The organism is Actinomadura violacea (genome assembly GCF_017573465.1).
Lineage (GTDB): Bacteria > Actinomycetota > Actinomycetes > Streptosporangiales > Streptosporangiaceae > Spirillospora > Spirillospora violacea.
Genome location: NZ_JAGEPF010000006.1, coordinates 165,772 through 222,326 on the forward strand (window position 1 = coordinate 165,772; position 56,555 = coordinate 222,326).

A 56,555-nucleotide genomic window follows, 5' to 3' on the forward strand; every position below is an offset into this window, starting at 1 on the left:
CCGTTCGCGGACACGACGCCGGACGAGGTCGTCCACGGCGACGTGCCGCTCTCGAAGCCGCCGTTCGAGACGACCTGTGCGGACGAGCAGTCGGTGAGGGTGCGGGCCGGAGGCGCCGCCTGCGCGGGCGGGGCCGCGTGTGCGGGCGGGGCCGCGTGCGCGGGCGCGACCGCCGCGGCGAGGCCGGCCGCCGCGGTCGCCACGGCGGTGGCGGCGGCCAGGAGTCTGCTGGTCATGGTGCTCCTTGCTGACGACTGTCGCCGGCCCCCGGGGGCGGGGACCGGCGACAGAGCGGGGTTGTCGGGGCGTCAGCCGGCGGTCACGGCCACGTCGTCAAGGACGAAGCTGGTCTGGAGGTAGGCGTCCTCCGTGCCGGAGAAGGAGAGCGTCACGGTCTTGCCCGCGTAGGCGGACAGGTCGACGCTCTTCTGCGCGTAGCCCGAGTTGGCGTTGACGTTGGAGTAGGACGCGACGGTGGTGCCGTTGGCCTTGACGGTGAACTTGTCGTAGGCCGTGCCGGGCGCCTCGTCGGTGTCGATGTGCAGGTAGTAGGTCAGGGTGGCCTTGCAGTTCGCCGGGATCGTCACCGACTGCGTCGCCGAGTCGGTGTGGGACTGGCCGTAGCCGTCGAACCAGGCGAAGTGGGTGCCCGAGTGCGCGCTCTCGCCGCTGCCGTTGGCCGACACGACCCCGGACGAGGTCGTCCACGGCGTGGTGCCGCTCTCGAAGCCGCCGTTGGACACCTTGTCGCCGGGCGCGGTGCAGCCGCCGCCACCGGGCGGGTTGACCGTCCAGTTGAAGGTGGCCGTGCCGGTCTGGCCGGAGGTGTTCTTGGCGGTGACCGTGACGGTGCTGGTGCCCGCCGTGGTCGGGGTGCCGGAGACCACGCCGCTGCTCGCGTTGATCGACAGCCCGGCCGGCAGCCCGGTCGCGCTGTAGCTCAGCGTCTGCCCGTTCGGGTCACTGGCCTTGATCTGCACGTTCACCGCCTGGCCGACGGTGCTCGTCTGGTCGCCGGGGCTGGTGACGGACGGGCCGCCGCCCTGGCCGGGGCAGGTGCCCGGGACGGGGTCGGAGCCGGTGACGCTGACCGCCGCCCACGCCGCGTTGATCGTGTTGTACTCGGTGCAGTGCGTGCCGTACAGGTCGGCCGCGGCCTTCAGCGAGTCGGTCCGCGCCTGCGCGTAGTTCTCGTTGCTGTTGGCGTAGGACGCGAGCGCCTTGTACCAGATCTTGGCGGCCTTGTCGTTGCCGATGCCCGTGACCGTGGAGTTGTTGCAGGTCGGGCTGTTGCCGTACCCGTGGTCCCCGCTGCCGACGGCGGCGAGGAAGAACCAGTGGGTGAGCGGGCCGAGCGAGTAGTGCGGGTCCAGGCTGCCGTTGTTGCTGTCGTAGCAGTTGGGCGAGTTGCCGTCGAGCGACGGGTTGTACATCCAGCGCAGCGGCTGGTTGTCGCCGTTGATGTTGATGAGCTCGCCCATGGTGTAGTCGGGCGTGTCGACCGGGTTGTTGGCGTAGAACTCCACCATCGTCCCGAAGATGTCGCTGGTGCCCTCGTTCATCCCACCGGTCTCGCCGTTCTCCTCCCAGCCGGTGAGGGCGCCGCTGACGCCGTGGCTCATCTCGTGGCCGGCGACGTCGATCTCGACCAGCGGCCGGGCGTTGTTCTCGCCGTCGCCGTAGGTCATCTGCGTGCCGTCCCAGAACGCGTTCACGTAGGCGTTGCCGTAGTGGGTGCGCGAGGGGACGCCGCGTCCGTCGCCGAAGATGCCGCTGCGGCCCTGGACGTTCTTGTAGTAGTCGTACGTCATCGCGGCGCCGTAGTGGGCGTCGACGCCGGCGGACGCGGGGTCGCTGTTGGAGCCGTTGCCGAACGTCCCGGTGGTGTTGCTGAAGGTGGTGCCGGTGCCGGACGTGGCGTGGTTGAGGTTGGTGGTGTAGCCGTTGCCGTGGGACGGGTCCTTCATCGTCCACGTGCTGCCGGACTGGGTGAGGTCGAGGTTGACGGTGCCGACGTAGATGCCGTGGCCGGACCCGGTGGTGAAAGCGGTCTTCGGGGCGGCGGGAGCGGCGGGGGCGGCGGCGTGGACGCCGGCGGGAGCGATGGTGTCGATCTCGTCGCTGCTCTGCACGACCTTGCCCTTGCGGGCGTCGACCATGACGTGCAGCTTGCTGGGCGTCTGGTCGGCCTTGACGCCGGACACGACGGTCTCCCAGACCAGCGTGGCGGAGCGGCCTTCCATCTTGATCGCCAGCTTGGGCGCGGAGACCGACGACACCGTGCCCTTGAGCTGCTTGCGGGCGAGGGCGGCGGCGTCGCGGGAGCCGATGGCGGGGGTGGTGCGGATCGCGCCGGAGGTGTCGGACGCGGTCTCCAGCGTCCGGTAGGAGCCGTTGGGCTTGAGGTGGACGATGAGGTCGCCGCCGTAGACGGGGAGCCCCTTGTAGGTCCGGTCGAAGCGGACGTCGGCCGCGCCGTCGTGGCTGACGGCGACCGTCCGGACCTTGAAGGACTGCCCGCTCGCGCGGTGCGCGCGGGTGCCGTGGGCGTCGAGGGCCTTCTGCGCGTTCTTGATGGCCTTCTTGCGCGTGGACGGCGCGGGGTTGAGCGTGAAGTCGGCCTTGGTGAAGGCGTTCGGGCCGGCGGGCTGGGTCTTGGCCTTGGGCGTGGGCCGCGGGGTCGCCGCGGCCTGCGGTGCGACCGCGACGCCGGTGAGGGCGATCAGCGCGGCCGCCGACGAGGCGATCGCGATGGTCCGTTGGGACATGGGGGTGGTCGTCCTTTCACCACTGAAGCGGGTATCCCGTGGTGACGGGGGTGGACGTCCGGATGCCGCGGCATCCGCTCCCTTCACTGCGTTTCGTGATAAGTGGGGCATCACGGACAAGCGCGAGTCTGTGGATTATTGAGGGTTTGCAGAAGCCTCACGGCGAACGCATAGGGATATCCCTATGCCGCCGGGCGAGCCGCATGGACGAGCCCGAAAGGAACAGAGAATCCCCAGGTCAGCGGCCGGACACCGCGACCCGCGCGACGTCCACCCGGGAGCGGACGCCCAGCTTGCGGAACGTCCGGGTGAGGGCCGCCTCGACGGTCTTCACGCTGAGGAAGAGCCGGGACGCGATCTCCCGGTTGGTCGCGCCCTCGGCGACCAGGACGGCCACCTCGCGCTCGATGTCGGTCAGCACGTCCAGGGGGTGGGCGCCCGCGGGCCGGCGGGCGGATTCGCGGCGGTCGGGCCTGCCGTGCTCCGGGGCGGTGTGCTCGTGCCTGCTGTGTTCGAGGGCGCGCAGCTCGTCCTGGACCCGCTCCAGCCAAGGCCGCGCCTGCGCCCGGGCGAAGATGGTGCGGGCGCGCAGCAGGTCGGCCCGTCCCGTCTCCGCGTCGCCCGTGCGCGCGCGCAGCGACCCCAGCTCCAGCCAGGCCCGGCCCTCCTCCAGCCGGTAGGGGAGCGCCTGCGACTGCTCCACCGCGCGGACGAGCCCGTCCAGCGCGGCGCCGTAGTCGCCCTCAGCCGCGCGCACCAGCGCGGACGAACGCTCCAGCACCGCCAGCACGCTGCGCCGCCCGAGCCGCGCCGCCTGCGCCCTCGCCTCGGCCACCACCTCCGCCGCGTCCTTGGTGCGCCCGACGCCGACGAGGGCCTCGGCGAGGTCGGCGTGCCAGCGCCGCACCGCCGGGTCGCCGAGCCCCTGCGACGTCTCCATCAGCCGGACCCGCTCCAGGATCCGCGCCGCCGCGGCGGCGTCGCCGAGCCGCAGCCGCACGTGCGCCTCCGCGTGCAGCGCGCGCGGCAGGAACAGCAGGTCGCCGTCGCTCTCGCTGTGCTGGAGCGCGTGCTCCGCCGCGGCCAGCGCCCGTTCGAGGTCGCCGCCCGCCGCCTCCGCGAGCGCCAGCGCGTACCACGACGGCCCCTGGCTCAGCCCGGAGTCCTCGGCGAGGTCGAGGCTCTGGCGGGCCAGCGTCAGCGCCTGCGGGCAGCGGCCCCGGTGGATCTCCACCTGGCTCATGCAGGACTGGCTCAGGCACAGGCTCTCGGCCACGCCGCGCTGGCGGACGCCGTAGATCAGCGTCCGCAGCTCGTTGCGGGCCTCCTGCAGCCGGTCGTGCAGCAGGTGGTGCCGGTGCTTGAGGAAGACCGGCCCGTTGTGGTGCCACATCACGGGCGGCTCCTGCGGGTCGGCGAGCGCGCGGCGCAGCGTCTGCTCGCCCTCGGGACGGCCCAGGAAGAACTCGATGTTCGCCTGCTTGGTCAGCGCCAGCAGCTCCGTCGCCCGGTCACCGGCGACGGCGGCCAGCTCGGCGGACCGGCGCGCGTGCTCCAGCGCGGCCTCCGCCGACCCCAGCACCATCCACGCCCGCCAGCTCAGCCGGTAGTGCAGCGGCGCGAGCAGCTCCGGCTCGCCCCGCGCGTCCTCCATCGCGCGCGGGAACACCTCCTCCACCTCGGCGAGCGCCTGGCCGGAGGAGTCCATCACCGCCATCCAGGCGCGCACCCGGTCCCGCGGCGGCGCGGTCGTCTCCAGCACCAGGTGCGCCAGCCGCCGCGCCAGCGGGTAGTCGCCCGCGGCGACCGCGTCCTCCGCCGCGCGCAGCCGCCGCCCGGCCTCGGCGTCCCGCTCGGACTCGGGCGTGTGGTCGGCGGCCAGCTCGCCGAGGTGCGCGGCGGTGGACAGGCCGCCGCGGCGGCGCGCCACGGCCGCGGCGTCCTCCAGCGTCCCGGCGATCCGCCGGTCCCGTCCCGACGTCAGCTTCGCCAGGTGCAGGGCCCGCTCCACCGGGTCCCGGACGGCCTGCGACAGCGCCGCGTGCGCCGCCTTGCGCTCGGCGGCCTCCGCCTCGGCGTAGATGACGGCCGACAGCAGCGGATGGGTGAACCGGATCTGCCCGCCGGCGTCCACGTCCACGATGCCCTGCCGCTCGGCCTCGGCGAGGTCCGCGCCGCCCGCCCGGCGCAGCAGCTCGACCGACGGGCGGCTCGCCGCGCTCGCCATCAGCAGCGCCTCGCGGGTCGCGCGGGGCAGCGCGCTCACCCGCTTGTGGATCAGCACCGACAGGCTCTGCGGGATCGGCAGCGCGCGGCCGTCCTCCAGCGCGCCGCTCTCCGCCGCGCTGCGCGCCAGCTCCACGGCGAAGAACGGGTTCCCGCCGCTCACCCGGTGGATGCGGGCCAGCTGCGAGCGCGGCCAGGACCGGCCGAACCGGTCCGCCAGCAGCGCCGCGAGCTCCGCCGCCGACATCGGCGGCACCTTCACCGTCAGCACCGGCTTCGGGCACAGCCCCGCCGCGTCCCGCCACTGCCCGGCCGGCCCGCGCGGGTCGCCGAACGACGCCCGGACGGAGGCGACCATCCGCAGCGGCGGGACGAGCCGCCCGGCCCGCCGCGCGACGAACGCCAGCAGCTCGCCGGTCGGCTGGTCCAGCCACTGCGCGTCGTCGACCAGGACGAGCCCGGGCCGGTCGGCGCACAGCGTCCGCAGCGTGTGCAGCACCCCGAGCCGCAGGCACAGCAGGTCCCGCTCGCCGATCGGGACGTCGTGCAGCAGCAGCGCGGAGCGCAGCGCGCGCCGCTCCGGCTCGGGCAGCCGCTCGACGACCTCGTCGGCGCCCTGCGCGAGCAGGTCGATGAGGCCGAGGAACGGCAGGTGCCGCTCGGTCTCGGCGGGGCAGCACGCGAACACCCGGTGCCCGGCCGCGGCGTACTCGTCGGCGAGCGTCGACACGAGCGTGGACTTGCCGATCCCGGTGGGGCCGACGAGCAGCGCGCCGCCGCCCCCGGCGAGGTGCCCGCGCACGTCGGCCAGCACGCTCGCCCGGCTCGGCGCCGGAGCGCCGCGGACGCGGCGCAGCCGTTCCCCGTCTGTTCCCGGAGGACGCGCAGGTGGGACGATGCCCATCGCGTCACCGCCGGTCGGCCGGATCGCATGCCTCATCGCGTGGCCTCCGCACCGCCTGGGTCGGCGTGTGAACCCGTCGCGGACGGTAACCCGCCCCGCAACGGCAGTCAAGATCCCGGTGGCGGCCCGCCGCGGCCGCCCCCGCCGACCTCCCCGAACGCCCCGGGCCGCGACCATGACCTCAAGTCAATACGTCCATATGTAAGAACAAAGTATTGACTGACCCCCGCGCTGCGGATACAACTGTGCCCCAAGCCACATGCAGATGACGAGAAGGTGAACAGAGGGTGAACACCCGCTGAACACCACGTGACGCGTCATCCCCTCGACCGGGCCATTGGAGGCACACCATGCGGGTCGGACTGTTGGGCGCGGGACGGATCGGGGCATGGCACGCCCGGTTCCTGAGCGGTCATCCGCTGGTGGCGGAGCTGGTGATCGGCGACGCCGACGCCCGCCGCGCCGAGGCCCTCGCCGGCCCGCTCGGCGCCCGCGCCGCCGATCCGGACGCGGTCCTCGCCGCCGGCCTGGACGCGGTGCTCATCGCGACGCCCACCGCCACCCACGCCGACCTGCTCGTCCGGGCCTGCGAGGCGGGCGTCCCGGTGTTCTGCGAGAAGCCCGTCGCCCCCGACCTGCGCACGACCCTGGAGGTGCGCGACCGCGCCGCCAAGACCGGCGTGCCCGTCCACATCGGCTTCCAGCGCCGCTTCGACGCCGGGTACGCCGCCGCCCGCCAGGCGGTGCTGGACGGCCGGCTCGGCGACCTGCACCGCGTCCACCTCGTCACCGCCGACCCGGCGCCGCCGCCCGCCGAGTACGTCGCCTCGTCCGGCGGGATCTTCCGGGACTGCCACATCCACGACTTCGACATCCTGCGCTGGGTGACCGGCCGCGAGGTCGCGTCGGTGACGGCGGTGGGCGCCAACCGCGGCGACGGCTACTTCGCGGACGCGCGGGACGTCGACACCAGCGCGGCCGTCATGGTGCTGGACGACGGCACCATCGCGACGATGCAGGGCTCGCGCTACAACGGCGCCGGCTACGACGTGCGGATGGAGCTGTCCGGCACCGCCGGGACGTGGGTGGTCGGGCTGGACGAGCGGGCGGCGCTGCGGTCGGCCGAGCCGGGCGTCGACTGGCCGTCCGGGGACGCGTGGACCAACTTCTGGGACCGGTTCGAGCCCGCCTACGCGAGCGAGATTGGAACGTTCCTAGACGTGGCGCGCGGGCACGCCGACAGCCCCTGCACCATCGACGAGGCCCTCGAGGCGCTGCTCGTCGCCGAGGCCGCCACGCTCTCCCTGCACGAGGAACGCCAGGTCAGGCCGGCGGAACTGCGATGATCTGGGCCATCGCGTTCGGCGCCGTCGCCCTCGCCTTCGTCTGGGTCACCGGCGTCAACGACGGCGCCGCCCTCCTCGGGCTGAGCGGCCGCTACCCCCGCTCGCCCGCCCCGCTGCTGATGCTGCTCGTGCTGGCGCCGCTGGTGCTCGTCCCGCAGCTGGTCGGGACCGCCGTCGCGCGGACCTTCACCGAGCGGCTCGCCGACCTCGGCGACCGGCACGGCGCGGTCGCGTTCCTGCTCGGCGTGACCGTCGCGCTCGGCGTCGTCGGGCTGCTGTCCCGCAGGGGGCTGCCGACCAGCCTCACCCTCGCCGTCCTCGGCGGCATCGGCGGCGCCTGCCTCGGCCTCGGCCTGCACGTCTCCTGGGCCGGCCTCGCCACCGTGCTGCTCATCGGCGCGGCGGCGCCGCTCGTCGGATCCGCCGTCGGCTACGGCCTCGGGCTCGCGTCGCGCCGCGTCCCCTCGTTCGCCGGCATGCCGCGCGCCGTCCGCACCGCCCACGTCGTCGCCTACGGCGCCCAGTGCGCCGCCTACGCCGCCAACGACGGGCAGAAGATGCTCGCCGTCGTCGGCGTCGCCCGCCAGGTCGTGGCGGCGCGGCGGCTCGGCGCCGTCGGGCCCGTCCAGCCCGCCCCGCTGATGCTGCTGCTGATCGCCGTCGTGTTCTGCGCCGGGGCGCTCAGCGCCGTGCACCGCGTCGGCGAGCGGCTCGGACGCGGCCTCGTGCTCGCCCGCCCGCTGCACGTCGTGTCCACCGAGGCGGCGGCCGCGGCGTCGGTCACCGCCAGCTCGCTCGCCGGCGCGCCGGTCAGCATGACCCAGTCCGTCACCGCCGGGGTCGTCGGCGTCGCCGCCAGCGAGGGCGCGTCCCGGGTGCGCTGGCAGCACGTCCTCGGCATCGGCGCCGCCTGGCTGTTCACGCTGCCGCTGGCGTTCGCCGCCGGCGCGGCCGGCGGCCTCGCCGCGAGGGCGCTGTGAGCGCCGCGGTGCGGCCCGCGCGCCGCTTCCGGCTCGTCTGGGACGACCTGCGCGGCCGGTCCGGGAACCGGGTGATCGACCAGGTCGGACGGCAGCTCCGCGCCGTCCGCGACGGCGCCGGGCTGGCCCGCGAGATGGCCGCCGGACGCACCTGCCCGGCCGACGCCCGCGCCCGGATGGCCGAGATCGAGCACGCCGGCGACGCCGAGCGCGCCGCGCTCGCCGCGCTGCTGCGCGACGTGCTGGCCACCCCCATCGACCGGGAGGACCTCTACCGGCTGTCCCGGTCCATCGACGACGTCCTGGACAACCTCCGCGACTTCGTCCGGGAGGCCGACCTGTTCGGCCCGCCCGACCTCGGCTTCACCCTCGCACCGCTGGACGCCGTCCTCGACGGGCTGACCGCCCTCGACGGCGCCGTCCGGAAGGTCCTCGCCGAGCCCGCCGCCGTCACCCTCGCGGCGCTGGGCGCGCGCAAGGCCCGCAACCGGGTCCGGGAGGCCAGGCAGGCCGAGCTGGCCCGCCTGTTCGCCGGACCTCCCGGCACCGACGTCCTGCGCTGCCGGGAGCTGCTCGCCCGGCTGGACGCGGTCGGCCGCCGCCTCGGCGAGGCGGCGGACGCGCTGTCCGACGCGATGCTCAAGAGAAGTCACTGATGCCGACGCAGTCGAGCTGGGGGCGTGGGGGGTCGTCCCCTCTCGAACGGCGCTGACCCCGCGCCACGCAGAAGAGCCGCAGGTCGGGGGCCCGCGGATGCACACCGAGGAGAGAGCCCACATGATCCGCACCATTCCCGCCGGCCGCCGCGCCAGGGCCGGCACCGCGGCCGCCGCCGCCGTCGCCACCGCGCTGCTGAGCGCCTGCGCGCCGTCCACCAGCGGCCAGGCCGGCGGCGAGGGAACGCCGCTGCCGTCGGTCACCGTGCAGGACGCCGCGTCGTTCGATCTGGACGACCTCGTCGCCGCCGCCAAGAAGGAGGGCAGCGTGCTCGCCTACGACGGCAGCGGCGACGTCAAGGACATGGCCGCGGCGTTCACCAAGAAGTACGGCATCAAGGCCGAGGGCGTGAAGTCCAAGGCCGCCGACACCGCCGAGAAGATGACCCGCGAGTCGCAGGCCAAGAACGTCACGATCGACGTGAACCTGTTCGAGGACGGCCCGATGCTCGTCGGGCAGCTCCTCCCGCAGAAGATCGTCCAGACCTGGATCCCGCCGGACCTCGCGCCGCACATCAGCGAGGCGAACCGCAACCCGCTGATGATGATCTCCAAGGCGTACGTGTTCGTCTACAACTCCAAGCTCAGCCCGCAGGGCTGCCCGGTGAAGAACATCTGGGACCTCACCGACCCCAAGTGGAAGGGCAAGGTGATGCTGCAGGACCCGCTGGGCAAGGAGGTCTTCACCCAGTGGTTCACGCAGATGGCCGCGCAGAGCGGCGACAAGCTCGGCGCAGCCTACGAGCAGCTCGGCAAGGGCAAGCTCAAGCTGTCCGAGGACGACCCCGCGCACGAGTGGGTGAAGCGGTTCGCGCAGAACTCCCCGGTCCTCACCACCGAGGACGAGGACGTCGCCGCCGGGGTCGCCGCCCCCAACCAGACGCAGCAGCGCATCGGCCTGTTCTCCATCGCCAAGTTCCGCGACGTGGAGGAGAAGGGCTACCAGATGAAGGTCTGCGAGGGCATGAACCCGTGGGCCGGGTTCGCCTACCCGAAGTTCGCCACCATCGCGACCGGCTCCAAGCACCCGAACGCCGCCAAGCTCTTCGTGCACTTCGCCATGGAGAAGGAGGGCTTCGACCTGGAGGCCCATGCGGGCGGCGTGTCCGGTAACGACGCGGTCGGCGTCAGCAGGAACAACCCGCCCGGGCTGACCGACTGGAACAACCAGCTGTACCGGTTCTCGTCGAGCCAGCTGATCGCCGACTTCCGCGCCCGCCAGGACATCAAGGACTTCTGGCGGCTCAACCACCACTGACGCCCTCCGGCGGGTCACCAGTGGGTGGCCCGCCGGCCCCCTCACCCCCGGAGGAACCTTCCATGGCGGTCGCCGCCTCCGCACGGCCGGCGTCACGTGGCCGGCGCGTGCTCTACCGGGCCCGCGTGCTGCTGCGCGATCCCACCGTGCTGCTCGGCATAGTGATGAGCCTCGTCCTGCTGTATCTGGTCATCGCGCCGCTGGTGTCGGTGATCTCCGACGCGGGCCGCGTCCAGTACGGGGACGAGGCCCGCTCCGGCCAGGCCCCCGGCTCGTGGACGAGCTACTACCTGTGGCGGGTGTTCCGCTCGCCCGTCAGCAAGCTGCTGTTCTGGGAACCGCTGTGGCACACCCTGTTCGTCGCGGTCGGCGTCATCGTGTTCGCGCTGGTCGTCGGCGGGTCCATGGCGTGGCTGGTGACGCGGACGAACGTGCCGGGCCGCAAGTTCCTCGCCGGCGCGCTCGTCGTGCCGTACATGCTGCCGTCCTGGACGTTCGCGCTGGCGTGGCTGACGCTGTTCAAGAACGAGCGCTCCGGCGGGCAGGTCGGCTACCTGCAGGGCGCCGGGATCCACACCCCCGACTGGCTCGCCTACGGCCCGCTGCCGATCATCGTCACCCTGGGCCTGCACTACTACCCGTTCGTGCTGCTGCTGTTCGGGAACGCGCTGCGCCGCATCGACTCGCAGCTGGAGGACTCGGCGCGGATCCTCGGCGCCGGCGGCCGGACGGTGCTGCGCCGCGTCACGCTGCCGCTGATGATGCCGGCGCTGTCGTCGGCGGTGCTGCTCGTCCTCGGCCGCGTCCTCGGCACGTTCGGCACCCCGTACATCCTCGGGCTGCCCAGCGACTACAACGTCCTGTCGACGAGCTTGTACCACGCGATCCGGGACCGCAGCACCGGCGTCGCGTCGACGCTCGCCGGCGTGATCGTGCTGGTCGGCGTGATGGTGGTGCTCATCGACACCCGGCTCGTCCGCGAGCAGCGCCGGTTCGTCACCGTCGGCGGCAAGGGCGCGATGGACCGGCGCAGCGACCTGCGCGGCTGGCGCTGGCCCGCGTTCACGGCCGGCATGGCGGTGTTCGCCGCGAGCGTCGTCGTGCCCGTGCTGACGCTGCTGCTGTCCACGATCACCAAGACGCCCGGCGTGTTCAACGCCGGCAACTTCACCCTCAAATACTGGTTCGGCAGCCACATCCCCGGCGCGGTCGGGTTCCCGCACGGCGTGCTGCGCGGCGGCGAGCTGTGGGAGGCCGCCTGGAACAGCCTGCGGATCGTCGGCGTCGCGTCCCTGGTCTGCGGCCTGCTCGGCCTGCTCATCGGGTACGTGGTGGTGCGCAGCGACGGCAGCCGCGTCTCGACGTTCCTGCGGCAGGTGTCGTTCCTGCCCTACCTCGTCCCCGGCATCGCGTTCGCCGCCGCCTGCCTGTCGCTGTTCGCGGTGCGGCGCGGCCCCGTCCCCGCCCTGTACGGGACGATCACGCTGCTCGTCGTCGTCCTGGTGATCACCCACCTGCCGTACTCGTCCCGGTCGGGGATCGCGGCGATGATGCAGCTCGGCCGGGAACCGGAGGAGGCCGCGCAGATCAGCGGCGCGCGGTGGCCGACCCGGATGGTGCGGATCATCATCCCGATCCAGCGCGGCGCGCTCGTCACCGGCGTGGTGCTGCCGTTCATCTCCGGCCTGAAGGAGCTCAGCATCGTGATCATGCTGACCACCTCGGGCACCCAGCTGCTCACCACGCTGTCGATCGGCCTCGTCGACTACGGCTACACCCAGCTCGCCAACGGCGTCGTGCTCGTCATCGCGCTGGTCTCGTTCACCATGACCTACCTGGCCCAGCGGCTCACCAAGAGCAGCCTGGCCTCGGGCATCGGAGGTTGATCAATGCCGACCATCACGCTCAGCGGAGTGGTCAAGAACTACGTCAGCGGGCACGCGGCGGTGAAGGACCTCGACCTCACCATCCCCGACGGCTCGTTCACCTGCCTGCTCGGGCCGTCCGGCTGCGGGAAGACGACCACGCTGCGGATGATCGCCGGGCTGGAGCAGCCGACCCTCGGTGAGATCACCGTGGGGGACCGGGTGCTCGACTCGGTGGAGAAGGGCGTCTACGTCCCGCCGGAGAAGCGCGACATGGGGCTGGTCTTCCAGAACTACGCGCTCTGGCCGCACCTCACCGTGCGCGGCAACACCGAGTTCGGGCTGCGGATGCGCAAGGTCCCGGCGGAGCGGCGCAAGGCCCGCGCGAAGGAGGCGCTGGAGAAGGTCCGCGTCGCCGACTGCATGGACCGCTACCCCTCGCAGCTGTCCGGCGGGCAGCAGCAGCGCGTCGCGCTCGCCCGCATGCTCGCCGTCGACCCCGACGTCCTGCTGCTGGACGAGCCGCTGTCGAACCTGGACGCGCGGCTGCGGCTGGAGATGCGCACCGAGCTGAAGCGCATCCACGACGAGACGGGCGCGACGGTCGTGTTCGTCACCCACGACCAGATGGAGGCGATGACGATGGCCACGCACATCGCGGTGATGTGCGACGGGGAGCTGCAGCAGGTGGCGCCGCCGATGGAGATGTACGAGCGGCCCGCGAACCGGTTCGTCGCCGAGTTCGTCGGCAGCCCGCCGATGAACATGGTGCCCGCCGAGCAGGCGGGGCTCGCCTCGTCGCTGCAGCGGTTCGCCGAGAAGCGCGGCGACTTCGGCGCGGTCGGCTGCTTCGGCGTCCGCCCCGAGTCCGTGCGGCTCGTCCCGCAGGGCGGCGAGGTCCCGGACGCGGCCTGGTCGGAGGACGCCGTCGTCGAGACCGTCCTGCCGACCGGCCCGAGCTGGACGGTCGAGCTGCGCGCCCACGACACCCGGCTGTTCGCGATCACGCACGAGGACCCGGGCGCCGGCCCCGGCGACGCGCTGCGCTGCTGGGCGCGGCCCGAGCACCTGCACCTGTTCGGCCAGGACGGCGCCCGGACCACCGCCTGGGACGAGGCCGTCGCGCCGGTCCGCGGGGCCGCGCGGTGAGCGACGCCCTGAACAGCCGCGGCGACCTGGACCGCCGGAGTGACCTGAGCCGCCTCTCGGACCGGACGATGCGCAGGCCGCGGGCGCTGCTGCTGGACTTCGGCGGCGTGCTGGTCGAGACGTCCCGCAAGCCCGGGTGGTCGGCGGCGCTCGCCAAGGAGGTGCACGCGCTGCTGACCCGCGCCGGCTGCCGCGACCTCGACGCCGCCGCCGTGGAGACCGACATCAAGGCGGGCGCCGCCGCCGACAAGTGCTGGAAGGACGCGATGTCGCGGCCGTACGCGCCGCCGGAGATGACGCACACCGCGTTCTGGGGCGACTACGTCGCCGCGGACTGGCCCGCGTCCGCTCGGCAGCTCGTCGTCGCGCACGCCACCCCGCTCTGCAAGCGGATGGGGGAGCTGCGGCAGGACCGCGCCACCCGTCCCGGCATCCCCGAGCTGCTGGACGGCGCCGCCGCGCTCGGCATCCCGGTCGGCATCGTCAGCAACGCCCTGTCCGGGGCGGTGCACCGCGACTACACGCAGGCGACGGGCCTGGCGGAGAAGCTCGCGATCGAGGTGTACAGCGACGAGGCCGGCGTCCGGAAGCCGAACCCGGAGATGATCTGGATCGCCACCCGCGCCCTCGGCGTCGACCCGCAGGACGCCTGGTACGTCGGCGACAACTTCGACCGGGACGTGGTGTGCGGGCACCGCGCCGGCGTCGGCGGCAACGTGCTGATGGTCGCCAAGGGCACCTACGACGTCCCGTACGAGGTCCGCTACCGGCCCGACGCCGTCGTCGACGACGGCCACGGCCTGCTGGACCTGCTCACCACCGCTGCCGAAGGAGACGAATGAACAGCAGGGACATCGACGTGCCCGGGTCGCGGGAGCTGGCGCGGATCGCCGAGACCGCGGCGCGCGCCACCGGCGACCGGCTGCGCGGCGCGTTCCGGTCGCGTCCCGAGGTCGCGCTCAAGCGCGACTTCCACGACCCGGTCACCGTGCACGACAAGGCCGCCGAGGAGACGATCCGCGAGGTGCTCGCCGAGCACGCGCCGGGCAGCGTCGTCGTCGGCGAGGAGGGCGGCGTGCAGGGCGGGGCCCAGGACGAGGCCGGGGACGTCCGCTGGTACGTCGACCCGATCGACGGGACCGCGAACTTCGCCGCCGGCCTGCCGTTCTTCTGCACCTCGATCGCGGCCGTAGCGGGCGGCGAGGTCGTCGCGGGCGTCGTGTACGACCCGGTCCGCGACGACATGTTCACCGCCTCCCTCGACGGCGCGACCTGCAACGGCGAGCCGATCCGCGCCGCCGGCGCGGCCGCGGACCGGACCGGCGTGATCGTCACCGGCTACCCCAACGCGCGCGAGCTGAAGCGCGCGGGCGACGCGGCGCTGCGCAACTACGCGCGGCTCGTCGAGTCGTTCGCCACCGTGCGGCGCCCCGGCAGCGCGGCGCTGTGCCTGGCGCACGTCGCGGCGGGCTGGTCGGACGCGGCGTACGGCACGTCCGTCAACGCCTGGGACGTGGCGGCCGGGCTGCTGCTGGTCCGGCAGGCCGGCGGGACGTACCTGCCGCTCGGCGGCGCACCGGGCGGCGACGACTGGGACGCGCCCGGCTACGTCGCGTGCGTCGGCGAGTTCGACCTCGCCGGGTCGGTGCTGTCGGAGATCGCCGGGCTCGCCCCGGCGGCCGGCCGGTGAGCGCCGCCGGCGTGCGGACCGCCGAGTGGATCGTCACGGACCTGGACGGCACGCTCGTCGGCCGCGACCTGCGGATCGTCGAGGCGAACCTGGCGGCGCTGCGCCGCTTCACCGGCGCGGGCGGCAGCGTGGTCGTCGCGACGGGGCGCAGCGAGGAGTCCGCGCTGCCCTACTACCGGGAGCTCGGCCTCGCGACCCCGGCGATCCTCTACAACGGCGCGCGCATCGTCGACCTGAGCACGGGCGCGGTCCTGTACCGGCGGTGCCTGAGCGCGGCGGCGTGGGCGCGGCTGACCCTGCTGTTCGACGGGATGCCGGACGGGGTGTGGCCGGTCGTGTTCAGCGGCGGCCGCGCCCACGTCCGCTCGGAGTCCGCGGCGCTCGCCGAGTACGCGCGCCGCGACCGCATCGGCCTGGCCCGGATCGGCGCGTGGGCCGAGCTGCCCTTCGACGAGATCATCAAGGTGATGCTGATCTGCGACCGGCCCGGGCTCGTCGACGCGATGCAGACGGGCCTCGCCGACTTCGCCGCCGACCCCGGGGCCGGCGTCACCCTCGTCCGGTCGGAGGCGACCTACCTGGAGGTGCTGCCCGCGGGCGCCACCAAGGGCACCGCGCTGCGCGAGCTCGCCGCGCTGCGCGGCGTGCCGATGGACCGCATCGCGGCCATCGGCGACAACCCCAACGACCTGGACATGATCCAGGCCGCCGGGCTCGGCGCGGCCGTGGGCGACGGCGACCCCGCCGTCCGCGCCGCCGCCGACGTCGTGGTCGCCGGCTGCGCGGCGGGCGCCGTCGCCGACCTGGTCGCCCGGGTCATGCCGTGATCCTCACCGTCGTCGGCTGCGCGGGCACCGTCCCGGGGCCGGACGCCGCGTGCTCCTGCTACCTGCTGGAGCATGCGGGGTTCCGGCTGCTGCTGGACCTCGGCACCGGCGCGCTCGGGCCGCTGCAGCGCTACGCCGACCCGTGCGCGATCGACGCCGTCGTGATCAGCCACCCGCACCGCGACCACTACTCGGACCTGATCCCGCTCGCCTACCTGCGGGACCGGCGCGGCGCCCCGAAACGGCTGCCCGTCACCGCGCCCGCCGGGACGTCCGCGCACGTGGTGAACCCGGCGGCGCCACCCGCGCACGCGGCCGCGCTCGACTGGCGCACCCCGCCCGCCGAGCCGCGCCCGTTCGGGCCGCTCACCGTCACGACGGCCCCGGTCGTCCACTCGGTGCCGGGCGTGGCGGTGCGGGTCGAGGCGGGCGGGGCGAGCCTCACCTATTCCGGTGACTCCGGCGAGTGCGAGGAACTGCTCGACCTCGCGCGCGGCACGGACGTGCTGCTGTGCGAGGCGGCGGCGTCGGTGCGGACGCCGGGTGCGTCCGAGACGCACCTGACGCCCGTCCAGGCGGCCGGGCTGGCGCGGGAGGCGGACGCCGGGCACCTGGTGCTCACGCATCTGCGGCCGTGGGCGGACCCGCTCGCCGCGCTCCGCGACGCCCGCGAGGTCTACGCCGGGCCGATCTCGCTCGCCGTGCCGGGGCTGCGCGTCATCGTCTGAGTGACAGGGGCGTGATCGCCCTGGTCAGGGCGTGATCGCCCCGGTCGTGGCGCGTTCGGCCAGGACGGGAGGGACGGTGACGCGCCGTCCCTCCCGGGCCGCGCCGCCGTCGCCGATCCGGTCGAGCAGCGCGGCCATCGCCAGCCTGCCCAGCTCGGCGGCCGGCGCCGCGACCGTGGTCACGCCGTTGACCTCCGCGCCCGGCGCGTCGCCGAGGACGACCAGCGACACCTCGCCCGGGACGTCGAGGCCCGCCCGGTGAAGGGTGGTCAAGGCGGCCGTCCCCGTCGCGTCCCCGGCCGCCACGACGGCCGTCGCCGCCCCGCCGGGCCGCCACAGGACGTCCTGATCCGGGGCGAGCCCGGCCTCCGCCAAGGCGGCCTTGAAGACCTGCTGGACGCGCGGGCGGCCCGAACCGAGGTCCATGCAGGCGATGCGCCGATGCCCGAGCTCCACCAGCCTCGTCACGGCCCGCGCCATCGCCGCCGCGTCGTCACCGGTCACGCAGTCGACGCGGGACGAGCGCACCGGCCGCCCCACCACCGCGACCGGACAGCCCGCCGCGGCCCGCTCGATCTCGGCCGCCGCGATCCTCGGGCCGGCGAGGAGCAGCCCGTCCAGCCGCAGGTCGAGCAGCTCGCCGAGGGCGGCCCGCTCGCGCGCCGGACGCCCGCCGCCGCTCGCCAGCAGCAGCCGCACGCCCCGCCGCGCCGCCTCGTCCGCCAGCCCGTCGTGCACGGACGCGAACAGCGGATCGTGCAGGTCGGCGGCCAGCACCCCGGCCATCCCGGTGCGTCCGGCGGCCAGGCCCCGCGCCATGATGTTCGGCCGGTAGCCGAGCTCGTCCGCCGCCTTCAGCACGGCCTCGCGGCGCTCCTTGCCGACCTTGGGCGAGCCGCGCATCACCAGCGACACCAGCGCACGGGACACCCCGGCACGCGCGGCGACGTCCTCCAGGGTCGGGTGCGCCATCAACGCTCCTCCAAACACGATCGGGCGGACTCAGCCGATCCAACCAGCAGCCCGCCCCTAACGTTCACTTGCGGCGTGTCGGCCTTAAAGCGCCGTTCATAAGGCCGACACGCCGCAACTCAACGAAGGGGTCAGTCGCGGGGGTCCCAGGCGCCGGGGGTCACGTCCAGGTCGAGGGGCTCGGCGACGTCCTTCCAGTCGACGAACTTGAAGTTGGTGTTCGTGCGGACCTCGCCGTCGGGGCCCGTCTCGTCGGGGGCGTTGAAGCCGTCGTGGACGACCAGCAGGCCGTTCTTGAAGCCGCCGACGCGGGCGCTGGTCACCATGGCGCCGTCGCACTCCTCCGAGCCGTCGGCGTTCGGGCCGGGCGCGACGCGGAAGTGGCCGAGGTACTTGTTGGAGCCCTCCCGGTCGTAGACGACGAAGGTGTCGTCGCCCTGGCTGGAGGCGAGCAGGTAGCCCTCGCCGTCGTCCTTGCGGTAGATGGTGAGGCCCTCGGCGTCCGGCGTGATGTGCCTGCCGCCGGCGCCCGGGTCGGGGCCGGTGACCTCGCACTCGTCGGTGTCGGGGTTGTAGGTGGCCGGGACGCCGAAGTCCTTGACCTTGTCGACGAGCCGTGGTGTGCCGCCGTCGAGCGGGATCCGCCAGATGCCGACGTCCTCCTGCGCCGCGTACAGCACGCCGTGCTCCTCGTCGGCGACCATGCCCTCGACCTGCGGGCCGCGGCCCGGGTCCTCGCAGGGCGACCAGCTGCCGCCGCCGGGCAGCGCGAACGACGACGGCAGGTCGACGTCCCGGACGTGCCGGTAGGTGATCTTCCCGCCGGCCGTCGCCTCCAGCCGGACGATCCCGACGCGCGGCGTGTGGCGGCGGCTCAGCGCGGCGTACGCGGCGCCGTGCCCGTCCTTCCAGGACGCGATCCCGTACGCGGTCTCCTGGTCGTTGACCTGGTCGAGGGACGTGGAGAACACGAACGGCGCGGCGGCGTCGGTGACGTCGGTGAGCGGCGCGACGTGCTTCAGGGCGGCGCGCGGGTCGATGGCGTAGGCGCGGACGGTGTCGCGGCCCCGGTCGGACACCACGGCGAGGTCGACCTTCCGGTCGCCGAGCCGGAAGCCGTAGACCAGGTCGACGTTGTTGAAGCGGCCCGGCTCGTCGCCGTCGCGGGGCGGCGCGGGCGCGGCGAGCCGCTGGATCTCGTGCCCGGACGCGTCGTAGACGGCGAGGCCGGCCTGCTTGAGGGTGGTGATGACGAGGTCGCCGCCGTGGTCGCTCGGGTGGTTCCAGATCGCGGGGTCGTCGGCGTTGGCGTTGCCGCCCGCCGCGTCGTCGAACACCGCCGGGGTCTCCAGGCGGGCGTGGACCTGGGCGAGTTCGTCGTCGTCGGCGGACGCCGGAGCGGCGGACAGGGCGGCGGCGGCCAGCGCCGCGGTCACCGCGGCGGCGGCGAGGCGGGGGCGGCGGGGACGGAACGGTGCGAAGGGCATCGGGTTCCTCCTGATGCGCTCGTGGGGGATGCCCTGCACCGTAAGTGTTAGAGCGCTCTAATTCAATAGAGCGCTCTAATCGATCAAGTCGGCCGCGGTGGCCGCGGCGGCCGCGCCGGCGGCGCGGTTCAGCGTTCGACGAGGGTGAGCGCGTAGGAGTAGCGGCTCGCCCGGTACACGTGCCGGCCGAACTCGATCGCCGCGCCCTTGTCGTCGTAGGCGGTCCGGGTCATGGTGAGCATCGGGACGCCGCGCCGCTCGTCCAGCAGCCGCGCCTCCTCCGTCGTGGCGCGGCGCGCGCCGATCGACTGGTTCGCGATCCGCAGGTTCACGCCGCTCGCGCGCAGCAGCTCGTACAGGCCGTGCCGGACGAGGTCGTCGGCGGTGACGGCGAGCAGGCCCTCCGGCAGGTAGTTGGTGAGCAGCGCGAGCGGCTCGCCGCCGGTGCGCCGCGTGCGGCGCATCCGGAGCACGGTCTCGCCGACCGCGACGCCCAGCTGCTTGGCGACGGTGTCGTCGGCGGGCACCGGGCCGAACTCCAGCACGTCGGTCCGCGGCTCCTGCCCGCCCGCCGCGAGGTCGTCGTGCAGGCTGGTCAGCTCCACCGGGCGGCGGACCTCGGGCAGCACGACCTGCGTCCCGACGCCGCGCTTGCGCACCAGCAGCCCGCGGTCGACCAGGTGCTGGATGGCCTGCCGGACGGTCGGCCGGGACAGCCCGCAGCGCTCGGCGATCTCCAGCTCGTTCTCCAGCCGGGTGCCGGGCGCCAGGCCGCCGGACTGGATCGCCTCCTCCAGCTGCCTGGCCAGCTGGTAGTAGAGCGGCACGGGGCTGCTGCGGTCCACGATCACGCGCGGTCGGTACACCCCGGCTCCCTCCGGGCCCGGCGTCCTCGCCGGGGTCCCGGAACGGATGATACTCCGGGATTGGGCTGAACCTCCTTACCTCATAATGTCATGACAAAGCCTTGACATGGATCGGCCGGCTTCAGCAGACTCGGCGGGGCCGGCCGCGGCGCCGGCGTCGCCTTTCACCGGGATGGAGTGCCCATGATCAAAGACCGCGTCGCGGGAGCGCCGATCTCCTGGGGGGTGTGCGAGGTGCCCGGCTGGGGCCACCAGATGGCGCCCGCCCGGGTGCTCGCGGAGATGGGCGCCCTCGGCCTGGCCGCCACCGAGTTCGGCCCGGACGGCTTCCTGCCCGCCGGCGCCGCCGAGCGCGCGGACCTGCTCGCCGCGCACGGGCTGCGCCCGCTCGGCGGGTTCGCGCCGGTCGTCCTGCACGACCCGGACCGCGACCCGCTGCCCGGGATCCGGCGGACCCTGGCCGCATTCGGCGTGGAACGTTCCAACACCCCGGGCGGCGGCGGTGCGGACGGCGGCGCTGCGGGCGGCGGTGCTCCGGACAGCGGTCTGACGCTCGTGCTCGCCGCGGTGCACGGGCTCGACGGCTACGACGAGCGGCCCGCGCTCGACGCCGCCGGCTGGGCCGCCCTGCTCGCCAACCTCGACCGGATCGCCGCGCTCGCCGCCGAGGCGGGCGTCCGCGCCGTGCTGCATCCGCACGTGGGCACGATGGTCGAGCGCTCCGACGAGGTCCAGCGCGTCCTGGACGGCTCCGGCATCCCGCTCTGCCTGGACACCGGCCACCTTCTGATCGGCGGCGTCGACCCGGGCGAGCTGGCGGCGCGCGTCCCCGAGCGGATCGCGCACGTCCACCTCAAGGACGTCGACGCGGGACTCGCCGCCGACGTCCAGGCCGGCCGGACCGCCTACACCGACGCCGTCCGCAAGGGCATCTACCGGCCCCTCGGCGGCGGCGACATCGACATCGCCGGCATCGTCGGCTCCCTCGAAGGCGCCGGATACGGCGGCTGGTACGTCCTCGAACAGGACACCATCCTCGACCGCGAGCCGGACGAGGGCGCCGGTCCGGTCGCGGACGTGCGCGCTTGCCTCGACTTCCTCGCCGGGATCCCGGCATGACCGGTGCGCCGGCGTCCCTGGACGTCATCACGATGGGCCGCGTCGGGGTCGACCTGTACCCGCTGCAGTCCGGCGTCGCGCTCGACGAGGTGGAGCGCTTCGGCCGGTTCCTCGGCGGCAGCGCCACCAACGTCGCGGTCGCGGCGGCCCGGTACGGGCGGCGCGCCGCGGTGATCACCCGGACCGGCGCCGACCCGTTCGGCCGGTTCGTCCGCTGCGCGCTCGCCGGGTACGGGGTGGACACCCGGTTCGTCGCGGACGTCCCCGGCCTGCCGACGCCCGTCACGTTCTGCGAGCTGTTCCCGCCGGACGACTTCCCGCTGTACTTCTACCGCTTCCCCAAGGCCCCCGACCTGGAGATCTGCGCCGACGAGCTGGACCTCGCCGCGATCGGGTCCGCCGGGGTGCTGTGGGCGACGGTCACCGGGCTGTGCGCCGAGCCGTCCCGGACCGCGACGCTCGCCGCGCTCGGCGCCCGGCCGCGCGCCGCGCTGACCGTCCTCGACCTGGACTACCGGCCGATGTTCTGGGAATCGGCGGCGGAGGCGTCCCGCTGGGCGGGCGAGGCCCTCGGGCACGCGACGGTCGCCGTCGGGAACCTCGCCGAATGCGAGGTCGCGGTCGGCGAGTCCGACCCGGTGCGGGCCGCCCGCGCGCTGCTCGACCGGGGCGTCCGGCTCGCCATCGTGAAGCGCGGCCCGGAGGGCGTGCTCGCGGTCGCCGCGGACGGCGAGGTCGTCGAGGCGCCGCCCGTGCCGGTCGAGGTCGTCAACGGCCTCGGCGCGGGCGACGCGTTCGGCGGCGCGCTCTGCCACGGCCTGCTGGCCGGCTGGGACCTGCCGCGGACCATCGCGTTCGCCAACGCCGCCGGCGCGATCGTCGCGTCGCGGCTCGCGTGCGCGGACGCCATGCCTGAGCACGGCGAAGTGGCGGCGCTGCTGGACGGGGTGCCGGCATGAGCATGGACGCACGAACGGAGTCCCCGGCGCGCGCGCGGATCGCGGCTCTGACGCAGACGCGGGTGCAGCGGCCCGAGGCGATCGCCGAGGCCGCGGCCCGCCGGGTCCGCCGCGCCACCGCGCCCGGCGCCACCGGACGGCTGATGATCGTGGCCGCCGACCATCCGGCGCGCGGCGCGCTCGCCGCCGGCGGCGACCCGTTCGCGATGGCCGACCGCGGCGACCTGCTCGACCGGCTCTGCACCGCGCTCGGCCGCCCCGGCGTGGACGGCGTCCTCGCCGCCCCCGACATCGTCGAGGACCTGCTGCTCCTCGGCGTGCTGGAGGGCAAGGTCGTGATCGGCTCGATGAACCGCGGCGGCCTCGCCGGCACGTGCTTCGAGATCGACGACCGGTTCACCGCCTACAGCGCGGACGCGATCGCCGCGTCCCGGCTGGACGGCGGCAAGATGCTGCTGCGGGTCGACGACGACGACCCCGCCACCGCCGACACGCTGGAAGGCTGCGCGCGCGCGGTGTCCGGACTCGCCGGGCACGGGCTGATGGCGATGATCGAGCCGTTCATCTCGCACCGCGTGGACGGCCGCGTCCGCAACGTGCTGACGCCGGAGGCGATGATCCGGGCCGTGTCGATCGCGTCCGCGCTCGGCACCACGTCGGCGCGGACCTGGCTGAAGGTCCCGGTCGTCCCGGACATGGAACGGGTGATGGCGGCCTCGACGCTGCCCGCGCTGCTGCTCGGCGGCGAGGTCGCCGACGACCCGCGCGCAGCGCTGGACGGGTGGCGCAAGGCGCTGCGGCTGCCGACGGTGCGCGGCCTGGTCGTCGGCCGGTCGCTGCTGTACCCCCGGGACGGCGACGTCGCGGGCGCGGTCGACGCGGCGGTGGACGCCCTGTGAGCGGCGGAGTGAACGGTGAGGGGGGCGCTGTGAAGGAGAAGAAGACGATGAGGTTGACGGTCGGGCAGGCGCTGGTGCGCTTCCTGGCGGCGCAGTGGTCGGAGCGCGACGGTGAGGAGCAGCGGTTCTTCCCGGGCTGCTTCGGGATCTTCGGGCACGGGAATGTCGCGGGGGTCGGGCAGGCGCTGCTGGAGTACGGCGAGGAGCTGCCGTATTACATGGCCCGTAACGAGCAGGCGATGGTGCATGCGGCGTCGGGGTTCGCGCGGATGAGCGACCGGTTGTCGACGTTGGCGTGTACGACGTCGATCGGGCCGGGTGCGACGAACATGGTGACGGGTGCTGCGCTGGCGACGATCAACCGGTTGCCGGTGCTGCTGCTGCCGGGGGATGTGTTCGCGACGCGTCCGGCCAATCCGGTGTTGCAGGAGTTGGAGGACGCGCGGTCGTATGACGCGTCGGTCAACGACTGCTTCAAGCCGGTGTCGAAGTACTGGGACCGCATCAACCGGCCGGAGCAGCTGCCCAGTGCGCTGATGGCGGCGATGCGGGTGCTGACCGATCCGGTGGAGACGGGCGCGGTGACGTTGTCGTTGCCGCAGGACGTTCAGGCGGAGGCGTACGACTGGCCTGAGGAGCTGTTCGCGCGGCGCGTGTGGCGCATCCCGCGCGCGCTTCCCGAGGCCCGCGACATCGAGGACGCGTGCGCGATCCTTCGAGCGGCCGAGCGTCCGCTCATCGTCGCGGGCGGCGGCGTCATCTACTCAGGCGCCACCGACGCGCTGCGGACGTTCGCCGAGCGCACTGGCATCCCTGTGGCGGAGACGCAGGCGGGCAAGGGCTCGCTGGCCTGGGACCACCCGTCCGCCGTCGGCGCGATCGGGGCGACCGGCTCCACCGCCGCCAACGCGCTCGCCCGCGACGCCGACGTCATCCTCGGCATCGGCACCCGCTACAGCGACTTCACCACCGCGTCGCACAGCCTGTTCGCCGACCCGGACGTGCGGTTCGTCAACGTCAACGTCGCCCGCGCCGACGCGTTCAAGCTCGGCGGCGTCAGCGTCGTCGCGGACGCGCGGGAGGGGCTCGGCGCGCTCGACGCCGCCCTCGCCGACTGGACCGTTCCAGAAGCGCATAAGGAGAACGCGCGCGACCTCACCGCGCGGTGGAACGCCGTCGTCGACGCCGCCTACGGCCTCGACCACGGCGACCCGCCCGCGCAGTCGCGGATCCTCGGCATCGTGAACGAGGAGTCCGGCCCCCGCGACGTCGTCGTCTGCGCGGCCGGCTCGATGCCCGGCGACCTGCACCGGCTCTGGCGCACCCGCGACCCCAAGGGCTACCACGTCGAATACGGCTACTCGTGCATGGGCTACGAGATCGCCGGCGGCCTCGGCGTCCGGATGGCCGACCCGTCGCGCGAGGTCATCGTCATGGTCGGCGACGGCTCGTACCTGATGATGGCGCAGGAGCTCACCACCGCCGTCGCCGAAGGGATCAAGCTCGTCGTCGTGCTCGTCCAGAACCACGGCTACGCCTCGATCGGGAACCTGTCCGAGACCGTCGGCGCCGACCGGTTCGGCACCCGGCACCGCGTCCGCACCGGCACCGGGCTCGACGGCGCGCCCATCCCCGTCGACCTCGCCGCCAACGCCGCCAGCCTCGGCGCCGACGTCCTGCGCGCGTCCGGCGCCGAGGAGTTCCGCGCCGCGCTGCGCAAGGCGATCGCCTCGCCCCGCACCACCGTCGTCCACGTCGAGACCGACCCGCTCGCGCCCGCCCCCGGCAGCGACGCCTGGTGGGACGTCCCCGTCGCCGAGGTCTCCGCGCGCGCGGCGACGCGCGACGCCCGCGCCCGCTACGACGACGCCAAGAAGGCCCAGCGCCGCTACCTCTGAAAGGAAATCATGAGCCTGATTCAGCACCGGATCGGCGGCGCCGAGGCCGGCGGGGGCGGCACCGCCCCCCTGCACGACCCCGCGACCGGCGAGCGGACCGGTGAGGTCCTGCTCGGCCGCGCCGCCGAGGTGGACGCCGCCGTCGGCGCCGCCGCCCGCGCCTTCCAGACCTGGCAGGACGTGTCGCAGGCCCGCCGCGCCCGCATCATGTTCGCCTTCCGCGACCTGCTCGAACGGCACGAGGACGAGCTGGCCCGGCTGATCACCGCCGAGCACGGCAAGGTCCTCGACGACGCGCGCGGCGAGATCGTCCGCGGCCGCGAGGTCGTCGAGTTCGCGTGCGGCATCCCGTCCGCCCTCAAGGGCGAGTACTCCGACCAGGTGTCCTCCGGCATCGACGCCTTCTCCTTCCGGCAGCCGCTCGGCGTGTGCGCCGGGATCGTCCCGTTCAACTTCCCGGTGATGGTCCCGCTGTGGATGCACCCCATCGCGATCGCCACCGGGAACACGTTCGTGCTCAAGCCGAGCGAGCGCGTCCCGTCCGCGTCCGCCCTCATCGCCGACCTGTACGCCGAGGCCGGGCTTCCCGACGGCGTGTTCAACGTGCTGAACGGCGACCGCGAGACCGCCGACGCGCTGATCCGGCACCCGGACGTCGCGGCGGTGTCGTTCGTCGGGTCCACGCCCGTCGCGAGGCACGTCCACGAGACCGCCACCGCCTCCGGCAAGCGCGTCCAGGCCCTCGGCGGCGCCAAGAACCACGCCGTCGTCCTCCCCGACGCCGACCTCGACCACGCCGCCGACCAGATCACCGCCGCCGCCTACGGCTCGGCCGGGCAGCGCTGCATGGCGATCTCCGTCGTCGTCGCCGTCGGCGAGGCCGCCGACCCGCTCGTCGCCCGGCTCGCCGACCGGGCCCGCGCCATCAAGGTCGGCCCCGGCACCGAGCCCGGCACCGAGATGGGCCCGCTGATCAGCGCGGACGCGCTGCGCCGTGTCACCGGGCACGTCGACGCCGCCGCGGCCGCCGGCGCCAAGGTCGTCGTCGACGGCCGCGGGCTCGCCGGCCCCGGCCACTTCCTCGGGCCGTGCCTGCTCGACGAGGTCGCCACCGACCTGCCCGCCTACGCCGAGGAGATCTTCGGGCCGGTGCTGATCGTGCTGCGCGCCGGCAGCCTCGACGAGGCGATCGCCCTGGTGAACGCCAACCCGCACGGCAACGGCACCGCGATCTTCACCTCGTCCGGTGAGGCCGCCCGCCGCTACCAGCGCGCCGTCCACGTCGGCATGGTCGGCGTCAACGTGCCGATCCCGGTGCCGATGGCGTTCTACTCCTTCGGCGGCTGGAAGGCGTCCCTGTTCGGCGACACCCACGTCCACGGTCCCGAGGGCGTCCGGTTCTACACCCGCGCGAAGGCCGTCACGTCGCGGTGGCCCGAGCCGCAGACCGCGTCCACCGCAGGCGAGATGGCCTTCCCGACCGCCACCTGACCCGCGCACGCCGCCCCGGCCGCTGCGCCGGGGCGGCCGCGGCGGCGGACGACCGAACCCAGGAGGAGCACACGTGCTGGCAGGCCAGGGTCTCGTGCAGATCGGCGAACTGTTACTGGCCCTCGTGCTGTCGGCCTCCATCGGCCTCGAAAGAGGCGTCCGCAACAAGAGCGCGGGCCTGCGCACCCACACCCTCGTCGGCGTCGGCGCGGCGCTGTTCATGCTGGTCAGCAAGTACGGCTTCCAGCACGCCCCCGGGCCCGTCGCGTTCGACCCGTCCCGCGTCGCCGCGCAGATCGTCTCCGGCATCGGCTTCATCGGCGGCGGGCTCATCTTCGTCCGCCGCGACGCCGTCCGCGGCCTCACCACCGCCGCCGTCGTCTGGGTGACCGCCGCCGTCGGGATGGCCGCGGGCGGCGGCCTCTGGCTGCTCGCGATCGCCGGCACCGCCGGGCACTTCCTCGTCGTCTACGGGCTCAGCTCGCTCACCCGGCGGCTGCCGCTCGACCGGTTCCGTCCCGCAGACCAGACCCGGATGCGGCTGGTCTACCGCGACGGGCGCGGCGTGCTCCGCCTCGTCCTCGTCGAATGCACGCAGCGCGGCTTCGCCGTCCTCCAGGCCGACGTGGAGCGCGAATACCTCCCCGACGACTCCGACCGGGGCCGCGACCGCGACGACTCCGCGCACCGCCGGGCCCCCTGGAACGCGGTCGTGACCCTCGTCCTCGAAGGCCCCGGCTCGATCCCCGACCTCACCGCCGTGCTGAGCGAGCTCCCCGACGTCGTCGCCGTGACGGCCGGCTCCGACCGCGACGACGAGTGACCGGCCCCGCCCGGCGGGCGCTCAGGAGTCGGCCGGGAAGGTCGAGATGACCTTGCCCTGGGCGTTCGCGGCGAGGTAGCCGCCGCCGTAGTCGTCGCTGAAGTAGACGAGCATCGTCGGCCGGTTGCCGTTGAACGTCCAGGACGCCTTGATGATGAGGTACTTGTTCGTCGGCTTCGGCACCTTCAGTGTGCGCGCGGCGCGGGACATGAGGCCCGGCAGGGCGTTCCAGTTGAAGGTGTTCAGGTTCACCTTCGCCTTGTCGATGACGCCGATGCTGGGACGCCCCTTCACCGCCGCGTCGGCGCCCTTCTCGTAGGTGTAGTTGTCGAACGCGCCGCGGCGGCCGCGGACCGGCGCGTCGGCGGACGCGTGGCCCTCGTAGACCGACATCCCCGCGAACTGCTTCGAGCCCGACGCCTCCTCGAACTTCTTGATCACGTCCCGGACGGCGGCCGGGGTGAGCAGGGTCTTGGGCGCGGCGGCCGCCTTCGGGGTCGTCCCGGACCTCTGGTCGCCGCCGGCGGGCAGGGCGTCGGACGGCGCGTCCACGCCGGCGTCCACGCCCCGCATCCCATCGAGCATCTTCGGGACGAAGACGAAGGCCGCCACGAGCAGCACCGCCGCCACGCAGGCCAGCGGGACGAGGATCGCAGCGATGATCAGCCCGGTCCGCCGCTTCGGCGCCGGCGGCGGCGCCGAAGGGCCGGTCTGCTGGTACGCGCCCGGATTCGTGCCGGGGCCGGCGGGCGGGACCGGCGCTGGCGGCGCCACGCGGCCCGTCTGCGCGCCCGCAGCCTGCGCCAGCAGATCGTCCAGCCGGGACGCGGTCGGACGGGCCGCCGGATCGGCGACCAGCAGCGCCCCCAGCGCGGGCGCGAGCGGACCGGCGTGCTGCGGCGGCGGTATCCGCGCCGCCATCACCGCCGCCAGCGTCGCGGCCGCCGTCGGACGCCGCACCGGGTTGCGGCCCTCGACCGCCACGTACAGCATCAGCCCGAGCGACCACAGGTCCGAGGCCGGATCCCCCTCGCGGCCGTGCAGCCGTTCCGGCGCGATGTACTCCGGCGAGCCCACCAGCCCGCCGGTGGCCGTGACCCGGGACGCCTCCTCCAGCACGGCGATGCCGAAGTCGGTCAGGACGGCGGTGCCGTCGGTGCGCAGCAGGACGTTCGCGGGCTTCACGTCCCGGTGGCAGATGCCCGCCTCGTGCGCTGCGCGCAGCGCCGCCAGGACGCCGCGTCCGATCGCCGCCGCCTCCGCGGGCGGCAGCGGACCGTCCACCAGCCGCTCCTGGAGGGACCGCCCTTGGACGAGCTCCATCACGAGCCACGGGTGCGGCATGTCGGGCGAGTCCACGATGTGGTGGATCGTGACCACGTTCGGGTGGTGCAGGCGGGCGAGGGCGCGGGCCTCGCGCATCACCCGCTCGCGCATCATCTCCGCGACCGCCGGATCGTCCTGCGCCGCGTCGCTCCCGGCGAGCCGCACCTCCTTCAGGGCGACCTCGCGGTGCAGGGCCAGGTCGAACGCGCGCCAGACCGTCCCCATCCCGCCGCTGCCGAGCCGTCCTCGCAGCTCGAAGCGCCCGTCGATCACTATCTGCCCAGAGGTCACGACGCACAGCCTAGAACCACGTAGCGACAGGAAACGGGTGAAGCGGGCGAGATCGCCGGGGGCGTGGCCCATGATGGAGAGGTGGACTTCGAGCCGTACCGGGGCGAGCTGGTGGCGTACTGCTACCGGATGGTCGGCTCGTTCCACGAGGCCGAAGACCTGGTGCAGGAGACGATGCTGCGCGCCTGGAAGGCCAGGGAACGGTACGACCCGAACCGCGCGTCCGTGCGGACGTGGCTGTACCGGATCGCGACCAACGTGTGCCTGACCGCGCTGGAGGGACGCGCGCGCCGGCCGTTGCCGTCCGGGCTGGCCGCGCCCAGCGACGACCCCGGCGCACCGCTCACGCCCGCCCTCGACGTCCCGTGGCTCCAGCCGTTCCCCGACGCGCGGTTCGACGTCGGCGTGCGGGCCGACATGCGGCTCGCGCTGGTGGCGGCGATGCAGGTGCTGCCGCCGCGGCAGCGGGCCGTGCTCGTCCTCCGGGAGGTGCTGGAGTTCAGCGCCGCCGAGGTCGCCGGCCAGCTCGGCACGACGGTCCCGGCCGTCAACAGCGCCCTGCAGCGGGCCCGCGCCGCCGTCGCGGACGCGGGCGACGCCGGCGAGGTCGCCGAGCCCGGCGACCCGGAGGTGCGCGCGCTGATCGGCCGCTACATGCGGGCGTTCGAGGCGGCCGACGTCCCCGCGCTGGTGCGGCTCCTCGCGGACGACGCCGTCCTGGAGATGCCGCCGGTGCCGCTCTGGTACCTCGGCCGCCGCGACTACGGCCTGTTCATGGACCGCGTGTTCGCCATGCGCGGGACGGGCTGGGCCGTCACGCGCCTCACCGCGAACGGGCAGCCCGCGCTGGCCGCGTACGCGCCCGAACCAGGCGGCGGCCACCGCCTGCACACGCTGCAGGTCCTCACCGTCGCCGGCGGACGCGTCGCGCGCAACGCCGTGTTCGCCGATCCGGCCGTCCTCGGGGCCTTCGGCCTGCCCGAACGAATTTTCCCGGAAGATTCCGCCGGGACGCGATGAGTCCGGCCGGTGCCGCCGGTACGTACGGGTGAGCACCGACCGAAAGGGACATCCGATCATGAGCGTCACCGTCATCGAGTTCATCACCCTCGACGGCATCGTCACCGACCCGGACGGCCGGGGGAACACCCCGGGCGGCGGCTGGGCGTTCCGGCACGGCCCCGAGGCCGTCGCCGGGGACAAGTTCCGGCTCGGCGCCGTGCTGGACGACGGCGTCATGCTGCTCGGCAGGGCGACCTGGCGGCTCTTCGCCGGCCTCTGGCCGCAGCGCGACGACCCGTTCTCCGCCCGCATGAACGCCGTGCCGAAGCTGGTCGCCTCCCGCACCCTGACCGACACGTCGGCCTGGACGAACTCCCAGGTCATCGACGGCGACCTTGCCGCCGCCGTCCGGAACGAGAAGCGGGACGTGGTCGTCGCGGGCAGCCTGAGCGTCGTGCGGGCGCTCATGGCGGCGGACCTGATCGACGAGTACCGCCTCCTGACCTTCCCGACGGTCCTCGGCACCGGGGAGCACCTCTTCCCCGCCGGCGGGCCGCCCGTCCACCTGGAGTGCCTGTCCGCGGAAAAGATCGGCGCCGCCGTCCTCACCCGCTACGCACGCACCACCTGACCGCCATCGGGCACCGGCGTCCTGCCGGTGCCCGGTGGCCCCAGGCTCAGCCCGGCAGGGGAGTGGCGTGCTTGGGCGCCGTGTCGGTCCAGCCCGCCTTGATGAGCGCGGACCACCCGACGACCTTCGCGTGCGCGCCTTCGCCGGAGAGGTCTTCCCGGGCGAGCAGCCGGCCGCTGGACGGCTCGATGACCATCCCGGTCCTGTAGTCCCCGGACTCCGCGAGGGCGATCTCCACGCCGGGACGTCCCAGCGGGTCCTTCACCTGGCGGGAACGGGCGTCCGGCAGCGCGGCGAGCATCCGGTAGGCGGCCGCGCGGACCGGCGCGGGGATCGGCTCGTCCACCAGCAGGACGCCGACGCAGTCCAGCAAGTACTGCGAGTCGGACTGCCCGTCCTGCCGGTTGCGCTCGTTCGCGTCCGGATGGTTCAGCAGGTACCGCCGCAACCCCTCGGGGTCGGTCGGCAACTCGCGCAACTGCTGGAGCGACCCGTCCGGGAAGGCGGAATTGAACGCGGTCTCCTCCTTGTGCACCTTCCAGGGGGTCGCCTTCGCGTCCAGCCGCTCAGTGGACCCGCCGGGGATCGGTGCGCTGAACGTCGAGGGCGATCCGTCGCGCTTCCACGCGGCGACGTCCGAGGCCTCCGCGGGGCGGGCCCCGAGGTCCCGCTCCGCCCAGTAGTGGGTCGTGGTGCCGCCGCGCCCGGCCTTGGTCTCCGCGTCCGTCCGGTGGGGGCTGTGGGCGTTCGTCCAGTCCCTGACCTCGGAACGGTTCACGACCGTGTACGAACCGTACTTCCCGGTGACGGTGCGAAGCTCTCCCTCCTGCGACTCGGTGAACCAGTAGGTGCCGTCGGACGAGGGGATCCGCGCGGACGACGCCGCGGCCGTCAGCAGGACCTGCCTGGCCGAGACCGGTGCGGGCTCGGACGGCTCGGACCCGCCCGGCTGCGTGGCCGCGAACACGGCGGCCGCGGTCGCGGCGGCGGCCAGACCGAGACCCGACACCGTCCAGCGCGCGCGCGGAACACGCCGCCGGGCGCCCGTGGCCCGGCGGCGGGCCCGGGCGGCGACCTGGGCCGACGGGGGAGCGGGCTCGGCGAACAGCTCGCGAACCGACTGCAGTTCATCCATGGGTGGGTCCTTCCTGATCGAGCATGGGATCGACTCCGCCCAGCGCCTCGCGCAGCTTCTTGCGGGCCCTGCTGAACCGGGAGCAGACGGTGCCGTACGGCACGTCGAGCGCCTGCGCGACCTCCTCGTAGCCGAGCCCGGCCAGCACGACGAGCAGCAGCACGTCCCGGTGCTCGTCGGACAGCCCGCCGATGACCCGCGCGAGCCGTCCCTTCACCTGCTCGGCGCTGACCTGCGCCGCGACCCGCTCGTCAAGGCCGTCGGCGGCCCGGTCCCGGCCGAGCCGGCCCAGCGCGCGGAGCCGCCGGCGCTCCGCCCGCCGGTGCTTGGCGATCAGGTTGCTCGCGATGCCGTACAGCCAGGGCCGCGCACTGTCCCTGGACACCTCGAAGGTCGCACGGCGGCGGAACGCGACATGGAACGTCTCCGCCGCGATGTCGTCGGCGGCGTCCGCGTCGAGCCGCCGCGCGACGTACCGGTGGATCTCCGCGAAGTACGCGTCGAAGATCTCGCCGAACCGCTCGGGTTCACGCCAGGACCGCTCGATCACCTGCCCGTCGTCGCGGACGTCCGGTCCGACGTCGGGGGGAGCGGCCATAGGGGCTCCTTCATCTCGTGCCTCGTCTCAGGCCTGGAAGCTGGTCACCCCTCTCTCCCCCGCAACCCCCGCACCCCTTCCATGGGGATCTCGGACGTCCAGCCCGGCTCAACGCACGCGCCGTTCCCGCGGGCCGACACGGCGCCGGCCCTGCACCCGTTCGTCAGCGGCCGTCCGTTCCCGGCCTCGCCATGGTCCGGTATCGCGGTGAGTTATGCCGGGCCGTCGCGGAGCCAGGCCAGGACCGCCATGACGCGGCGGTGGTCGTCCGCCGAGGGCGGGAGGCCGAGCTTGTCGAAGATCGCCGAGATGTGCTTCTCGACGGTGCCGGCGCTCAGGTCGAGGGTGCGCCCGATCGCGCCGTTGCGGCGGCCCTCGGCCATCAGCGCCAGGACGTCGCGTTCGCGCGAGGTGAGCCCGGCCAGCGGGTCGCGGCGGCGCCGGTGGGCGAACAGCGCCGCGACGACCTCGGAGTCCAGGACCGTCTCGCCGGCCACCACGCGGGCCAGGGCGTCCGACAGCTCGGTCAGTTTCGCGACCCGGTCCTTGAGCAGGTAACCGACCCCGCCGCCGCCGGCCAGCAGGTCCTCGGCGTAGCTCTCCTCGACGTACTGCGACAGCACCAGGATCGCGGTGCCGGGCAGGTCCCGGCGGATGCGCAGGGCCGCCTGCAGCCCCTCGTCGGTGAAGGTGGGCGGCATGCGCACGTCGACCACCGCGACGTCGGGACGGTGCGCGGCCGCCGCCTCGACCAGCGCGGACCCGTCGCCGACCGCGGCCACCACCTCGCCGCCCGCCTCCTCCAGCAGGCGGACGAGGCCCTCGCGCAGCAGCAGCGAGTCCTCCGCCAGGACGATGCGCATCAGTCGTCCGTGAGCGGGACGGCGGCGGTCAGCACGGTCGGTCCTCCGGGCGGGCTGGTGATGTCGAGCGTCCCTTCGACGGCGGCCAGCCGGTCGGCGAGCCCGACCAGGCCGTGGCCCTTGCCGGGGTGGGCGCCGCCGCGGCCGTCGTCCTCGACCCGGACGTGCAGCGCGGCCCCGCCGGACGTGACGGCGACCGAGCACCGGGTCGCCTGGGCGTGCTTGGCGATGTTGGCCAGCGCCTCGGTGACGACGAAGTAGACGGTGTTCTCGGCGATGGCGGCATAGCGGCGGCTCGCGAGGTCCACTTCCAGCGACACCGGGACCGGGCAGCGGCCGGCCGCCGCGGACAGGGCCGCCGCGAGCCCGCGGTCGGCGAGGATCGGCGGGGCGATGCCGCGGGAGAGGGCGCGCACTTCCGACAGCGCCTCGCGGCTCTGCTCGATCATGTCCTCGACCAGCGGCCTGGCGCGTTCCGGGTCGTCGTCCAGGCGCCGCGCGACGGTCTCCAGGTCCATGTTGAGCCGGACGAGCCGCTGCTGCGGCCCGTCGTGCAGGTCGCGCTCCAGCCGGCGGAGCGTGTGGGCCTCGGCCGCGACCGCGCTGCGGCGGCCCGCCGCGAGCTGCGCGGCCCGGGCCTGCAGCGCGGCGGTCTGGTTGGTCAGCAGCGCCCGTGCCAGCGCGGTCTGCAGGGCGGCGAGCCCGTGCACGACCGGGACGGCGGTGGCGAGCAGCACGACGCCGACGCCGGTGTTGAACGCGATGTCCGCGCCGCGCGAGGAGATGCCGAAAGCCAGGTCGAGCACGCCGGTGTTGTCGGCGTCCCGGGGGATCGGCCACGACCACGCCGCGTACACCGTCTCCGCGGCGCCGCCCACCGTCCAGGTGATCGCGACGCAGAAGGTGATCAGGCGGACGGGGAACGCCACGACCATGTGGACGAGGTCGCGCCACGACTGGGGTTCGCGCAGCGCCCGCAGCCATCCGGCGAACCCGGTCTCCCCGGCGTCCCGGTAGTGGTGCGGCGGCAGGTCGCGTCCGGTCGCCCGCTCCGCCTGGCGGCGTTCCAGCCGTGCGAACGCCCGCGCCGCGGTCAGCGTCCCCACGAGGATCGGCAGCCCGAGGAGGACGACCAGGGTCGAGGCGCCCGCGGCGAGACCGGCGATCGCGACGGCGAAGGCGGCGGCCCCTACGGGCAGCCCGGACAGCAGGTATACGAGTTCACGGCCGAACCGGGCGGGCGCGCTCGACGGACGGGTTGCAGGGGGTGAAGCCAGGGATACTTCGCTCATGCCTCTACCCTTCAGCCCCCCGACCGCGCCGCCCACGGTGCGCGCCCGCTGATCATGGTAGGGCAAACCCCCAGAGAAGACCCGTCTCGCCACGTGCGAAGCCAGGCCGTACGGCCCAAAAACACCAGTGTCCACTGGGGTGGTCGGTGGTCAGGGACCGAGCGCGACGCTGAGGCCCTCTTCGGCGGTGAGCACGTTCGCGCCGAACTCCGCGCGTGCCGCGGCCGCCGAGGCCGTCCGGTCGTTGCCGGGCCAGAAATGGGTGAGCATGAGCCGCCGGGCGCCCGCCCGCCTGGCCCAGCGGCCGGCTTCGGCGGACGTCATGAGGTTGCGCGCGGGCTGCCGCGTCTCGCCGTCCCGGTCGGTGGCCTCGACGATGAACAGGTCGCTGTCACGGCCGAGTTCGGCGAGCCGCGCCGTGGGGCCGGTGTCCCCGGAGTACGCGACGGCGATCTCGCCGGCCTGCAGGCGGATACCGGCATTGGGCACATAGTGCGGCAGCGGGACGCCGGTCAGTTCGAACGGGCCCACGCGGTAGGCGCCCGGAAGCGGATGCACATCGAAGACCGCATGCAGATCGACGTCGGGTTCCAGCCCTTGGAGACGGTCGAGCACCCCGGGCGGGCAGTACAGCGGGATCCTCGTTCCCGCGGCCTCGCCGTAGAACCGCATCCGGAACAGCCCGTGCAAGTCGACGCAGTGATCCGGGTGCTCGTGGGTGATGGCGACGGCGTCCACGCGTCCGTCCGGCCAGTGCGCGAGCAGCCGCGGGAGCGTGGCATAGCCCAGGTCCAGCACCAGCCGGTAGCCCTCCCAGTCCACGGCGAAACCGCTGCAGGCGCGCCCGGGCTCGGGAAAGGCGCCGCAACTGCCCAGCACGGTGACTTCTCGTCGCATCTTCAGGGCCTCCCTGCCGATCCGTGGTGCGGGCGGGTCAGGCGGTGCCCGGCACGACGATGACCTTGCCCGCAAGTGTCCCCGCGGCGGCCCGGGCGTGCACCGACGCCAGGTCCGTCAGCGGGACGCGCTCGGCGACGTCGACGGTCAGCTCGCCGCGGTCCACGCGCGCCACGAGTTCCGCCAGCTGCCCGGCGTCGCTGCGGACGAAGAGGTCGACGGCCCGCACGCCGCGCTTCTCGTCGCCCGGCGTGGACATCCACACGGTGGTGCTGACGACGACGCCGCCGTCGCGGACCAGGCCGGCCAGCGCGGTGAACTCGGCGGGGTCGATCGGCGCGAGATTGAGCAGGACGTCGACCGGCCCGTTCACCGCGGCGGCCACCTCGGTGGCGGTGTGGTCGATGACCTCGTCGGCGCCCGCCGCCTTGACGTGCTCGATGCTGCGGGGGCTGCCGGTGGCGATCACGTGGGCGCCGGCCGCCTTGGCCAGCTGCACCGCGTAGCCGCCGACGGCCCCGCCGGCGCCGCTGATCAGGATCCGCTGCCCGTCCTTCAGCCCGGCGTGGTCGAAGAGCGCCTGCCACGCGGTCAGGCCGACGACCGGCAGCGCGGCCGCGTCGGCGAGCGGGATGCTCACCGGCGCCGGGGCCAGGATCTCGGCGGGCGCGAGGACGTACTCCGCCGAGGCGCCGTCGTCGACGAACGGCAGGAAGCCGACGACCCGGTCGCCGACCTCGAGGCCGCCGGCGCCCTCGCCGAGCGCGTCGATCGTGCCCGCGACGTCCAGGCCGGGGGTGTGCGGCAAGGCCAGCGGCATCGGGTCCTGCATGAACCCCGCGCGGATGTTGCCGTCGACGCCGTTGAACGTCGTCGCGGCGACGCGCACCCGCACCTGCCCCGTGCCGGGCACCGGCCGCTCGACGTCCTCGTGGCGCAGGACGTCGGGGGCGCCGTACTCGTGGAACCGGATCGCCTTCATTCGTGGTGCCTCACCTTCGCTCGGCAAGTGCTTCGAATCCGAAGCACGTGCCACCACCGTAACGGTGCTTCGAAGTCGAAGCAAGTACTTCGAAAGTGAAGCACGCGGTAGGGTGATGCCATGCCCGACAAGCCGCCGTCCCTGGACGCCGTCCAGCTGGGCGCGTACTTCGCCCTCATGGAGGTGGCGGGCCTGCTCCGGCACGCGGTCGAGCAGCAGTTGCGCGACGCCGGCGATCTCAGCTACGTGCAGTTCCAGCTGCTCGCGCATCTCGGCCTCGACTCGCCGACCGGCAGCGAGCGCATGACCGACCTCGCGGACGGCGTCGTGTACAGCCGCAGCGGGCTGACCTATCAGGCCGGCCTGCTCGAGAAGGCGGGCCTGGTCGCGCGCACGCGCTCCGCGGACGACGACCGGGGCGTCACGGTCACGATCACCGACGCCGGGCGGGCGCTGCTCGCCAAGGTGCTCCCGGGCCACACCGAGGTCGTCGGCCGGCAGCTCTTCCAGCCGCTGTCGCACGAGGACACCAAGGCCCTGAGCGACCTGCTGTCACCCGTGCGCGACCACATGCGTTCGGCGCCGCCCCGCTCGGCCGCGCCTCGCCGCCGGCGGTAACACCCCCACGGGCCCGGGCCGGCGCGGAACGCGCCGGGACGTGCTCGCCGTAGCCCGCCGCCTCCAGGACCGCACGCCGTCCCGCCGGGCGTCCGCCACCTGCCGGAAGCCCTGATCCGGATCTCCTGACCGGACCGTGGTCGTCAACGGTTGCCGGGGCAGGCGGAGCCGGCCGGAACCGTGCCGCGGACGGGCCTGCCGGGCTTGGCCGCCGTCCCGCCCGTTGTTCCATGGCTTCGGGCGGTGTGACGCGCGACCGTCAGCGGCAGGCGCAGCTCGGCTCGCAGCCCACCGGAAGGTGCGGACGTCAGGTCGATCCGGCCCCCCATCGAGGCCATCAGGACGTTCGCGATGTGCAGTCCGAGCCCGGTGCCCGGCCGGTCCTGAGTCGCCGCCGACCTGTAGTACGGCCTGAGCACCGAGCCCTGCTCCTCTTCGGGGATGCCTGGGCCCTCATCGGTGATCGCGATGACGCCCCAGCCGCCGTCCTTGCTCAGCGTCAGAGTGATCGTCCCTTCGGGGGCGTACTTGCCCGCGTTGTCCAAGACGATCAGAAGGCACTGCCGCAGGCGCAGGCGATCGCCGCGCAGGACGGTCCGCGAGCCTTCCTCGACCACCGTCCGCGCCGCCAGTGACGGCAGATCCCGGATCGTCCCGCGCAGCAGCGAGCGCGCGTCGATCTCCTCCAGGGCGATCCGCGGTCCGGTGGTCGGCCTGTCCCCGATGAGCAGGTCCACGTCCTCGATGACCTGCCGCATCATCTGCACCGCGTCCCGGATGGCGCCCAGGGAGTCGGCGGCGGCCGGGTCGGTGACCGACGCCTCCAGCAACTGGGCGTGCCCGTGGATCACGGTGAGCGGGCCGTGCAGCTCGTGGGCCATGCAGGCGAACAGCAGCTCCCGCAGCCGGTTCGGCCGCCTGGCCGCCGACCTTTCGGCCAGGACGGCGATCAGCGCCGCGCCCGTAGTGCCTTGCCCGATGCCGCCGCAGGAGACCTCCACCGGCACGGCGCGCCCTTCCCGGGTGACCAGCAGGGCCGTCCCGCTGACCTCCGCCGTCAGCGACAGCGCGGTGCCGTCCTCGCCCGTCAGCGTGAACAGTTCCGGGATGCGCCGGCCGATCGCGTCGTCCGCGGGCACGCCGGTGAGGGCCTCCATCGCGGCGTCCCACCCCACCACTCGGCCGGAGGAGTCGAGAGCCGCGACCGCGAGTCCTCCTGTGCCCGGGGCGCGCTTCACGACCTCACCTGATTGAAATGCGCACCACACATAGAAACTCCCTGGGATCGCTCCCGGCCAGGCATGTCAGGGCGCAGCCCACCGCGCGGACGGGTCACTCCGCGGGAGCGCGCGTTTCCCGAAGATAGGAGGGGCGGTGGACGAAGGGTTGCCGCGCCGCGCACGGAAATTGCCGCCGTATGCAACGGCGAGCGCACGTGCCAACCGGTCGCGCGAGCCAACAGTGACCATTACTCTCGAGGTGTGCCATGGGTGCGCATAGCCCGATCCTGTGCACGCCATGCGGCAGGACGAGCAGTTGTGAACGTGGGTGCCTGCGGGGAGACCGTCTTGAGATACAGCGTCACCGCCACGGCGACCGATGACTACGCCCCGCACGAGCGCATCGAGATGTGGGGCGAGCGGACCAACGCCTACCAGTCCGCTCTCGACGTCCGGTGCCCCTCGCCGGAGGACTTTCACGGCCGGATGATCCGCCAGTACAGCGGGGAGTACCAGCTCGTCTCCTACTGGTCGAGCGAGACGCAGTACCTGCGGACGCCGGATCTCGTCCGCCGCGAACCAGACGAGGACTACCGCCTCCTGATCCCGATGGACGGCGAGACGGGCCTGGTCACGGACAGGAGCGAGGCGACGGTGCGGCCCGGAACGGGCGCGCTGCTCACGATCGCCCGGCCGTGCCGGCTCACCCAGACCGGCCCGCACCGCGCCGCCCTGCTGACGATCCCCGCCCGCGAGGTGCCCGGCCCGTACCCGGCCTACTACACCTTCGACCTGTCCAAGGGCCTCGGCCGGATCGTGGGCGCCATGATCGGGGTCCTGCGGGACGAGCGGGACGAGCTCACCGCCGTGCAGTTCGACGCCGCCTGCGACCGCATCACCGAACTGCTCTGCCTGCTCATCAAGGGCGCCGAACAGCCCTCCGCCTCGGGACGCCTCGCGGAGGTGGAGGCGGACATCCGCCGGTACGTGCACCGGAACATCGCGGATCCGGACCTGAACGGCGCGTCGGTGGCGCACGGCCTCGGCTGGTCGCTGCGCCAGGTCCAGCTCGCCCTGCAGCAGGCCGGTACCACCCCGCGCGAGCTGATCCGCGAGGAACGGCTCCGGCTGGCCCGCGACCGGCTGCGCGACCCGCGTCACCGGCACGTCCCGATCACCGATGTCGGGCACGCGACGGGCTTTCCCTCGGCCAGCGCCTTCAGCGCCGCGTACCGCCGCCGCTTCGGCGAGACGCCCCGTGACACCCGCCGGCGAGCCCTGGAGACGGACACGGCCTGACGAGCGCGGGCCGCGTCGCCGGAATCGCCGCCGCGCTCGTCGCTTGGCTGCCGAGAGTCACGTCTGCTATACGTATAGTCACCTCGCCTGTTCAGGGCGGGGATCCGGCGTCCACATCGGGGGATCCGGGCGTGACAAGGAAGAAAAGGAATCACATGAAGTCCTTCAGCTACACCGAGCTGGACAAGCTGGCCGGCGAGGTCCTGCCGGAGCGCGCCGTGCTGTCCACCCTTCTCGTCGGTGGCGACAGCAGCAACGACAACCAGAACTTCAACCTCGGCGGCGGCGGCCACGACGGCGGCACCACCGCGGTCGTCCCGAACTGCCAGAGCAACATCAACCACTCGCAGGGCGGCCTGGTGGGCGCGCTGGGGCTCAGCTCCGAGAACCCCAACCAGTCCTTCACCTGCGCGGGCAGCTCGGTGGTCTCGGGTCACTGATCCGAGTCGACGTGCTCGCGGGCTTCGGCCCGCATGGGAAGGGCCGGCGTTCTCTCGCCGGCCCTTCCCCCTTTTCTCCTTCCTTCGGCGCCGGTGATGGGCGAGGCCTGGGCGCGGTCGAGTTCGAACCCGTCGTGGGCGCAGAAGACGTCCGCCTCGCCGTCGAGCGCCAGTTCGTTGAGCCGGTTCAGGTTGTGCACGCGGGTGGTCCGGTCCGCTTGCAGCAGCGACTGGAACAGCGTGAGGAACGGCGGGCTGGAGGGTTCACGCTCCATCTGGCGGTGGTTGAAGTAGGCGTCGCCGGCGTGGACGAGCCAGCGCTGTGATCCGCCGTCGCCGTCGCCGCCGGTGTCGTCATCGCCGGTATCAATGGCAACGCCGAGGTGCCCGCGGGTGTGTCCGGCCAGCGGGATGAGCAGGATCGAGGGCGGGAGCCCCGGCAGGTCGCGGACGGCCGAGAACCCGAACCAGGTGTCGCCGGTCGCGGAGTGCGGCACCCAGTCCGGCCCGTGCGCCCATTGCGCGGCGTGGTAGCGGAAGCGTTCCTGCGCGGTGAGCGGACGGCGCGCGGCGTCGAGTTCGGCGGCCGACAGGTGGACCCTGGCGTTCGGGAAGTCCTCCAGCCCTCCCGCGTGGTCGACGTCCAGGTGGGTGAGGACGATATGGCGCACGTCGTCGACCGAGTAGCCGAGCCGTACGACCTGGCGGGCCGCGGTCTCGTCAGGGTCCAGCACCGGCCGGGAGTAGAAGCGGAACCTTCGGCTCAGCCGCTCGGGATGAGCGGTGTCGCCGAGCCCGAACCCCGTGTCGACCAGGACGAGGCCGTCGCCGGTCTCGATCAGCAGGCAGTGGCACACCTGCCGGGCGAACACCAGCGGACGGGCGGCCCCGCTGACCAGCCGGCCGCCCAGCGGCCTGGTGGTCCCGCAGTTCAGATGATGGATGCGCATGCCCGAAATCTACAGACTGGTCTAGTGAACATCTAGACCAGTCTGTAGATTAACCGCAGACCCTGTGGTCACTCCTGGGACGCGGCATGGCCGGCGGCGATGTGGCCGAACACCAGGCCCTGGCCGATGGTCGCACCGGCGCCCGGATAGACCGATCCGAAGGCGTTCGCCGCGGTGTTCCCCGTCGCATAGAGCCCTGGGATCACGGACCCGTCGGCGCGCAGCACGCGGGCGGTGCCGTCCGCCCTGAGCCCGCCGCACGTCCCCAGGTCGGACGGGATCACCTTCACCGCGTAGAACGGACCACGCGTCAGCGGCCGAAGGTTCGGGTTCGGCAGATTGGTCGGGTCGCCGTAGTAGCGGTCGTAGACGCTGTCGCCTCGATGGAATTGGCTGTCGAACCCGGTGGACGCGTCCTGGTTGAACCGCTCCACGGTCTGGACGAACTCGTCCTGCGGCAGCCCCACTCGCTCGGCCAGCTGCCCCGGCGTGTCCGCGCGGGCGGCGATGCCGTGCTCGTACCAGGAGCGGGGGAGCGGCATGCGCGGGTAGCTGATGGTGGCGAAGACGTAGCTGTTCTTGTAGGTCTGGTCGAAGACGATCCACATGTCGCCGACCGGGTCACCGGCCCGTTCGCGGCGCAGGAGCTCCTGGCCGAACGTCATGTAGTCGATGGACTCGTTGATGAAGCGCCTGCCGTGGCGGTCGACGATCATCGAACCGGGCAGCGACCGCTCGGCGAGCATCACCGCGGGGTCCGCCCCGGGCAGCGGCGCCACCGACGGGAACCACCATGCCTGGTCCATCAGGTCGATGTCCCCGCCGACGTCCATCGCCGCCGCGATGGCGTCACCGGTGTTGCCGGGGGCGCCCTGGGACCATTCCTGCAGGCTGGGCGACTGGTACTCGTGGCGCCAGGCCATGTTGCGGTCGAAGCCGCCGGCCGAGAGCACCACACCGCGCCTCGCGGTGACGGTGACCTCGCGCCCGTCGTGCACGACGACGACCCCGCCGACCCTGCCGTCCTCGACCAGGAGGCGCACCAGCGAGGTCCGCGTCCAGATCGGAACGTCCGCCGCGATCGCGCCGGCGAACAGCCCGGCGGCGAGCGCCTGCCCGCCCGCGACGTACTCGCGCCCGATCAGCTTGCCGCCGATGCCCTGCCCCACCCGGGCGGCGGCCCTGGTGACCCCCTTGCTGGGCACCTTCGCCATGAGGTTGATCCAGCGGTAGTCCGGGGACGTGATCGGCATCGGCACCGGCGCGGCCAGCTTCGTCGGGCGCAGCAGCGCGCGGTGGGCGCCGAGGTGCCGCTTGACGTCGAACGGCGCCGACTCGCACGAGCGGCCCGACGCCGCGCCGCCCGGGTTCTCCGGGTGGTAGTCCGAATAGCCCTGCGCCCAGATGAACTTCAGCGGGGTGAGCCGGCGCAGCATGTCCACGGTCTCGGGACCGTGCCGCACATAGGCCCGCCGGCGCTCCTGCGGAGCGGTGTCGCCGACCACCGCGTCCAGATACGCGTTGCCGCGCTCTTCGGAGTCGAACACGCCGTTGTCGGCGAGCACGGAGTTGGCCGGGATCCAGAACGCCCCGCCCGACAAGGCGGTGGACCCGCCGACGTACTCCGTCTTCTCGATCACCAGCGTGCTCAGCCCGCGCTCGGTGCCGGTCAAGGCGGCCGCGAGACCCGTCCCCGACCCGATCACCACGAGATCGACGGTGCGCTCCTGCACCTCGGTCCGTCCAAGAGCGCCACCGCGCATCAGATCTCCTCACCGACCGGGCCCGGCGACCCGCCCTTCACCGACGGTCAACGGCCGCCCTCTCAGCCGAACGGTCGGGACGAGCGGGCGGCACCCGCCGATGCTGCCCGGACCGATGGGCGCCTAACGCCGATCGGAGCAAACCTTGCAGGTGGGAGGTGAAATCTGGTTCAGCGCGCCCGCCCGTCAACAGCTCCGCGTTTTGTCGATCGTGTAGCCGGAGATACGCCAGTCAGTGCCGCCTTTGGCCGTGGTGGCCTGAGCGGTCCAGGGGCGGCGGTCGTCCTTGGTCGCGGGGAGGAGTTCGCCCGTCGCCCGCCTCACCAGGACGCCGGTCATGTCCACGCAGTCACTGATCGTGGCGGTGCGGGGATCGGAGGCGATGTCCACGGAAGTGACCTTCGGCGAGATCACGGGCTTGGTCTTGAATGAGAGCCCGACCTTGTTGTAGTAGGTGAGGACGCTGATGATGCTCGCCGCGGCGTCCCCGGTCGTGTAGTCACCGAGTCCGGCGTTCTTCATGGACCCGGAGGAGTATGCCTTGAACTGCGTGGCCCACATGCCGCGATAGGCGGCAAGGGCTTTCGCTCCCGCCTCGGCCTTCGCCTGCTGCCCCTTGTCCTGCCCGGTGGACTTGTCCTGGGCGGTGGACGCCGCGTGCGGCGCATCCGGTTCGCGGTCGCTCGACGAGCCGCATCCGACGCTGAGGACGAGCAGGGCCGCGGTCACTCCCGCCTGCCGGGCACCGCGTCCGCCGGGACCGGTGGCGCGGCGGATCAGAGATGAGGTCGCCCTGGCCGGCCGTGAGGACCCGGTTTCCGGAGAGGAGCCGGGCGGTGCCGTGTCCGGGGAGATGAAGGACATCTTCTCGCTTTCTCGAAACGGCGGAGGGAAGGCGTCCTGGGAGGGGCTCAGGCCGCGAAGAGAAGTATGGCGGAGACCAGGACGGCCAGCGCCGTGGCGAAGTGGATGCCGAAGGCCACGGCTTTCGTGCCGCCGTGCCGCAGGACGATGACCGTGTCGCCCAGCGGGGTCAGTGCGATCACGAGCATGAACCAGGCCGCGGCGTCCGCGCCGGAGAACGCCAGCAGCGCGAGCCCGAGGATGCCGGAGACGAGATCGCGCAGCCCCTTGATGGTCAGGTAGGCGGGGTCGCCGCCTTCCCTGGCCGGCACGCCGTAGCCGGCGGCGGCGGCCCGGGGCTGGAAGAAGAACCGCAGCCCGATGAAGATGACGAGGAGGTCCAGCACGATGGCCAGGCCGTAGGCGAGCGGTGTCAGCACGTTCATCTCCCTGTGGCATGCACTGATCGGCGCCCTCAGAGGAGGACCCGGATCAGAATGCTGAGCGGGGGCTGAACGAACAAGCGCCGACTTCGCATGATCTGATAACCCCGGAGTTATCGGTGCGATCCCGGGGGCCGCGGTGGAAATGCGCGACATCGAAATCTTCCTGGCCCTGGCCGAGGAACTGCACTTCGGCCGCACCGCCGATCGTCTGCACGTGTCGCAGGCGCGGGTGAGCCAGTCGATCGCCAGGCAGGAGCGGGAGATCGGCGCGCGGCTGTTCGCCCGGACGAGCCGCCGGGTCGAGCTCACCCCCATCGGCGCCCGGCTGCACAGCGACCTGAGCGCGGGTCACCAGCGGATACTCGACGGCATCCGCGCGGCCACGGCCGCCGCCCGCGGCACGACGAACACGCTGGTCCTCGGCCTGCACGGACCCCAGGCGCACGACTGCGCGCACATCCTCGACCTGTTCCGCTCCCGGCATCCCGAGACCGAACTGCGCATCCAGGAGATCCACTTCACCGACCCGTTCGGCCCGCTGCGCAACGGATCGGTGCAGGTGGCGACCTCCTGGCTACCGGTGTGCGAACCGGACCTCACCGTCGGCCCGACGGTCGTCAGCGACCCGCTGCTCCTCATGGTCGCCGAGGACCATCCCCTCACCGCCCGCGAAGCGGTCGGGATGGAGGACCTGGCCGAGTGGCCCCTCCCTCACTCCGCGATGCCCGTCCCCGAGTACTGGCTCCAGACGCTCGTTCCCACTCAGACTCCCGGTGGACGGCCCATCCGCCGCGGCCCCAAGGTCTCCACCTTCCAAGAGGTGGCAGCCGTCGTTGCGGCGGGCAAGGCGATCTGCCTCGTCCACGGCGATGCCGCCCGCTACTACCGGTGGCCTGGACTCAAATACCTCCCGCTGCACGACGCGCCGATCGGAGAGTGGGCCCTGGTGTGGCCCACGGCCGGCGAGACGGGGCTGGTGCGCGCCCTCGCTCAGGCAGCAGAAGACGCCGGGCCGCGGACGGGGAAGCCCCCGGCTCCCAGCCGGTCATGGAACGCCGGCTGACGGACGCGAGGCCGGCGTAGACACCTGGCTATCCCGGTGCCGTTGCGGCGTGCTTCGAATGGGCCGCCTTCTTCGGCGGCGTACGGCCGGGCATCCCGGGTCCGGCAGCGAGGAAACCACGCGCCGCCATGGGTATCGTCCCGAGGTTGACGACCGTCCCGCCGCAGCTGGTCGGGAAGTTGTTCAACACGCATCCGACCTCAAGGAGCTGGTCGGTGTTCGTGCGCACGGTGACGAACACGTTGGCGGTGCCCTGAATCGTCACCGACGCGCAATCCACCGTGACGGCGCCGAATGCCGAGGTGAAGTCGGTCAGCGGGGTGGGCGTAGGCGGAGTCGTGGCCTCGTTGACCGTCTGGCCGAACACCTTCCCATTGCGGACGGCCACGACGGCCTTCGTCTGGCCTTCGGCGGCCGCCGTGCTGATGCACTTGGACGGTCCCGTTGGACCGGTGGCTCCCGTGGCTCCGGTGGGGCCGGTCGGTCCGGTCGGCCCTGTGGGGCCGGTCGCGCCGGTCGCGCCCATTCCGGCGGGGCCGGTGGGGCCGGTCGGGCCGGTCGCGCCCATTCCGCCCGGTCCGGTGGGGCCCGTCGGGCCGGTCGGCCCGGTCGGGCCGGTGGGTCCTGTCTTGCCGGGACACCACCATAGAAGGCAAGGGGCCTTGTTCGAGAATGCGGAGGCGGCGGGGGCGTACGTCGATATCGCCAGGGTCGCCACTGACGTGGGAAGCAGGACGGAGGTCGTGAGCCGCGCGACTTTCGATAGCTTGGGGTGAGTCATGACTGGAGTCCAGATCTGGGCGGGCCGATGGATGCGATCAAGCAATCCTCGACTACCCCGCGGTCAATGACCGCGTTCGCGGCAAGACCTTCACGGTAGAGACCTGTGTGGTATGCCGCGATCCCGAACTCGTCGAGTGCGCGCCACGTGTAGACCGAATCGTCGATGAACAGGATGTCGTTCGGTCGCGGGATGTCACTGGCCGTACGCGCGAACGGATACGCGGCCGCCGGACGGTTGCGCAAGCGAAGTGCGCGGGCGAGGTGGCAAGGTGCCTCGGCCCTTTGCGGGCGCGTCTCGAATGCGCGCACGTAGTGCGCGATGACGGCGTCGTCGTCCTCGCCGATGTGCTCGGCGAGACGTGCGCGTTCGTAGAGCGAGTACCAGACCTCCTCCGGCCACCCGCCCATGCCTGCACGCCGTTCGTACGCGGCGGCCGCTTTCGTGTACTCGCCGGCATCGCGCCAGCTCTGTGCCAGGTAAAAGGCGTAACGCGTGTTGCCCGGCTCCGCCTTGAGTGATTTCTCGAGTAGCGCGGCGTCTTTCCTGAATTTCAGGGGATCCGTGGAACGTGCGCCATCGTACATGCGGCGGTAGCCGAGCCCGTCAAGGCGTGCGAGCGAACGTCCGGGCCCCGACATGATGACTTCGTGGAGGACGCCCACGTAGTGAAAGTCCAGATCACCCCGGAAGAGATGTACGCGATAATATGAAGTCCCGCAGTCCTCGACTCGTATCTCGTACGAATCGGCGGTAAGCCGCGGCATCGCGAAACCACCCGGGATCACCAAGACGTCGTCCGCGTCGATCACCAGGTCATAGTCGGCCTTACCGCGTGCGAGTTCGATCGCCTCCGTGCGGTTGTGGCCGAAATCCCGCCAAGGCCGCTCGTGGAGCTGGCCCGGAAGGTCGGCGAGTTCTTCGCGAATGATTTTCTGCGTTCCGTCGCCGGAGCCGGTGTCGACGATGCACCACGAGGTGATCAGAGGTCTGACCGAGGCGAGGCACCGTGCGATGACGTGCGCTTCATTCTTGACGATCATGGTGAGGCAGATCGTCTGTTTCCCCGACGGCATGGGGTCTGATTGTAGGTCCAGGCTGGGTGGCAGGCCCGTCGGACACGCGTCGTTTCCAGTGCCGCACAGAGACTACTTGCCACTTTTACGTAGCTTCCGGATCTTTGAACTATTACATTTATAAATTCCCCGAGGCTCGATTTCCCTCTCATCCTCGGCTACGGTTCGCCATGATCCGGGGGAGTCGCGGGGAGTTGCCATGGGATCGTCTGGAAACATCGATTCTCTACAGCGTCGGGAGCCGGAGCCGCTCCTGGAGGCCCGTCGAAGCCGTCGCTGGCCCGCGCTGCTCATCGGTGGCTGCGTCGTCCAAGTCGGCATCCGGCTGTTGTTCGCCGTCCACCAGAAGACGCCCATACTCATTCCAGATGAGACGGGCTACCTGCTGGCCGCGCGGCTGATAGCAGGAGGAGCGGCAGGCGACCTGTCCGGGTGGCCGCTGTATCAGGCGGGTTACCCGCTTCTCATCTCCCCGGCATTCTGGCTGAGCAGCAATCCGGCGACCGTCTACGGTCTCGTCGCCGTCATCAATTCGCTGTTCGGCGCATTGCTGTTGGTGTTGGCCTACGTCGCTCTGCGCCGCCTGGACCTGTCGCGCACTCAGTCGTACGTCATCGCGGCCGTGACCGCGCTCCTGCCCTCCGTCCTCTACTACGGCCAGTTCGCCATGGCCGACGCCGTTCTCCCTGTGGTCGTGCTCGGCTGGCTTCTCCTCGTCCACACCTGGATCGCCAGTGGACGGTGGGGCTACGGTGCGGCGGCGAGCGCGATGGCCGCCTACTGCTACTGCGTGCACTCCCGCGGATCGATCATCGTCGTGGTCCATGCGGGCCTTCTCGTCACCGCCCTTTGGCGACGCTGGGCGAGCAAGCGGGACATCGCGGCCGCGGCCGGCATGCTGGTCGCCGGGTCCGCTGCCGGGTGGACGCTGAACGGCTGGGTCCAGTCCAAGATCTACCCGGGCGGTGTGAAGCCGCTGGGCGACTTCCTCATTGATCGGCTGACCAGCCTGGACGGCCTCGCGTGGACGCTGAGCCTGGCCGCGGGAAAAGTCTGGTTCCTCATCGTCTCGACGTGCGGCGTGGCCGGTGCCGGTCTGGTGGTCGTCGGGGCGCTGGCCGTGCGGCGCGCCACGCCGCGTCCGATCCGAGCCACCTCATGGGTCGCGCTCGCCGCCCTGACCGGCATCGCCATCGCCAGCTCGGCCGCCGTCCCCGACGAGGGTGCTGTCGCCAACTTCGTCTACGGCCGGTACCTCGGCTGCCTGGCTCCGGTGCTCTTCATGGCCGGTGCGGCATTCGCGGTGCGCGGCACGAGGGAAGCGGTCGGCCGGACCGTCCTCGCCACGACGTGCCTGACGCTGGCGGCCGGTGGCGTCGTGTGGTGGTACGCCGGTAAGCGGCTCTCCCGCAGCTTCTTCTCCGTATTCGAGTTCCCCGAAATCTCCTTCCTCACCTGGAGCTGGGACGCACTGAGATTGTGGTCCGCCACCTGCGTAGCGCTGTTTCTCCTGGTAGTGGCAGGCCTCGTGATCTCGAAATACCGTCAGGCCGGAGCGCTCGTACTCGCCGCCGCCTTCATCGCTTTCGCGCTGGCCGACATGGCGGTGGTCAGCAAACGAGTCGTCCGACATTGGGAGGGGCAACTGGAGTCGGCCACGAGCCTGGCCCCGGCCGGGCTCCTGGCACGCGACCGTGTGGCACTCGACCATTCCGGCGTGCCCTGGAGGATCTGGGTCTCTCAAGCCTTCCAAGTCCGCACCGGCCTGGAACCGCTTGACCGCTTCCGCAGCGAGACGCTGCCTCGTGACGCGACGCTAGTCGTGGTGCCGTGGGACGCTCTGCTGCAACGGCCCGAAGACAGCTGGCCTGTCGCACCGCCGAACTGGCACCCCGTCTCGACCCGTGCTACCTACGCTGGAGACTGGGTCGCCTGGCGCCCCGAGGGCTGACGCCAAGCACCGAAGACGCGCCGGAGCGACGGCTCACCGTGCGCACAACCGGTCCATTGCCGTCCGGCTCTCATCGTCCGCGGCACGGTAGATCACCAACAGCTGGTCCGGGTCTTGAAGTGGCGTGAGCGTTTCGAAATGGACGGTGATCACGCCGGCGTCAGGATGCCGCATCACCTTGCGTCCGCGGCCGTTGGCCTTGACGTCTCGCTCGGCCCACAGCCGCGCGAATTCCTCGTCACGCGTGATGCATTCGGCGATGAGGTCGGTCAACGCCTGGTCCTCGGGATGCACGGCCCACGCAGTGCGCAGGTGGGCGACCCCCTCTCGCACGACGCGTTCGCGGTCGACGTAGAGCTCCCGTGTCTCCGGATGCATCAGGCACAGCCACATCGCATTGCGCTGCTGCGGCGGCAGGCTGTCGAAATCCAGTAGCAGCTTCGCCATTTCGCCGTTCCAGGCCAGGATGTCGTAGCGGTGGTTCATCAGCATCGCCGGTAGCGGCGACAGGTCGGCGACCAGCTGGGCCAGCGGCGGCCCTGCAGCGGTGACGGGTTTGCCGGCACGGCGGGGGTGCTGCCGGGCCAGGCCGAAGAGGTAGGCGCGTTCGTCGGGGGTCAGGCGCAGCGCCCGGGCCAGCGCCTCCACCACGTCCGCTGAGGGCCGCAGCCCGCGGGCCTGTTCCAGCCGCACCACGTAGTCGGTGCTGATCCCGGCCAGTTCCGCGACCTCTTCGCGGCGCAGCCCCGGGGTCCGCCGGGCCTGCCGGCGCGCCGGCAGGCCGAGATCCCGTGGGTCCAGGCGCTCGCGGCGGGTCCGCAGGAACGCCGCCAGCTCCTGCGTCACGTCCACGGCGATCATGGCTGGTCCAACAGCTCGGGTAGGACCGGTGTTCCCAGGAACCTCCTTCCCTTACCTCCGGCTCGCGGCGGACGCAGGCTGATGCTCGACGACGATCACGAGCACAGGAGGACACGATGCCGCTCACCCTCGACACCTACCGGCTGCTGGGCCGCTCCGGACTGCGGGTCTCACCGTTGGCCCTGGGCACGGCGACCTTCGGGACCGAGTGGGGCTGGGGCGCCGGGCAGGACGATGCGCGCAGGCTGTTCGACCTCTACGTCGAGCGCGGCGGCAACTTCATCGACACCGCCGGCACCTACACCAACGGCAGCGCCGAGCGCATGCTGGGCGAGTTCACCCGCGACAACCGCGAAAGCCTGGTGCTGGCAACGAAGTACACGACGCAGCGCCGGCCCGGCGACCCGAATTCCGGGGGCGCTCACCGCAAGAGCCTGTTCGCGTCGGTGGAGGCCAGCCTGCGGCAGCTGAACACGGACTACATCGACCTGCTCTTCCTGCACGTGTGGGATTCCACGACACCGGTCGAGGAGATCCTGCGCGGCATGGACGACCTCGTCCGGCAGGGCAAGGTCCTGTACGTGGCGATGTCCAACGCCCCGGCCTGGGAGATCTCGCGCATGCAGGCGATCGCCGACCTGCGGGGCTGGTCGCCGCTGGTCGCGCTGCAGATCGAGTACAGCCTCATCAACCGGGGCGGGGAACGCGACCTGATCCCGATGGCACGGGCCATGGGGCTGGGCGTGACCCCGTACTCGCCGCTGGGCGGCGGCGTGCTCACCGGCAAGTACAGCCGCGCCGACCTGACCGCGACGGACGCCGGCTCCGGTGAGAGCAACCGCAAGAGCTTCAACGCCGCCTTGGGCATGGTCACCGAACGCACACTCGCCATCGCCGACGCCGTACGGGAGGTCGCCGCTGAGCTGGGACACGCACCCGCCCAGGTCGCGCTGGCCTGGACCCTGCAGAACCCGGGCGTGACGGCCCCCGTCATCGGCGCCCGCACCCCCGAGCAGCTGGTGGGGAATCTCGGAGCCCTGGACGTCGACTTCACCGCCGATCAGCTGGCCCGCCTCGACAAGGTCAGTGCGATCGACCTCGGCTACCCGCACGACATGCTCGCCAGTGACCACATCCGCGCCGTGACCGCAGGCGACCTGAAGATCGAAACCCGCCGCTGACGCACCGACACGGATCGTCGACGACCCTCCGCTCCGCCCCGCGCATCCTCGCCGGCTCGGCCTCCCTCGATCTGGGCGCTGGACGCGGCGCGGCGGGCGGCGGTCAGGTGGTCGCTCGCGAGCGGGCTTCTGCGGCCCAGTGGGGTGCGTTCCATTGGTCGGCGATGGCGGCGGCCTGGGCGAAATGGTCGGCGGCCTCGTGGTCGCGGCCGAGGAGGACGGCCAGCTCGCCGAGGGTGTGGGCGACCGGCCGCAGCGCCACCGCCATGCTCTCGGCGCCCGCTGGGGGACCGTCGCGATGGGGAAGCAGCGTCGCGTAGATCTCCTCGGCTGCGTCGCGGTCGTCCAGGGCGACGATCGCCATCGCGCGCAGCGTTGTGAGGAAGGTGAAGAAGAAGTCGGGGCGGATCGGGCCGGACGACGCGCGGACCTCGCGGGCCTCGGTGTCCAGGCCGTTGGCGTGCAGGGCGAGCGCGAGCAGGTCGGTGGTCATGGGGTCGAGCACGGCGTGGACGGCGCGCACGTCGTCCAGATGCGCTCCGAGCGTGCCGTCGTTCAGCCAGATGACGGCCAGGGCGAGCTGGAGAAAGCCCGCGGCGTGCACCGATCCGGCGCGCCGCATGCCCTCGCCGGCCTTGTTGTAGAGGCGTGCGGCGTCGTCGAACCGGCCTTCGATGACCGCCAGGGCCGCCAGCGTGATCTCGGCGACGGCGGTCGCCTCGGGCATCCGGTAGGTGCGCGCGAGCTCCAGGGCCTCGACGGTCACCCGGCGCATGGTCACCGGGTCGTTGGCGGCGGCGGCGACGGCGGCATGGTTGAGCCGCCCGGTGACGCGGTACACCGGCAGGTCGTGCTCTGTGCCGATCTTCACCAGCTCCTGGGAGAGCTCGGCGTCGCCATGGACTTCGGCCAGGATCTCCAGTGCCGCGGCCCGCAGGCGGGGGCCGGTGGCGAGGTCGAGGGCCTCCTGCGCCGCCTCCAGGACGGTCGGGTCGTCCTCGCCGATCAGCTCGTTCGCGTACGCCGTCAGGAGCCGGGACCGCACCGACGGGGTCAGTTCGCGCTCGAGCAGGCGGCTCAGGCGCTCGACGATGGGCCGGTCCACCGTGCCGTACGTACGGGCCTGCCAGGGGGTCGGCTCCGTCCACGCGGTGAACGCGGCGATCATCAGGTCGTCGCGGCCCAAGGACTCCGCGTACTCCACGGCTTCACGGCGCGTCTCGCGGGCGGCCGCGATGGCTCCCGCCCTGACCTGCGCGCGCAGGAGCCGGCCGAGCAGTTCGACGTGTTCGTCCGGTCCGGTCGAGTTGGCGACGGCGTCGCTGAGGAGGCAGGCCGCCACGTCGTGGGCGTAGCGTGCCTCCGCGAGCTCGGCGGCCTGGACGCAGTAGCCGACGGCCTTCGGCGAGCCGGCGCGCGCGTAGTGGTGGGCCAGCGCCGCGATGTCGTCGGTGCCTTCCATGGCGTCGGCGATCCGGACATGCATCCGGGCTGCGCGGAGGCGGCTGAGGTCGGCGACGAGCGTGTCCCTGACGAGCGCGTGGACGAAGCGGACGAGGCCTTGGCCGGGCTCGTCGAGGAGCCCGGAGATGACGCCCGCGTCCAGCGCGTCCAGCACGCCGTCCTCGTCGGTGTCGGCGGCCTTGACGAGGACGTCCACCGGGCTCTCCCGGCCTGCGACCGCCGCGAGCCGGAGGATGGACACGGCTCCCTCGGGCAGGCGCGCGAGCCGGCGGCGCAGGACGTCCCGCACGCCTTCGGGGACCTCGGAGAGGGCGACCAGAGCCCCTTCGCCGTTCAGCAGCCGGGCGCTTTCGCGCACGTAGAAGGGGTTGCCGCCGGTGCGCTCGGCGATCCCGGCGATGGTCTCCTCGTCCGCTTCGCATTCGGTCCGCACGAGTTCCGCGACGGCCTCGTCGCTCAGACCCGGCAGCGCCAGCCGGAGCGGCGCGGCACGCGCGAGCGAGGCCAGCATCTCGGTGAGGTGCCCGCTCTCGTCCGCGCGGTACGCGGCGACGACCAGAATCGGGGCCCGCAGGCCGAGGCCGCCGCCGAGTAGCTCCAGCGTGGCGGCGTCGGCCCAGTGCAGGTCGTCCAGCACGACGGCGACCGGGCGTTCCGCGGCGACCTCAGCGAGCCACTCCCATAGGGCCCGGCGCAGGCGGAACCGTCCGGCGGTGGCGTCGGCGATCACCGGTCCGGCGTCGGCGAGCAGCGGCGCGAGGTCGTCGGCGAACCCGCCCGGGGACGTGGTCGCGGCGACGGCCCTCAGCGCCTCGGTCCAGGCCCACGCGGGCGGCGCGCTGTCGACCTCGAGGCAGCGGCCGGCGGCGACCAGCCATCCGTCCCGTTCGAGCCGCCTGCCCAGGTGCTCCAGCAGCGTCGACTTGCCGAGCCCGGCCTCGCCGGTGACGAGGGCGACGCGGGCGCCGTCGGTGACGGCCTGCGCGGCGGCCGTGACCAGCGCCGACAGCTGTGCCTCGCGTCCGACGAACGGAGCCGGCTCTGAGGGAGGGGCCGTCCGCGGCGGCGTTGCGGTGAGCGGTGGTGCGGGCGCCGGCGGTGTCCGCGGCACGATCGCGCGCAGGACGTCGGTGCGCTGGGTGAGGATCGCCTCCTCCAGCGCCGTGAGGTCCGGGCCGGGGTCGAGCCCGAGCTCCTCGGCGAGGACGCCGCGGGCGCGTCGGAGAGTCGCCAGCGCGTCGGCCTGGCGGCCGCTGCTCCACAGGGCCAGGGCGTGCAGCCGCCAGCCCTCCTCGCGCAGCGGCTCGTCGCGGGTGAGCCGCTCGGCCTCCGGAACCATCGCGGCGGGGTCGCCGATGCGCAGACCCGCCGCGACGTGCAGCTCGATGGCGGTCAGCCGCAGCTCGTTCAGCCGGGCCGTCTCGGCGGCGGCCCACGGCTCGTCGGCGACCTCGGCGAACGCCGGTCCCCGCCACAGCCCGAGCGCCTCGGCGAGCCGGGCCTTCGCGGTGCGCGGGTCGGTGTCGGTCCGGGCACGGTCGAGCAGCTCCTCGAACCGCCAGGCGTCCACCGACTCCGGTGGCAGCCGCAGCGCGTACCCGGGTGCGGCGCTCACCAGCAGCCGGGCCGGCGTGCGCGGCGGACGTCCGGGCTCCAGCAGCCGACGGAGGTTGGACACGTACGCCTGCAGGGACATCAGCGCCCGCGCGGGCGGCTCCCCCCGCCACAGGTCCTCGATCATCCGGTCGACCGGCACGACCTGCCCGCGCGCCGCCACCAGCAGGGCCAGCACGCCCCGCTGCCGCGGGCCGCCGAGGTGGACGGACTCGCCGTTCACCTCGGTCGCGAACGCGCCCAGCACCCGGATGAAGACCATGATCCGCACATCGTACGGGGACCGCTCCAAGCCGGCTCCAAGTCGCCTCCAAACGCCCAGGAGCAGCCTGAACACCTCGCCACCGGTCGGGTGCGGCCGGACACATCAAAGGAGAAGAACGATGTCACTGAAGCGCGTCAACACCGTCCTGGCCATCGCCGTCATCCTGTTCACCTTCTACCTCGGGGTGTCCTTCCTCCTGTCCCCCGGAACGCAGGCGCCGGGCTTCGGCCTGCCGCACTGGCCCTCCGGCGACGGCGGCGGCTTCCTCATCGTGAAGGGCAACCGCGAGAACGCGATGGGCCTGATGATGGGCATCCTGCTGGTGATCGGTCACCGCCGTGCCCTCGGCCAGGTCCTGCTGATGGTGGCCGTCGCCCCGTTCAGCGACATGATCACCGTCCTGGCCCACCACGGCTCCATGGCCGCCGCGTTCGGCATCCACGGCCTGACCTCGGTACTGATCGCGGCCACCGGCCTGCTGATCCTCCGCGAGACCGGCAAGGCCCGCGAGGCCGTCGAGTCCGCCGCGCCGGTGCCCGCCGCGCAGTCCGCCTGACGTCTGCACGTCGCCCAGTCCGGTCCCTGAAAAGGAGCCACCATGACCGTGGAGCCGAAGCACTACGCGTTCATGCAGGAGTTCAACGCCGCACTCGCTCGCATTCAGGACCGCGGAATCACCCACTACGGCCATCCCGCATGCCAAGGGCACCTACTTCCACGAGACCGATTACCGGTCGGCGACCACCGTCCGCCAAGTCCCGCGCCCCCTCGGACAACTGCACAAAGACCTTTCCCAACACGCATTGAGAAATCGAAGAGGAACACGACGATGACGATCAACGACATGCGCGGCGTGCTCAAAGGGCGCGTGCTCCTGCCCGATGACGACGGCTTCGAGCAGGCGGCCACCGCGTGGAACCTCACCGTCAGGCAGCCGGTCGCGGCGGTCGTGGAGGCCGCGGACGCCGACGACGTGGCGGCGCTCGTACGTTATGCCCGGCGGGCGGGTTTGACGGTGGCCGCGCAGCCGACCGGGCATGGCGCCTCGGGTGATGTGGAAGGCCTGATCCTGCTGCGTACCGGTCTGCTGAACGAAGTGGAGGTACGCGCGGAGGAGCGAGTGGCCCGGGTCGGCGCGGGCGCGCGATGGGGGCAGGTGCTGGCGGCGGCCGGTCCGCTGGGGCTGGCCGGCCTGTCGGGCAGCGCGCCAGGGGTCGGGGTGACCGGCTACACCCTGGGCGGCGGGGTCGGCTGGTTCAGCCGCAAGTACGGCCTCGCCTCCGGCAGTGTCCGGGCCATCGACATCGTGGACGCCGACGGCGAGCCCGGCCGGGTCACCGCCGAGTCCGACCCCGAGCTGTTCTGGGCGCTGCGCGGCGGTGGCGGGGACTTCGCGATGGTGACCGCCCTTGAACTCGACCTGTACCCGGTACCCACCATGTACGGCGGGCGCGTCGTCTGGCCCGAGCACCGGACCAGTGAGGTGTACGACGCGTTCCTGGAGATCACCGTCGAGGCACCGCGTGAGCTCAGCGTCTGGTTCAACCGGTTCCAGCCGCCCGGCGCACCGCCGATGGTCACGCTGGACCTGGCCTACCTGGGTGAGGCGGCCCGGGCGCAGGACCTGCTGCTGCGCCTTGACAAGATCGAGGGCGCGATCTCCGACACCCGCGGTGTCGTCCCGGTCGCCGGCCTGAGTGCCATCTCTCCCGAGCCCACCGACCCGACCCCCTCCATCAGCCGCGTGGAGCTGCTCACGGGCCTGGACGCCGACGCGGGGGAGCTCCTGCTGTCCAAGCCGGTCGAACCGCTCATCAACCTGCAGATCAGGAACCTGGGCGGGGCGCTCGCCGAGCCGGGCCCCGGGGCCGGTGCGAGCGGCGCGGTGCCTGAGCCGTACCTGCTGAACCTGGTGGGGCTCGGCCTGCCGCACATCGCCGACGCGACGCGCGCCAAGCAGGCCGAGGTCGTGGCGGACCTGAAGGCCCGCATCAGCGGCCGCAAGCCGTACACCATGCTGTCTCCCGGCGAGACCGCGACCTCGTCCTTCTCCGGCGACGCGCTCGCGCGCCTGCAGGAGATCAAGCGGGCCCGCGACCCGCACAACGTGTTCCGCGCCAACTACCCGGTGCTCGGATAGACCGGTTCCTCCGCCCTCCGGGGCGGAGGAACCGCACCAACCCGCGCGACCGACCTCCCCCTGTGCTTGCCGAGAAGCACGTCCGCGCAGGTTCGCGCGGCGCTGCTTCACCGGCTGCCTCGTGGGGCTACCGGCGGGTGCACGGCGAGTTGCTGGTACTCGGCGTCAAGGTGGCGCCTTCCACGGTTTGGCGGTCATCGAGCATCGCACCCGCCGCGTCAGAGGCGGAGTGGCCTGCGCCGGTCGGCAAGCGTGGCCGGAGCCTGGAGTTCCACCCCGGCGCGGTCACCGCATTCGTCGAGGCGCGGCACGGACGCGCGCCCGTGGTGCTGCTGCGGGCCGGTCCGCATGTCGCTGGCGATGGCCGTCAGCCGGTCAGCGGCGAAGTACGCCGAGCGCCGCGGCCGTCTGGAGCAGGTCCATCCCGAACACCAGCGATCCGACACCGTGCAGTGGCGTGAATTCCCGCCGGTCCCGCTCGGTGTCGGATTTGACCGCCCACGGGTTCCAATCCGCCATCGACCCCGCCCCTTTCATGTACCCGATCGTTCCCCTCAGCCCTGCTGCACCGCGTACTGCGCGATGCCATGGC

Annotated in this window: 50 protein-coding genes (2 of these 50 only partly in view); 26 read left to right on the plus strand and 24 right to left on the minus strand. The window is 72.8% G+C overall.

Annotation, left to right across the window (positions count from 1 at the left end; all coding sequences use genetic code 11):
- The 3 genes from J4709_RS10565 to J4709_RS10575 all read right to left on the minus strand — a co-directional run.
- Positions 1-236 carry the beginning of a M1 family metallopeptidase gene (locus tag J4709_RS10565; protein ID WP_208239614.1) on the minus strand. Its footprint begins 1,654 nt before the window's first position, so the window shows 236 of its 1,890 coding nt (coding positions 1-236); it begins with the start codon at positions 234-236; its stop codon lies beyond the left edge, outside the window.
- Between the two features lie 72 nt (positions 237-308).
- The gene (locus J4709_RS10570; protein ID WP_208239615.1) at positions 309-2,768 is read right to left on the minus strand and encodes a M4 family metallopeptidase; all 2,460 of its coding nucleotides are present in this window, start codon (positions 2,766-2,768) and stop codon (positions 309-311) included.
- Positions 2,769-3,006: 238 nt separating this feature from the next.
- A complete protein-coding gene (locus J4709_RS10575) occupies positions 3,007-5,934 on the minus strand; it encodes an AAA family ATPase (RefSeq protein WP_208239617.1) in 2,928 nt (975 codons plus the stop codon).
- Between the two features lie 314 nt (positions 5,935-6,248).
- Here J4709_RS10575 and J4709_RS10580 point away from each other — a divergent pair, with 314 nt between their 5' ends.
- From J4709_RS10580 to J4709_RS10625, 10 genes are all read left to right on the plus strand, one after another.
- Positions 6,249-7,244 carry a Gfo/Idh/MocA family protein gene (locus J4709_RS10580; RefSeq protein ID WP_208239619.1) on the plus strand — a complete coding sequence of 332 codons (996 nt, stop codon included), beginning with the start codon at positions 6,249-6,251 and terminating at the stop codon, positions 7,242-7,244.
- Complete coding sequence (locus J4709_RS10585) at positions 7,241-8,224, plus strand: inorganic phosphate transporter (RefSeq protein WP_208239621.1); 984 nt, start codon at positions 7,241-7,243, stop codon at positions 8,222-8,224. The genes J4709_RS10580 and J4709_RS10585 overlap by 4 nt, the downstream gene beginning before the upstream one ends.
- Positions 8,221-8,880 (plus strand): DUF47 domain-containing protein, encoded by a 660-nt coding sequence (locus J4709_RS10590; protein ID WP_208239623.1) that lies wholly within the window; start codon positions 8,221-8,223, stop codon positions 8,878-8,880. The genes J4709_RS10585 and J4709_RS10590 overlap by 4 nt, the downstream gene beginning before the upstream one ends.
- A gap of 121 nt (positions 8,881-9,001) precedes the next feature.
- Positions 9,002-10,198: an ABC transporter substrate-binding protein gene (locus J4709_RS10595; protein ID WP_208239625.1), complete on the plus strand. Its 1,197-nt coding sequence runs from the start codon at positions 9,002-9,004 to the stop codon at positions 10,196-10,198.
- Between the two features lie 62 nt (positions 10,199-10,260).
- Positions 10,261-12,084, plus strand: coding sequence for an ABC transporter permease (locus J4709_RS10600; protein ID WP_208239627.1), 1,824 nt, complete (start codon positions 10,261-10,263; stop codon positions 12,082-12,084).
- 3 nt (positions 12,085-12,087) lie between these two features.
- Positions 12,088-13,212: an ABC transporter ATP-binding protein gene (locus J4709_RS10605; protein ID WP_208239629.1), complete on the plus strand. Its 1,125-nt coding sequence runs from the start codon at positions 12,088-12,090 to the stop codon at positions 13,210-13,212.
- Positions 13,209-14,054 (plus strand): HAD family hydrolase, encoded by an 846-nt coding sequence (locus tag J4709_RS10610; protein WP_307801137.1) that lies wholly within the window; start codon positions 13,209-13,211, stop codon positions 14,052-14,054. Before J4709_RS10605 ends, J4709_RS10610 begins: the two co-directional genes overlap by 4 nt.
- Entirely contained in the window at positions 14,051-14,902 is an 852-nt protein-coding gene (locus J4709_RS10615; protein ID WP_232383279.1) for an inositol monophosphatase family protein, read from the plus strand. Before J4709_RS10610 ends, J4709_RS10615 begins: the two co-directional genes overlap by 4 nt.
- 11 nt (positions 14,903-14,913) lie before the next feature.
- Positions 14,914-15,729: a Cof-type HAD-IIB family hydrolase gene (locus tag J4709_RS10620; protein ID WP_208239630.1), complete on the plus strand. Its 816-nt coding sequence runs from the start codon at positions 14,914-14,916 to the stop codon at positions 15,727-15,729.
- A complete protein-coding gene (locus J4709_RS10625; RefSeq protein WP_208239632.1) occupies positions 15,726-16,457 on the plus strand; it encodes an MBL fold metallo-hydrolase in 732 nt (243 codons plus the stop codon). Before J4709_RS10620 ends, J4709_RS10625 begins: the two co-directional genes overlap by 4 nt.
- 24 nt (positions 16,458-16,481) lie before the next feature.
- On the opposite strand, the gene J4709_RS10630 is transcribed toward J4709_RS10625, so the two are convergent.
- From J4709_RS10630 to J4709_RS10640, 3 genes are all read right to left on the minus strand, one after another.
- Positions 16,482-17,429: a LacI family DNA-binding transcriptional regulator gene (locus J4709_RS10630; protein WP_208239634.1), complete on the minus strand. Its 948-nt coding sequence runs from the start codon at positions 17,427-17,429 to the stop codon at positions 16,482-16,484.
- Positions 17,430-17,560: 131 nt separating this feature from the next.
- Positions 17,561-18,916, minus strand: a complete 1,356-nt coding sequence (locus J4709_RS10635) for a phytase (RefSeq protein ID WP_208239636.1) — start codon at positions 18,914-18,916, stop codon at positions 17,561-17,563.
- A 128-nt stretch (positions 18,917-19,044) separates the two neighbouring features.
- Positions 19,045-19,782, minus strand: a complete 738-nt coding sequence (locus J4709_RS10640; RefSeq protein WP_307801139.1) for a GntR family transcriptional regulator — start codon at positions 19,780-19,782, stop codon at positions 19,045-19,047.
- A 183-nt stretch (positions 19,783-19,965) separates the two neighbouring features.
- On the opposite strand from J4709_RS10640, the gene J4709_RS10645 reads away from it, so the two are divergent.
- The 6 genes from J4709_RS10645 to J4709_RS10670 all read left to right on the plus strand — a co-directional run bounded on the left by J4709_RS10645 (position 19,966) and on the right by J4709_RS10670 (position 26,971).
- Positions 19,966-20,901, plus strand: a complete 936-nt coding sequence (locus J4709_RS10645; RefSeq protein ID WP_208239638.1) for a TIM barrel protein — start codon at positions 19,966-19,968, stop codon at positions 20,899-20,901.
- The gene (gene iolC / locus J4709_RS10650; RefSeq protein ID WP_208239640.1) at positions 20,898-21,860 is read left to right on the plus strand and encodes a 5-dehydro-2-deoxygluconokinase; all 963 of its coding nucleotides are present in this window, start codon (positions 20,898-20,900) and stop codon (positions 21,858-21,860) included. Before J4709_RS10645 ends, iolC begins: the two co-directional genes overlap by 4 nt.
- 2 nt (positions 21,861-21,862) lie before the next feature.
- On the plus strand, positions 21,863-22,759 hold the full coding sequence (locus J4709_RS10655) for a Cgl0159 family (beta/alpha)8-fold protein (RefSeq protein WP_208239641.1): 897 nt from the start codon (positions 21,863-21,865) through the stop codon (positions 22,757-22,759).
- Between the two features lie 47 nt (positions 22,760-22,806).
- Positions 22,807-24,657, plus strand: coding sequence for a 3D-(3,5/4)-trihydroxycyclohexane-1,2-dione acylhydrolase (decyclizing) (iolD, locus tag J4709_RS10660; RefSeq protein ID WP_208239643.1), 1,851 nt, complete (start codon positions 22,807-22,809; stop codon positions 24,655-24,657).
- Positions 24,658-24,666: 9 nt separating this feature from the next.
- Positions 24,667-26,148 (plus strand): CoA-acylating methylmalonate-semialdehyde dehydrogenase, encoded by a 1,482-nt coding sequence (locus J4709_RS10665; RefSeq protein ID WP_208239645.1) that lies wholly within the window; start codon positions 24,667-24,669, stop codon positions 26,146-26,148.
- A gap of 73 nt (positions 26,149-26,221) precedes the next feature.
- On the plus strand, positions 26,222-26,971 hold the full coding sequence (locus J4709_RS10670; protein ID WP_208239647.1) for an MgtC/SapB family protein: 750 nt from the start codon (positions 26,222-26,224) through the stop codon (positions 26,969-26,971).
- A gap of 21 nt (positions 26,972-26,992) precedes the next feature.
- Here the strand turns inward: J4709_RS10670 and J4709_RS10675 are convergent, their stop codons facing one another.
- Complete coding sequence (locus tag J4709_RS10675; RefSeq protein WP_307801140.1) at positions 26,993-28,588, minus strand: serine/threonine-protein kinase; 1,596 nt, start codon at positions 28,586-28,588, stop codon at positions 26,993-26,995.
- A gap of 81 nt (positions 28,589-28,669) precedes the next feature.
- Here J4709_RS10675 and J4709_RS10680 point away from each other — a divergent pair, with 81 nt between their 5' ends.
- The gene (locus tag J4709_RS10680) at positions 28,670-29,608 is read left to right on the plus strand and encodes a sigma-70 family RNA polymerase sigma factor (RefSeq protein WP_307801141.1); all 939 of its coding nucleotides are present in this window, start codon (positions 28,670-28,672) and stop codon (positions 29,606-29,608) included.
- 58 nt (positions 29,609-29,666) lie between these two features.
- Positions 29,667-30,221, plus strand: coding sequence for a dihydrofolate reductase family protein (locus J4709_RS10685; RefSeq protein ID WP_208239653.1), 555 nt, complete (start codon positions 29,667-29,669; stop codon positions 30,219-30,221).
- Positions 30,222-30,267: 46 nt separating this feature from the next.
- Here J4709_RS10685 and J4709_RS10690 read toward each other — a convergent pair whose 3' ends face one another.
- The 6 genes from J4709_RS10690 to J4709_RS10715 form a co-directional block, all read right to left on the minus strand.
- Positions 30,268-31,356, minus strand: coding sequence for a CU044_5270 family protein (locus tag J4709_RS10690; RefSeq protein ID WP_208239655.1), 1,089 nt, complete (start codon positions 31,354-31,356; stop codon positions 30,268-30,270).
- Positions 31,349-31,954, minus strand: coding sequence for an RNA polymerase sigma factor (locus tag J4709_RS10695; protein ID WP_208239657.1), 606 nt, complete (start codon positions 31,952-31,954; stop codon positions 31,349-31,351). Before J4709_RS10695 ends, J4709_RS10690 begins: the two co-directional genes overlap by 8 nt.
- A gap of 212 nt (positions 31,955-32,166) precedes the next feature.
- A complete protein-coding gene (locus J4709_RS10700) occupies positions 32,167-32,817 on the minus strand; it encodes a response regulator transcription factor (protein ID WP_208239658.1) in 651 nt (216 codons plus the stop codon).
- Complete coding sequence (locus J4709_RS10705) at positions 32,817-34,109, minus strand: sensor histidine kinase (protein WP_208239660.1); 1,293 nt, start codon at positions 34,107-34,109, stop codon at positions 32,817-32,819. Before J4709_RS10705 ends, J4709_RS10700 begins: the two co-directional genes overlap by 1 nt.
- A 150-nt stretch (positions 34,110-34,259) precedes the next feature.
- On the minus strand, positions 34,260-35,006 hold the full coding sequence (locus J4709_RS10710; RefSeq protein WP_232383280.1) for an MBL fold metallo-hydrolase: 747 nt from the start codon (positions 35,004-35,006) through the stop codon (positions 34,260-34,262).
- A gap of 37 nt (positions 35,007-35,043) precedes the next feature.
- Positions 35,044-35,988, minus strand: a complete 945-nt coding sequence (locus J4709_RS10715) for an NADP-dependent oxidoreductase (protein WP_208239662.1) — start codon at positions 35,986-35,988, stop codon at positions 35,044-35,046.
- 120 nt (positions 35,989-36,108) lie between these two features.
- Here J4709_RS10715 and J4709_RS10720 point away from each other — a divergent pair, with 120 nt between their 5' ends.
- Entirely contained in the window at positions 36,109-36,606 is a 498-nt protein-coding gene (locus J4709_RS10720; RefSeq protein ID WP_208239664.1) for a MarR family winged helix-turn-helix transcriptional regulator, read from the plus strand.
- A 143-nt stretch (positions 36,607-36,749) separates the two neighbouring features.
- Here J4709_RS10720 and J4709_RS55485 read toward each other — a convergent pair whose 3' ends face one another.
- The gene (locus J4709_RS55485) at positions 36,750-37,844 is read right to left on the minus strand and encodes a sensor histidine kinase (RefSeq protein WP_208239671.1); all 1,095 of its coding nucleotides are present in this window, start codon (positions 37,842-37,844) and stop codon (positions 36,750-36,752) included.
- Between the two features lie 330 nt (positions 37,845-38,174).
- On the opposite strand from J4709_RS55485, the gene J4709_RS10730 reads away from it, so the two are divergent.
- Positions 38,175-39,125, plus strand: coding sequence for a helix-turn-helix domain-containing protein (locus tag J4709_RS10730; protein WP_208239673.1), 951 nt, complete (start codon positions 38,175-38,177; stop codon positions 39,123-39,125).
- 155 nt (positions 39,126-39,280) lie between these two features.
- Positions 39,281-39,565 carry a hypothetical protein gene (locus J4709_RS10735; protein ID WP_208239675.1) on the plus strand — a complete coding sequence of 95 codons (285 nt, stop codon included), beginning with the start codon at positions 39,281-39,283 and terminating at the stop codon, positions 39,563-39,565.
- Here J4709_RS10735 and J4709_RS10740 read toward each other — a convergent pair.
- The 4 genes from J4709_RS10740 to J4709_RS10755 all read right to left on the minus strand — a co-directional run bounded on the left by J4709_RS10740 (position 39,559) and on the right by J4709_RS10755 (position 43,561).
- Positions 39,559-40,515, minus strand: coding sequence for an MBL fold metallo-hydrolase (locus J4709_RS10740; RefSeq protein WP_208239677.1), 957 nt, complete (start codon positions 40,513-40,515; stop codon positions 39,559-39,561). The two genes, J4709_RS10735 and J4709_RS10740, sit on opposite strands and share 7 nt — an antisense overlap.
- A 68-nt stretch (positions 40,516-40,583) precedes the next feature.
- Complete coding sequence (locus J4709_RS10745; protein ID WP_208239686.1) at positions 40,584-42,278, minus strand: 3-ketosteroid-delta-1-dehydrogenase; 1,695 nt, start codon at positions 42,276-42,278, stop codon at positions 40,584-40,586.
- Between the two features lie 186 nt (positions 42,279-42,464).
- Positions 42,465-43,142, minus strand: coding sequence for a hypothetical protein (locus tag J4709_RS10750; RefSeq protein WP_208239688.1), 678 nt, complete (start codon positions 43,140-43,142; stop codon positions 42,465-42,467).
- A gap of 47 nt (positions 43,143-43,189) precedes the next feature.
- Positions 43,190-43,561, minus strand: coding sequence for a DUF4267 domain-containing protein (locus tag J4709_RS10755; protein ID WP_208239690.1), 372 nt, complete (start codon positions 43,559-43,561; stop codon positions 43,190-43,192).
- Between the two features lie 148 nt (positions 43,562-43,709).
- On the opposite strand from J4709_RS10755, the gene J4709_RS10760 reads away from it, so the two are divergent.
- Positions 43,710-44,630, plus strand: coding sequence for a LysR family transcriptional regulator (locus tag J4709_RS10760; protein ID WP_232383281.1), 921 nt, complete (start codon positions 43,710-43,712; stop codon positions 44,628-44,630).
- 28 nt (positions 44,631-44,658) lie between these two features.
- Here J4709_RS10760 and J4709_RS10765 read toward each other — a convergent pair whose 3' ends face one another.
- Both J4709_RS10765 and J4709_RS10770 read right to left on the minus strand, forming a co-directional pair.
- Positions 44,659-45,018 carry a hypothetical protein gene (locus J4709_RS10765; protein ID WP_208239694.1) on the minus strand — a complete coding sequence of 120 codons (360 nt, stop codon included), beginning with the start codon at positions 45,016-45,018 and terminating at the stop codon, positions 44,659-44,661.
- A gap of 389 nt (positions 45,019-45,407) precedes the next feature.
- Complete coding sequence (locus J4709_RS10770) at positions 45,408-46,487, minus strand: glycosyltransferase (RefSeq protein ID WP_208239696.1); 1,080 nt, start codon at positions 46,485-46,487, stop codon at positions 45,408-45,410.
- 199 nt (positions 46,488-46,686) lie between these two features.
- Between J4709_RS10770 and J4709_RS10775 the strand changes: the two genes are divergently transcribed.
- Positions 46,687-48,438 carry a hypothetical protein gene (locus tag J4709_RS10775; protein ID WP_208239698.1) on the plus strand — a complete coding sequence of 584 codons (1,752 nt, stop codon included), beginning with the start codon at positions 46,687-46,689 and terminating at the stop codon, positions 48,436-48,438.
- A 33-nt stretch (positions 48,439-48,471) separates the two neighbouring features.
- On the opposite strand, the gene J4709_RS10780 is transcribed toward J4709_RS10775, so the two are convergent.
- Positions 48,472-49,299: a helix-turn-helix transcriptional regulator gene (locus J4709_RS10780; protein ID WP_208239700.1), complete on the minus strand. Its 828-nt coding sequence runs from the start codon at positions 49,297-49,299 to the stop codon at positions 48,472-48,474.
- Positions 49,300-49,415: 116 nt separating this feature from the next.
- Between J4709_RS10780 and J4709_RS10785 the strand changes: the two genes are divergently transcribed.
- Complete coding sequence (locus tag J4709_RS10785; RefSeq protein WP_208239702.1) at positions 49,416-50,480, plus strand: aldo/keto reductase; 1,065 nt, start codon at positions 49,416-49,418, stop codon at positions 50,478-50,480.
- A 103-nt stretch (positions 50,481-50,583) separates the two neighbouring features.
- Here the strand turns inward: J4709_RS10785 and J4709_RS10790 are convergent, their stop codons facing one another.
- Positions 50,584-53,820 (minus strand): ATP-binding protein, encoded by a 3,237-nt coding sequence (locus J4709_RS10790; RefSeq protein WP_208239704.1) that lies wholly within the window; start codon positions 53,818-53,820, stop codon positions 50,584-50,586.
- A 121-nt stretch (positions 53,821-53,941) separates the two neighbouring features.
- Between J4709_RS10790 and J4709_RS10795 the strand changes: the two genes are divergently transcribed.
- Both J4709_RS10795 and J4709_RS10800 read left to right on the plus strand, forming a co-directional pair.
- Positions 53,942-54,379: a DUF4267 domain-containing protein gene (locus J4709_RS10795; protein ID WP_208239706.1), complete on the plus strand. Its 438-nt coding sequence runs from the start codon at positions 53,942-53,944 to the stop codon at positions 54,377-54,379.
- Between the two features lie 273 nt (positions 54,380-54,652).
- Positions 54,653-55,963, plus strand: coding sequence for an FAD-binding oxidoreductase (locus J4709_RS10800; protein WP_208239708.1), 1,311 nt, complete (start codon positions 54,653-54,655; stop codon positions 55,961-55,963).
- A 375-nt stretch (positions 55,964-56,338) separates the two neighbouring features.
- Here the strand turns inward: J4709_RS10800 and J4709_RS10805 are convergent, their stop codons facing one another.
- Both J4709_RS10805 and J4709_RS10810 read right to left on the minus strand, forming a co-directional pair.
- Positions 56,339-56,482: a hypothetical protein gene (locus J4709_RS10805; protein ID WP_208239710.1), complete on the minus strand. Its 144-nt coding sequence runs from the start codon at positions 56,480-56,482 to the stop codon at positions 56,339-56,341.
- 35 nt (positions 56,483-56,517) lie between these two features.
- Positions 56,518-56,555 carry the 3' portion of a tautomerase family protein gene (locus J4709_RS10810; protein ID WP_208239712.1) on the minus strand. Its footprint extends 355 nt past the window's final position, so the window shows 38 of its 393 coding nt (coding positions 356-393); the start codon falls outside the window, past its right edge; it ends in the stop codon at positions 56,518-56,520.

What these genes read in the sequence shown, in the direction of transcription:
- J4709_RS10570 (WP_208239615.1), bottom strand. Translation starts at nt 2,768, where the DNA reads ATGTCCCAACGGACCATCGCGATCGCCTCGTCGGCGGCCGCGCTGATC.
- J4709_RS10575 (WP_208239617.1), bottom strand. Translation starts at nt 5,934, where the DNA reads ATGAGGCATGCGATCCGGCCGACCGGCGGTGACGCGATGGGCATCGTC.
- J4709_RS10580 (WP_208239619.1), top strand. Translation starts at nt 6,249, where the DNA reads ATGCGGGTCGGACTGTTGGGCGCGGGACGGATCGGGGCATGGCACGCC.
- J4709_RS10585 (WP_208239621.1), top strand. Translation starts at nt 7,241, where the DNA reads ATGATCTGGGCCATCGCGTTCGGCGCCGTCGCCCTCGCCTTCGTCTGG.
- J4709_RS10595 (WP_208239625.1), top strand. Translation starts at nt 9,002, where the DNA reads ATGATCCGCACCATTCCCGCCGGCCGCCGCGCCAGGGCCGGCACCGCG.
- J4709_RS10600 (WP_208239627.1), top strand. Translation starts at nt 10,261, where the DNA reads ATGGCGGTCGCCGCCTCCGCACGGCCGGCGTCACGTGGCCGGCGCGTG.
- J4709_RS10605 (WP_208239629.1), top strand. Translation starts at nt 12,088, where the DNA reads ATGCCGACCATCACGCTCAGCGGAGTGGTCAAGAACTACGTCAGCGGG.
- J4709_RS10615 (WP_232383279.1), top strand. Translation starts at nt 14,051, where the DNA reads ATGAACAGCAGGGACATCGACGTGCCCGGGTCGCGGGAGCTGGCGCGG.
- J4709_RS10630 (WP_208239634.1), bottom strand. Translation starts at nt 17,429, where the DNA reads ATGGCGCACCCGACCCTGGAGGACGTCGCCGCGCGTGCCGGGGTGTCC.
- J4709_RS10635 (WP_208239636.1), bottom strand. Translation starts at nt 18,916, where the DNA reads ATGCCCTTCGCACCGTTCCGTCCCCGCCGCCCCCGCCTCGCCGCCGCC.
- J4709_RS10645 (WP_208239638.1), top strand. Translation starts at nt 19,966, where the DNA reads ATGATCAAAGACCGCGTCGCGGGAGCGCCGATCTCCTGGGGGGTGTGC.
- iolC (WP_208239640.1), top strand. Translation starts at nt 20,898, where the DNA reads ATGACCGGTGCGCCGGCGTCCCTGGACGTCATCACGATGGGCCGCGTC.
- J4709_RS10655 (WP_208239641.1), top strand. Translation starts at nt 21,863, where the DNA reads ATGGACGCACGAACGGAGTCCCCGGCGCGCGCGCGGATCGCGGCTCTG.
- iolD (WP_208239643.1), top strand. Translation starts at nt 22,807, where the DNA reads ATGAGGTTGACGGTCGGGCAGGCGCTGGTGCGCTTCCTGGCGGCGCAG.
- J4709_RS10665 (WP_208239645.1), top strand. Translation starts at nt 24,667, where the DNA reads ATGAGCCTGATTCAGCACCGGATCGGCGGCGCCGAGGCCGGCGGGGGC.
- J4709_RS10685 (WP_208239653.1), top strand. Translation starts at nt 29,667, where the DNA reads ATGAGCGTCACCGTCATCGAGTTCATCACCCTCGACGGCATCGTCACC.
- J4709_RS10690 (WP_208239655.1), bottom strand. Translation starts at nt 31,356, where the DNA reads ATGGATGAACTGCAGTCGGTTCGCGAGCTGTTCGCCGAGCCCGCTCCC.
- J4709_RS10695 (WP_208239657.1), bottom strand. Translation starts at nt 31,954, where the DNA reads ATGGCCGCTCCCCCCGACGTCGGACCGGACGTCCGCGACGACGGGCAG.
- J4709_RS10700 (WP_208239658.1), bottom strand. Translation starts at nt 32,817, where the DNA reads ATGCGCATCGTCCTGGCGGAGGACTCGCTGCTGCTGCGCGAGGGCCTC.
- J4709_RS10705 (WP_208239660.1), bottom strand. Translation starts at nt 34,109, where the DNA reads ATGAGCGAAGTATCCCTGGCTTCACCCCCTGCAACCCGTCCGTCGAGC.
- J4709_RS10710 (WP_232383280.1), bottom strand. Translation starts at nt 35,006, where the DNA reads ATGCGACGAGAAGTCACCGTGCTGGGCAGTTGCGGCGCCTTTCCCGAG.
- J4709_RS10715 (WP_208239662.1), bottom strand. Translation starts at nt 35,988, where the DNA reads ATGAAGGCGATCCGGTTCCACGAGTACGGCGCCCCCGACGTCCTGCGC.
- J4709_RS10720 (WP_208239664.1), top strand. Translation starts at nt 36,109, where the DNA reads ATGCCCGACAAGCCGCCGTCCCTGGACGCCGTCCAGCTGGGCGCGTAC.
- J4709_RS10735 (WP_208239675.1), top strand. Translation starts at nt 39,281, where the DNA reads ATGAAGTCCTTCAGCTACACCGAGCTGGACAAGCTGGCCGGCGAGGTC.
- J4709_RS10740 (WP_208239677.1), bottom strand. Translation starts at nt 40,515, where the DNA reads ATGCGCATCCATCATCTGAACTGCGGGACCACCAGGCCGCTGGGCGGC.
- J4709_RS10745 (WP_208239686.1), bottom strand. Translation starts at nt 42,278, where the DNA reads ATGCGCGGTGGCGCTCTTGGACGGACCGAGGTGCAGGAGCGCACCGTC.
- J4709_RS10750 (WP_208239688.1), bottom strand. Translation starts at nt 43,142, where the DNA reads ATGTCCTTCATCTCCCCGGACACGGCACCGCCCGGCTCCTCTCCGGAA.
- J4709_RS10760 (WP_232383281.1), top strand. Translation starts at nt 43,710, where the DNA reads ATGCGCGACATCGAAATCTTCCTGGCCCTGGCCGAGGAACTGCACTTC.
- J4709_RS10770 (WP_208239696.1), bottom strand. Translation starts at nt 46,487, where the DNA reads ATGCCGTCGGGGAAACAGACGATCTGCCTCACCATGATCGTCAAGAAT.
- J4709_RS10775 (WP_208239698.1), top strand. Translation starts at nt 46,687, where the DNA reads ATGGGATCGTCTGGAAACATCGATTCTCTACAGCGTCGGGAGCCGGAG.
- J4709_RS10780 (WP_208239700.1), bottom strand. Translation starts at nt 49,299, where the DNA reads ATGATCGCCGTGGACGTGACGCAGGAGCTGGCGGCGTTCCTGCGGACC.
- J4709_RS10785 (WP_208239702.1), top strand. Translation starts at nt 49,416, where the DNA reads ATGCCGCTCACCCTCGACACCTACCGGCTGCTGGGCCGCTCCGGACTG.
- J4709_RS10790 (WP_208239704.1), bottom strand. Translation starts at nt 53,820, where the DNA reads ATGGTCTTCATCCGGGTGCTGGGCGCGTTCGCGACCGAGGTGAACGGC.
- J4709_RS10795 (WP_208239706.1), top strand. Translation starts at nt 53,942, where the DNA reads ATGTCACTGAAGCGCGTCAACACCGTCCTGGCCATCGCCGTCATCCTG.
- J4709_RS10800 (WP_208239708.1), top strand. Translation starts at nt 54,653, where the DNA reads ATGACGATCAACGACATGCGCGGCGTGCTCAAAGGGCGCGTGCTCCTG.
- J4709_RS10805 (WP_208239710.1), bottom strand. Translation starts at nt 56,482, where the DNA reads ATGGCGGATTGGAACCCGTGGGCGGTCAAATCCGACACCGAGCGGGAC.